Here is a 53,351-nt window from a genome sequence, read left to right as displayed (position 1 = left end):
AGGGCAGCCTGTTGCGTGCCTTCGACATGGCCGCGACGCTCGGCGGCGAGGTGACCGCTCTCGCTCATGAGGTGGAGATAGGCGAGGTTCACAATGTCCTGGGGGATGCACTCGTCAACGTGTCGGGCATGATTGCTGCCGCCGAAGCGAGGAGCCACACCACAGCTCAGACTTTGATTGACGAGGTCAACCACCTGGCCAATCGGTTTCAGATCAACCTGACCGTGCGCAGTGCCAAGACCCGACCCGAGGCTGCTGCGGGTTTCTTCGCGGCACAGGCCAGGACCTTCGACTGTTCACTACTCACGCCGACAGCGAGCAGCGACAACCAGGCGGCGATCGCGGAGGCCGTGCTGTTCGGATCAGGGGGCCCCGCATGGCTGTTTCCTGAAGGTGAGGTCACGTCGCATCTGGCATCGGCCGCGATCGCCTGGGACGGCGGCCGGGCCGCGGCACGGGCGGTGCGTGATGCGTTGCCCATCCTCTCAGTCGTCAAGCATGTGACCATCCTTTGTGCGACCGATGACAAGGTTGTCGAGCCTGCTTCCGTTGGTGCCCTGCAGGACTACCTGAGGCACCACGGGATCGCAGCCGAAGCCCATCTGTTCAGCCGATCTGAGCACTCCATCGGCGAGGCGCTACAGCAGGCAGCAATCGAACGTGGGGCCGGTCTGCTCGTAATGGGGGCGTACGGACACAGTCGCATCCGTGAGTTCGTGCTCGGCGGCGCCACCAGGACGGTATTGGCTAACCGGCTTCTTCCAATTCTGATGTCACACTGAAGGAGCGTTCGAATTGATCGAGACTCCGGTGCAAGAACGGCAAGGCTCACACCGGTCGATGGCCGTCGTCGGGTGACGGCGGCTCCGCGTTGGTGATCATTCCGGTGGCTGCCGGCCGGTTCGCTCGCCGCCGCCTACCTTGCCCTTAGCCGGCAGTCCCGTCGCGGCGCCGTTTGAGCTGAGTCAAAGCCGGCCCCGGGGCACGTGGTAGTATGGCTTCTAAACATGCCCGAGGAGCATCAAATGCGTGAGGATCACCAGTTGCAGGCCGCCGTCCAGTCGCGTCTTGACTTGGATCCCTCAATCAACTCGAGCCATATCGGCGTCAGTGCCAGGGAGGGGATCGTCACGATTTCCGGGCATGTGCCGAGCCTGCTCGAACGCTCCTCGGCGGAACGGGGGGCGGGGCAGGTGAAGGGGGTGCGGGCCGTAATCAATGAGCTCTTGGTCGAGCTTCCGGGCATCAACCGAACCTCTGACGAGGAGATTGCCGAACGGGCCTACGCACGATTGGCGTCCAACGTGTCGGTCCCGCTGGATCGGCTCCATCTCGCCGTCAAGGATGGCACTGTCACTCTTCACGGGGACGTCGACTGGCACTTCCAACTGCAGGCAGCGATCCACGACCTGGAGCTGCTCGAGGGGGTGCGCGAGATCCACAGCGACGCTCAGATCCGGCCGCCCGTTCAGGCGGACCAAGTGCACGAAAAGATCAAGCAGGCGCTGGCGAGCGTTGCCCCGCTCGATGCAGAGCGTATCGACGTAACCGCAAACGGCAGCGAGGTAACGCTCTCCGGCGAAGTCACGTCCTGGCACGAAAAGGGCCTCGCGGAAAGTACCGCCTGGTGCGTTCCCGGCGTGTCCCAGGTCACCAACCAGATCACCGTTCTCTAGGAGTTCGCTCATGAGCTTTCACGCCTGCGTCTGGATCGACCAGCGCCACGCCAAGATCTTCCGCATCGGTGCCATGACGGCCGATATGCAATCTGTCAGCGACGACAGACCGGAGCACCATCTGCATCGCAAGGCCAATCACGTGGGACTGGGCACGGTGGAGATGGATCATGACCTGATGCGGGGAATCGCCGAGAATCTCCGCAGCGCGGAAGCCATCCTGATCATGGGGCCGGGTAAGGCAAAGACGGTGTTCAAGGGGTACCTCGATGAACACTTTCCCGAGGTTGCCCACAGGGTTTGGGACGTGCGGACCACCGACCATCCAAGCGATGCCCAGATCGTGGCCGAGGCTCGTTCGTGGTTTCGAACACAGGATCGAATGCACTAGGAGGGAACGATGGGACGGAACCATGCCTGGCACCGGAACCATCCGCTGCTACCGCTCGCCTCCGGTGACGAGGCGATAGCCTGGCATCTTCGGCATGCCGCCGATTGCGGCTGCCAGCCCTAGCTAGTGTAAGCGAAGCGATCGGCGACCCAGGATCCTTGCCGCTGACATGGCACCAGGCAGACCGCTTTGCGTTCCTGTGACATGCGTCTCTGCTCAGGACTTGTCCGGGTTGTCGACATAGGTGCGGCTGGCTTCGTCCCAGAGGATACGCCCCGAGCGGACGAGCAGTTCCAGGATGCCGGAGGCGATCATCTCGCGGTGCTTCGGCTCGAGGTCCGAGCTTAGGCCAAGCACCTCCGCTATTGCGGGGGAGCTGAGCCCTTTGGGGTGCCGCGTTAGCAAGTTGACGACTGAGTCTTCGATGTATTTTAGGCCCAGCTGGGCCTGCTCGCGGTGGTCGAGATCGTTCATTTCTTGATCCTCAGGCTGCTGATCGTTTCGCCGCCTCTGCGGCAGCGACTTGGTGTTTGACGGCCACAAAGCTATCGGGGCTGACGGAGATAGAGTCGATTTCGCATTCGACTAGGAACCGTGCGAATTCCGGGTGGTCGCTCGGCGCCTGGCCGCAGAGCCCTATTCTTGCGCCGGCCTTGTGCGCCTCGGCGATTACGTTGCCGATCATCCATTTGACCGCCGGATCCTGTTCGTCGAAAAGTGCGGCCAGTTCCTCGGAGTCCCTGTCTACGCCCAAGGTGAGTTGGGTCAGATCGTTGGAGCCGATCGAGAAGCCATCAAAGCGCCGGGCGAACTCCTTGGCCAGCACGACGTTCGACGGCACTTCGCACATCACATAGACCTGCAGGCCATCCTTACCTCGCTTGAGGCCATACTCGGCCATCACCTCGAGGACACGGTCCGCTTCAACAACTGACCGGCAGAACGGGATCATGACGACAACATTGTCGAAGCCGAGCTCTGTCCTCAGTCGGGCGATGGCCTGGCATTCTAGGGCAAAGCCTTCCCTGTATTGCGGAGAGTAGTAGCGAGATGCGCCGCGGAAGCCGATCATGGGGTTCTCTTCCAGGGGTTCGAACCCTGCACCTCCGATCAGGCCGGCGTATTCGTTGGTCTTGAAGTCGCTCATGCGGATGATGACCGGTTTCGGATATGAGGCGGCCGCGATCCGCGCCAGGCCGCGTGACAGCTGGTCAACAAAGAACTCGGGCTTGCTGTCGTAGCCGGCGGTAAGCCGTTCGATTTCTTGCCTTGCCTGATCGTCGCGAAGATCATCGAAGCGGACGAGTGCCATCGGATGTATGCGGATGGCGTTGCTGATCACGAACTCCATGCGTGCGAGGCCGACCCCGTCCGCCGGCAGCCGCCACCAGCGGAACGCGGCGCCTGGATTTGCGAGGTTCAACATCACCTTGGTCGTGCTTGGGGGCAGGTGCTCGAGGTCGAGCGTTTGAACTTCGATCTCCGCCTGGCCTTCGTAGATCGCGCCTTCGTCGCCCTCGGCGCAGCTGACGGTGATGTCCTGGCCGCTGTGCAGAAGTTCAGTCGCGTTGCCGGTGCCGACGATGGCCGGCAGCCCAAGCTCGCGGCTGACGATCGCCGCATGCGACGTCCGCCCGCCATGGTCAGTGACGATCGCCGCAGCCCGCTTCATGATTGGAACCCAATCCGGATCGGTCGTCGAGGTCACCAGCACCGAGCCGTCCACGAACTGCTCGATGTCCGCCGCGCTCTCGAGCAGGCATACCGGCGCACTGACGGCGGCATCGCCGATGGCGAGGCCGAAAAGCAACCGGCGGCCATGCTGCTGCACCCGATAGGACTTCATCGCCCCAACCTCGCGCCGCGCCTGCACCGTTTCCGGGCGCGCCTGCACGATGAACATCTCTCCGGTGGCGCCGTCCTTAGCCCACTCCATGTCCATTGGGCAGCCATAGTGCTGTTCAATGGCGACAGCCCATTTCGCGAGCGTGACGATCTCGCGGTCGCCCAGGAGGAACGCAGACCGCTCCGCCTTTGAAGTCGGGACATTCCGGGTCGGCGTCTCGCCTCCGGAGTAGATCATCTTGATCGTCTTGGTACCGCGCTTCTTTTCGATGATCGGTACGACGCCAGGCCGCTCGAGGAACGGCTTGAAGACCACGTACTCGTCTGGGTCGACGGCGCCCTGCACGACGTTTTCGCCCAGGCCCCAGGCACCGTTGATCAGCACGATCTTGTCGAACCCGGTTTCCGTGTCGATCGAGAACATCACGCCCGAGCCGCCGAGATCGGACCGCACCATGCGTTGCACCCCGATCGAGAGGGCAACCTTCATGTGGTCGAAACCCTTGGCCTTGCGGTAGCTGATGGCCCGGTCCGTGAAGAGCGAAGCGAAGCAGCGTCGGCAAGCAGCGAGGAGCGCATCCTCACCCCTGATGTTGAGAAAGGTTTCCTGCTGGCCGGCAAAACTCGCGTCTGGCAGGTCCTCGGCCGTGGCACTCGAGCGGACTGCCACATCGATATCGTTGCCCGCGCCTCGCCGGCAGAGCTCGCGATAGGCGGACCGTATCGCCTCGGCCGTGGTCTCCGGCCATGTGCCTTGCAGGATCAAGCTCCGGATGGCCTGGCCAGTCTCCGGGAGGGTGGCACGGTGTTCCTCCCACGCGGCCAGGTGACTGGCTATCCGGCTCCTCAGGTCGTTGGCCTCTACGAACCGCCAATAGGCATCCGCCGTCGTCGCGAAGCCGGGCGGCACCTGAATGCCCATCGGTGAGAGGATCTGCACCATCTCACCCAACGAGGCGTTCTTGCCTCCCACACGCCCGACATCGGTGCGGCGAAGCGTTTCGAACCAGGCAATCTGATTGGCGTGTTGCGACATCGGTAGTGCTCCCGTTGGACGAGACCCGAGGGGCCGTTTGCCGTTGATGCTCTCCCGTCTGATGCCCCCGTTCCTTGATCCGCATCAAACGTGTGGTCGGATGATCCAGATCAAACGCACCCCGCTCGATCAGCGCCATGCTGCGTCGAGACCAAGTAGGGAGCACCCAGATGATCGAGCACTCGCGTCAAGCACTGGTTGGCGCTTTTGGCGCCAGATACGTCAGCCTCGCCATCGCTGACATCGACGAGTTGTCGGTGTCCAACTTCGCGCTACTCAGCACAGCGGACTTCGAAGAGCCGATGCAGGCCGTCGAGCGCTACCTCGCGTCCGTTCCCCGCTGCCCCAACAAGGTATCCATCGCCCTCGCGGGAACGGTCGAGGGCGACGCCGCGACCTTCACCCACCGTAACTGGAAGCTGACCCGCAACGATGTCCGTGCCGCGACTCGCGCGGACCATGTCTGCCTAATCAACGATATCGAGGCCAGTGCCCTCGTGTTGCCGAACCTGTCGGCATACGACCTGCAGGAGCTGCATGCCGGTGCGGCCGTTCCATATGGTAACAAGGCCGTGCTGGTGGCCGGCGCCGCCCTGGGCATCGCGGGGCTCGTCCGGGCCGGCAAGGATTGGGTGCCCGTCGTTGGCGAGGGCGGCTCCCTGCGCTTCGTCCTGACCAAGGAGGATCTGGCCGAACTCGGCACGGACTTCCTCGCGGAGCGCTACGTCGCCTGCGATGAAGTCTTCACCGGAGCGGGGCTTGCAGAGCTCTACGAGGCGCTCGTTGCAAAAGCGAAGGTGAAGGCCAAATCCAGCGGCGCCAGGCAGATTGCCGCCTTTGGCCTGTCCGGTGAGGACCCAGTGGCCATGCGCGCCCTGCAGATCATGGCGACCTGGCTGGGGCGGGTGGCGGGCGACATCGCGCTCCTGTACGGCGCACGCGGCGGCCTCTACATGGGCGGTGGCCTCGTTGCCAACATCATTCCGGCGTTGCAGACCGGCCATTTCCGCGAGGCCTTCGAGAGCCGGGGCGAGCGCTCGGCTTATATCGCCAAGGTTCCGGTGAGAGTGATCAAGACCGCTGCCGACGCCGGCCTGCGCGGTGCCGCCATCGCCATGGCCCGCTCTCTGCCGTCTCACCCCGCGGCATCCCGTCCGACCGCGCGGGCGACATCCTGACGGAGCGGTGACATGCAGATCACTGGCCCGGTGCGCGAGGTGCTCAGCTGGTACGATGGCGAGAGGCCCGGCGTGAAGGCAAATCTGGCCCGCATGCTGATGCATGGACTTACGGGCGGCAGCGGGCGGCTGCTGATCCTCCCGGTCGACCAGGGATTTGAACACGGGCCAGCGGTGAGCTTTGCACCCAATCCCGCCGGCTACGACCCGCGCTATCATTTCGAACTCGCGATTGAGGCCGGGGTCAGTGCCCTGGCGGCGCCGCTCGGGTTTCTGACGGTCGGCGCTGACCGCTATGCCGGCGCCGTGCCGCTTATCCTCAAAGCCAATTGTGCCAACGGGCTCGGTTCGATCAAAGACGAGGCGATCACCGCGACCGTCCGCGATGCACTGGAGCTCGGCTGCAGCGCCATCGGTTACACCATCTACCCGGGGTCGGACCGCCAATACGAAATGTTCGAAGAGGTAAGGGCAGGGGCCGCCGAGGCGAAGGCCCATGGCCTTGCAGTTGTCATCTGGGCCTACCCGCGCGGCGGGTCCCTCTCTCATGAGGGCGAGACCGCAATCGACGTTGTGGCCTATGGCGCACAGATCGCCGCGCAACTCGGGGCCCATATCATCAAGGTCAAACCACCCACGGATCGCATCGAGACGGCCCAGGCGAAGTCGGCGTACGAGGCGCCGGGCTGCGATCTCTCGACCCTCAAGAGCCGCGTCTCCCACGTCTTGGAGGCTGCGTTCGGCAAGCGCCGGCTGGTCGTATTCTCCGGCGGTCCGGCCAAGGACATCGACGCGGTCTACGCCGAGATCACGTCCATCGCTGCCGGTGGTGGGCACGGTTCGATCGTTGGCAGGAATACGTTCCAGCGCCCCCGCGCCGAGGCGCTGGCGATGCTCAGGCGGATCGCGGCCATCCATGTTGCAGCGGGCTCCGCGGGATCGCAGCCATGACTCAGTTGCCCATCCTGACGGTCACCCTCAATCCGGCGCTCGACACAACCACCTCGGTTCCCCGGCTCGAACCGCAGCGCAAGCTGAGATGTGGCCCTGCGGTCCTGCATCCGGGGGGAGGGGGCGCAAATGTATCGCGGGCGATCCGCGAGCTGGGGGGAAGCAGCCGCGCCTTTGTCGCGCTTGGCGGTCACACTGGCCACGAATACCGCGATCTGCTGCGAGGAGCCGGCGTCGACTGCATTGAGTACCCACTGAGTGGCGAGACTCGTTCTTCTCTGACCGTGATGGAGGAAGAAACCGGGCTCCACTATCGTTTCGTGCTGCCTGGACCGCCACAAGAGCCGCGGCATGGCGAAGAGATCCTTGCCGAACTCGGTCGCGTCATTGGCGGCGGGGTTGGTTACGTGGTCGCCAGCGGCAGCCTGCTGCCCGGCATCGCGGAGGACTTTTACGCCCGCCTGGGCGATCTCGTCCGCTGGAACAACGCAAAGCTGATCCTTGATACTCACGGTGCAGCCCTGAAGAGGGGCCTCGCCGGCCGCCCGTTCCTGATCCGGCTGAATCAGCTGGAAGCCGAGGAGCTGGCGGCGGAGGCCTCCGCTCCCGGCTCCCCTGCAGATGTTGCAGCACAACTGGTCGCATCGGGGGCAGCAGAAGTTGCTGTCTTTGCCATGGGCGAGCAGGGATCGCTGGTCACCACCCGTGACGCCCAGTTCACCATCGCACCGCCGGAGGTGACGGTGCACAGCATGGTGGGTGCCGGCGACAGCTACGTTGCGGCGTTGACCCTGGCCATGGCGCGAGGGTGGTCCCTCGAGTCTGCCAACCGCTTCGGTGTTGCCGCGGCGGCTTCTGCGGTCACCCGGGAGGCAACGCAGCTCTGTGAACGAACGAGCACCGAGCGGTTCTACAACGAGACGGGCAAAGCCACATACTTGGCGCGGCCTGCCGCCCCGGCCAGCGCTTGACGCTGACGGCATGCATCTGACCTGGATCAAATTGGGGGTCGGACGGCGGAGCTAGGTTGGGGTCAAACAACAGGAGGTGACGATGCCTGATCCGCTCATTGTCGAACTGACGCCCAGGCCTTTCGCTTACGTCAGCTTGCGCTCAACACTGCCAGAGATGCCGGCGACCATCGGACAGGGTTTTGCGACCCTCGGTCAGTTGTTTGCGAAAGCAAAGGCACAGATGGCCGGCAACCCACTCGCCCACTACACCGATTTCGATGAGACCTCGGCCAGCTTCGACCTGGGTTTCCCGGTGCTGGCCAACGATGTTCCCGCATTGCGCACTGCCGGTCTCTCCATTGGAGAAACCCCCAGTGGAACGAGCATGACTGCCACCCACATCGGTCCTTACGACACTGTCGCCAAGACCTATGACCTCATGGCCGCAGCGATGAAAGAGCAGGGCCTCTCGGGGACCAAGGATATGTGGGAGAGCTACCTCAGTCCCCCAGACACGCCTCCGAACGAAATCCGAACCGATGTGATCTGGCATGTCGAGGAGGCGAGGTAGCCCTCGCCGACCAACCATGAACAACGGAGAGAGCCGTGGATCGACGGAGCTGAGTAGCATGGAGAACCACAGGGAGGTTTCGTGATGGTTTCACGAAGAGCAGTTCTAGGGCTGGGCGCAGTCGGGGCAGGGCTGGTTGTCGCGGGAGGCGCCACCGCGTTAGCCTACGGCAGTGGAATCGCCAAGGCCCGTGCCTTGGTGGCACCCGAACTGAGCAAAGTTATCCCGTCCCGTTTCGGTGACCTCGAGTATGCCGAGGCCGGGGCCGGAACGCCGTTCCTTATGGTGCACGGCACCGGGGGTGGTTTCGATCAGGGATTGTTCTTCGCCAACCGCTTCAGCGACGCGGGCTATCGCGTAATCGCCCCGTCACGCTTCGGCTACCTGCGTACCGCATTTCCCGAAGACCCATCATCGGAAAACCAGGCAGATGCCTTCGTGGACCTTCTGGACGCGCTCCATATCGACAGAATCGCCGTCGCCGGTGGCTCCGCGGGAGCACTGTCTGCCTTGGCCTTCGCCATTCGGCACCCCACGCGCTGTGCGGCACTGCTGCCGCTGGTCCCAGCCAGCTACGTCCCCCGCCAGACGCCGGTCCAGTCGGTACCACCCGACCAGATGCAAATGGCCATGGCCGCGCTCCGATCGGACTTTCTCTTCTGGCTGGCGATCGCCACGGTGCCAGACCTTCTGACCGAAGCCCTGCTGGCCACCAAGCCTGCGTTGGTCAAGGCGGCAGATTCGACGGAACAGGCGAGGGCGCGACACATCCTCGACTCCATTCTGCCGGTCAGCCGCCGTGCTGACGGCTTGCTCAATGACGCGCGGCTCGCAGGCAACCCGGCGCCGATGGCGATCGAGACGATCACCGCACCAACACTGGCAGTGTCCTACGAAGACGACGGCTTTGGGACTGCGGCAGCGGCCCGATACATCGGAGAGCGTGTCCCCGGTGCGAGAGCGCACATCTATCCCGATGGCGGCCACATCGGCATCGGTCACGACGCCGAGTCCTTTGCGCTCGTCGATGGGTTTCTGAAAGAGATCGGATACGCGTGATACGTCTCCACAGGTCATCGGAGGGCAAGCGTCGCTCGCCACGTCGAAGGTTCGCAAGCCCGCGTTTCGCCAGCATGCAAAGAGCTCGCCCATTCGTTGTAATTGCCCGCGGTGGCAATACACACAACTCGCGATTAGGTTGCCGTCGGAACTGACCGAGCCGAGTCGGCTGCCACATGACAATCACCGGAACTAACGTACGATTTGCCACGGTCACCGTTATCGACGTGTCAAAGTGGGTGCGATCACCGTGAGCAACACCAGACCCGCAAACGCACGGCCAAACTGATAGATTTCAGTTCCATAATATATCTTATGCGAATGGAGGATACGCGCAGATGAGCCTTGTCGAGGACCTCGCCCATCAGCTTGCTGAAGCCCACAAGGTTGGCCGGCATGATGTCGATGCCAAGCCCTATTCCGAGCTGGACCGCGCCGCGGCCTTCGATGTGCAACTGCGCGTCATGCAATTGCTCGGCGAGACGCCCGGCCTCTACAAGACCGCGGTCGCGCCGGATGGCGTTGGCGCTGTCGCGCCGATCTACAAGTCGCGCTTCGGCCGGTCCGGTGCGTTCAAGCTGCCGTCGGCTAACATCACCGGGCTCGAGCTCGAGGTCGGCCTGGTGCTCGATCGCGATCTCGACGTCGAGACGGCGCGCCGCGACGAGATCGATATCGTCGAGGCCATCGACTACTATTTCGTCGGTATCGAGATCTGCGGCACGCGCTACGCCGACCGCACGATCGCCGGCTACAATGGCGGGCTCGCCGACGGCATGTCGGCACTGGGCTACGTCATGAACCCGGCGCATCGCGAGCTGGGCGCCGAGATCGACGATTTCGAGGTCACGCTGAACTTTGCTGGTGAGCAGATCTACGCCGCCCCTGCCAAGCACTCGTTCGGCACGGTGCTCGCCTCGTTCATCGCCTATGCCAAGAACCAGCGGCCTGACTTCCCCCTGAAGGCCGGCACCATCGTCACCACGGGCTCGCTCTGCGGCCTTGTTCCCATCATGGGAACCGGCCATGTCGCGGGCCAGCTCGGCAGCTATGGCGTCGAGTTCGATATCGTCTGATTGGAGGTCCCATGCAGCCGTCGCGCGACATTTCCCGCCTCATCGAGATCATGGCGGCGCTTCGCAACCCCAATGGCGGCTGCCCCTGGGACCTCGAGCAGGACTTCGCCTCGATCAGCAACTACACGATCGAGGAAGCCTACGAAGTCGCCGATGCCATCGAGCGCAAGGACTTCTCGGACCTGCGCGAGGAGTTGGGCGACCTCCTGCTCCAGCCGGTCTACCACGCCCAGATGGCGTCGGAGGAAGGCCTGTTCGACATCGGCGATGTCGTCTACGCCATCACCGAGAAGCTCATCCGGCGCCACCCGCACGTCTTTGGCGAGGAAGCGGCTCGCAACGCCGGCGGCGCCAAGGCCAAGTGGGATGAGGTGAAGGCGGAGGAGCGTGCGAAAAAGGCCGCCCGCAAGCAGACGCAGACGTCCATCCTCGACGATGTCCCCCGCGTGCTCCCAGCCCTCGCCCGAGCCGAAAAGCTGAGCCGGCGCGCCGCATCCGTCCAGTTCGACTGGCCGGACTGGCGCGAGACTCTTGCCAAGGTTCGCGAGGAACTGGACGAGGTCGCCGAGGCGGCAGAACTCGATAATTCGGCAAAGGTCCAGGAGGAGCTGGGCGACCTGCTGTTCGCTGCGGCAAACCTTGCCCGCAAGTTGGGTATCGAACCCGAAGCGGCCCTGCGCGACGCCAACGCCAAGTTCGATCGGCGCTTCCGCTACGTCGAAGCACGCGCGACCGAGGACGCGGTACCGCTGGCCGAGGCTGGGCTCGAGCGTCTCGATGGCTACTGGAACGAGATCCGCACCAAGGACCGCTCAGGCAGCGTCTGAGCCCTCGATGCGGCCGGCAAAACGTGACGTGAAGGCGTTCTTGTGCCGGGCCTCGACCCGCACTTCGTAGACCTGCGCCTCGTCGTCCGCCTCATCCTTGCCGATGATCTCGGCGTGGCCATAGAGCCAACCGACATCGGCGCCGGCAGTATGCGGCACGCGGACCCGGTAGGTGCGCCCCTGCCCGGCCAGGACCTTCTCGACCGTATCAAGCAGCCGGTCCAGACCCTCGCCGGTCTGCGCCGAGACGGGAACCGAGGCTGCGACCTTGCCGGCCGGTGTCAGCGTCGCGAGCGCCGGAATGCTGCCGTCGGCATCGCGCTCCAACAGGTCGACTTTGTTCCAGACCTCGATGATCGGCGTTGCATCGGCCGAAACGCCTAGCTCTTCGAGCACCTTGAGCACGTCGACTGCCTGCGCTGCATGGTCCGGATTGGCGACGTCGCGCACATGCAGGATGATGTTGGCTTCCAGCACCTCTTCGAGCGTCGCCCGGAACGCCGCGACGAGATCCGTCGGTAGCTCGGAAACGAAGCCGACCGTGTCGGACAACATGACCTCACGGCCGTGACGTAGCGCGATCTTGCGAACCGTGGTGTCGAGGGTCGCGAAGAGCAAATCCTGGGCGAACACCCCTGCCCCGGTCAAGGTATTGAACAGGCTCGACTTTCCGGCGTTGGTGTAGCCGACGAGCGCCACCACCTGGAACGGCACAGCATCGCGCCTACCCTTCTGCTGACCGCGTGTTTGTCTAACCTTTTCAATGCGTTCTTCCAGCATCTTGATGCGATCCTGGAGCTGACGTCGATCGCTTTCCAGCTGCGTCTCGCCAGGGCCTCCCATGAAGCCGAAGCCGCCCGAGCCGCGCTGCCGCTCAAGGTGCGTCCAGCTGCGCACCAGCCGGCTCTTCTGGTAGTTCAGATGGGCGAGTTCAACCTGCAGCACACCTTCGCGGGTGGCCGCGCGCTCGCCGAAGATTTCCAGGATGAGACCAGTGCGGTCGAGGACCTTGGCACCGGTTTCCTTCTCGAGATTGCGCTGCTGGATCGGATGCAGCGCGGTATCGACGAGCAGCAGCTCGATCTTGTCCGCCTTCACGCGCTCAGCGAAGTCCGCGACATGACCGCCGCCGATGAAGGTCGCCGGCTTGATCTCGCGAACCTTGGCGATCTCGGAGAACAGGATCTCGACATTGATCGCACTCGCCAGCCCCTCGAACTCCGCCTTGCGGGCCTCGATCGAGTGGTTGGTCGCCCTGCCCCTTACGTCCGGCACAATCAGGCCCACGCGCGTCGGTGCAGTGCGGTGATCTATGAATGCCTTTGGGCCGCCCTGCTGGGCGGCCTCGTCGTCGTGCTCGTCACTCATCAGGCTACGTCAGTCCTCGGTCGCGTGCTCGGGATCGAACAGCTGGATCGGAGCACCCGGCATGATCGTCGAAATCGCGTGCTTGTAGACCAGTTGCGATTGGGCATCGCGCCTTAGAAGCAGGCAGAAGTTGTCGAACCAGGTGATGACCCCCTGCAGCTTTACCCCATTGACCAGGAAGATAGTCACCGGGACTTTCTGCTTACGGACGTGGTTGAGGAACGCGTCCTGAAGGTTCTGAGTCTTTTCGCTGGGCATTCTCTGGCCTCTTGTCATGTGGAGGCTGACCGGCAAAAGCCGATCGCCCTGTCTCAGCAGCAGCCGCCACCGCTGCTACCCTATTCGCCGTTGTTTTCCCATCGCGGGAGAAACTATGGCACAGAAGATAGTGAGTGCCTACCCGGCGGAGCAAGCCCCGCTACAGGCCGAGCGACTTGATCTTTCGGTGAAGCGCACTGCGCTCCATGCCGACGAATTCGGCCGTCTTGGAGATATTCCCGCCGAACCGCTCGATCTGCGCCATCAAATACTGCCGCTCGAACACCTCGCGGGCATCCCGCAGCGGCAGGCTCATCAGGTGGGCCGAGGAATCGCTGTCACCCACTGTCGGCAGGACTTCGCCGATATCTGGCGGCAACAGCGCGGCGGTGATGACTCCATCGGCGGGAGCCTGGTCCTTCACGAGGATGAGCAGCCGCTCGATCGAGTTGCGCAGCTGGCGGGCATTGCCTGGCCAATCCTGCGCCTGCAGCACCGCCACGGCGTCCTCGCCGACCGACATGCTCCTCAGGTTATGGAGGCGGCAAACCTGATCGATGAAGGTACTTACCAGCGGCGGGATATCCTCACGCCGCTCCTTGAGCGGCGTCAGCTGCAGCGGCACGATCGACAGGCGGTGGAACAGATCCGAGCGGAACTGCCCGGACTCGATGAGCGGGCCGACATTCTGGGAGCTGGATGAGATGATGCGCACATCGATGGGCACCGCCACGGCGCCGCCGACACGGTTGAACTTGCTCTCGACGAGCGTGCGCAGCAACGCCTGCTGAGCCTGCGCCGGCAACGTCGCGACCTCGGAGAGGTACAGCGTACCGCCGTGCGCCTTTTCGAGCGCGCCGACTTCGGTGCGGAGGATGCCCGTCTTCTCGCGTGTCTCGCGGCCGAAGAGCACGACCCCGACTTCATCGGGTGAGTAGAGCGAGCAGTTGATCTCGACGAACGGGGAATCCGCGCGCGTGCTCTTTTGGTGGATCAGGCGGGCGGACAGGCCCTTTCCGGTGCCGGAGGAGCCGGAGATGAAGATGCGGGAGTTGGTCGGGGCCGATTTTTCGATCACGCCCCTGACCCCCTGCATCGCCGGGGAGTTGCCGACAAGCTCGACCGTCTTGCTCGAGCGTTCGCGCAGATCGGCGACCTCGTTCTTCAGCCGGGCCGCCTCCATCGCCCGCTGCGTGATGAGCAGCAGCCGGTCCACCTTGAACGGCTTCTCGATATAGTCGTAGGCACCGCGGCGGATGGCACTGACCGCCGTCTCCACGTTGCCGTGACCCGAGATCATCACCACCGGCATGTCGGGGTGCTGGCTCTGGAACTCGTCGAGCAGTTGCAGGCCGTCCAACCGGCTGCCCTGCATCCAGATATCCAGAAACACCAGGCTTGGACGCCGCCGTGCGATCTCGTTGAGACCGGAATCCGCGTCGTGAGCCTGCCGTGTCTGGTAACCCTCGTCCTCAAGAATACCCGCGATCAGGTCGCGGATATCGTCCTCGTCATCGATAATCAGAATGTCGAGGGCCATCAGGTATTGTCGACCGCTTGCAATTGCGGCTCCTCTTGCTGTCCGCTGTCAGGTTTTGCCCCACCCGCTGCGTCGCTCGTTATCTCGGTAGCGGCCTGCTGCTCCGCAACCGTCTCGGGAGCTGCTGGCTCCCCGTCGTCTGCTTCATCTGCCCGCTTGAGCGGCAGAGTGAAGGTAAAGCAGGCGCCGATGCGCCCGTTCTCGTCCGGTTCGGCATCGATCAGGTCGACCTTGCCGCCGTGCTGTTCAATGATTTTTGCGACAATCGCGAGACCAAGGCCCGTGCCTTTCTCGCGCGTCGTCACATAAGGCTCGAGCAGCCGGTTGCGGTTCTCCTTCGGCCAGCCCTTGCCGTTGTCGGAGACCGAGATCCGGACCATCTCGCCCTCGGGCGCCGCAGCTACCGTGATCACCGGGCTCTTGATCGCTTCGAGCCCAGCACCTTCGATCGCCTCGACCGCGTTCTTGATCAGGTTGGTGAGCACCTGGCTGATCAGCCGGTTGTCGAACCAGGCGATGATCGGCTCATCCGGCAGTTCGACCTTGATCTGCACTTCGGGGAGCCGGACGCTCTCGAGGAACACCGCCTGCCGCACCGAATCCGTTAGGCTGCCCTTCTCGAGCTTTGCCTCCGGCATGCGCGCGAACGACGAGAACTCGTCGACCATGCGGCCGATATCGCCAACCTGGCGGATGATGGTGTTGATGCACTTGTCGAACACGTCGAAATCATCGGCCAGCTTGCTCGCATAGCGCCGGCGCAGGCGCTCGGCGCTGAGCTGGATCGGCGTCAGCGGGTTCTTTATCTCGTGCGCGATGCGGCGCGCCACGTCGGCCCAGGCGCCGGTGCGCTGCGCCGACAGCAGGTCCGTGATGTCGTCGAGCGTGACGACGAAGCCCTTGCTCTCCGTCATCGCCCCCTCGCGGGTCAGCTGTACCTGATAGGTGCGATAATCCGGCCCGGAGCCGATCTCGACCTGGTCGCGGATTGTCCCGCGCCGCGCCGACTTTGCTCGCTCGATGATCGGTGCGAGTGCCGGGATCACCTCGTCGATACGCTTGCCGACCAGCTCGATTTCGTTCGCGCCAACCATTTCGGCCGCCCTGAGATTGACGAGCGTGATGGCCCCGAACGGGTCGAGCCCGACAATGCCGGCCGACACGCCCTCCACCACCGCCTCGGTAAACTGCCGCCGCTTCTCATTGGTTTCGTTGGCTTCGACCAGGGCGACGCGCTGCGTCTTGAGCTGCTGCGTCATGGTGTTGAAGCGGTTGGTCAGGTCGCGCAGGTCGCCCTTGCCTTCCTGCACTGGGATGCGCACGTCGAGGTCGCCGCCGGAAACGCGGCTGGAAGCGATCATCAGGTTCCGGATCGGGTCGACGAAGCGGTTGGCGAGAGCGATGCCGATCCACACCGCCGCCAGCAGCAGCACCAGCGCGAGGCCGACATACATGAGCGTAAAGGTGATCTGGAAGACCAGCCGGTTGCTCTCGTAGTTGCGGTACTCGGTGATGTTCTGATCGGTGAGGCGGGTGAATTCGAGCACTTCCGGATCCACCGGGCGCGCCACGAACAGGTAGGTATTCTCGTAGCCGCGAAGCTTCACCACGGAGCCGACAAGATTGGTCCGGCCGGGAGCTATTTCGGTCGGCCTGCCCTCGACCACGCCCTGCGTGAGGCCGGGCGGGACTCGCGGCGCGGTGCCAGGGGCGTTGATCTGCGCCTTCATCAGCGTGTCGCCATCGGCCGAGATCAGCGACGTGAACGGCAGCGAGCGGGTGACGGCGAGTGCGGTGAGGATGCGCTGGAACTTGACGCGGTCGGTCTCGAACGTGCCGCGCGCCTGCTCGAGCTCGTTGGCGACCCAGATGATGTCGTCGCGCAGCACCTGGGAGTGCTCCAGCATGTAGGAGCGCGCCACGAGCCGCGAGCTCTCGACCATCGTCCGGGTCCGCTCCGAGAACCACTGGTCGAGGCCCTGGTTGAGCGAAATCATGGCGACCACAGCGACGAGCAGCGCCGGTACGGCGGCCACCATGGCAAACATGGTCACCATGCGGACCTGTAGCCCCGCACCTGGCGCTCCGCGCATGCGCGACTGGATCAGGAGCGTCGCCTCAGTGAGGACGAGTGCGATCACCGACAGCACCAGCAGGCCGTTGACGATCCAGATGATCGTCCAGACCTCGGGCGTCGGCTCGATATCGCTGGCCCCGGTCATGATCAGGAACGAGCCCGACGACACGAAAACCGACAGCAGCACGACGATGAGCCCGATTGTCCGGATGGTCCGCCGGCCCGCATCGCCGAACAGCACCGGTCGCGTCCGCGCTACGGCGGGCGTCAGGGTTGGCTCAGGCAGTGCGTCGCTTGCGAGCGTTGCGTCGTGCATCCAGTGGCCAATGTCGGGGACTCGGTGGGCTCCCTACCCACGAGGACCCTCAAGTCAAATTGGTGCAAAAATGTGACACTCGGCCATTACGCCAAGATGACCCTGCCTAGGCCCATTGGTGCAAAATAGCAACAGGTCCCTGCCCGGCCGGAAGCAATGTGATCGCGTCAGCCCTGCCGGCGCGATTGCTTGACGATCTCGATCGAGTGGGCGCGGATCTTCTTGCGCAGCGTGTTGCGGTTCAGCCCGAGCAGGTCGGCAGCCCGGATCTGGTTGCCGCCGCAGGCATTCAGCGCCATGGCGATGAGCGGCGCCTCGACTTTGTCGATGACCCGCTGGTAAAGCCCGGCCGGCGGCAGGTTGGGCTCGTACTCGCGCAGCAGTTGCGCGACATGCGTCTCCACAGCGGTCGAGACATCCACGGGCCCGGACGCCGTTGCGACCGGCTGTCGGTCCGAGAGGTTCAGTTCGCTCTGCACGATCTCGAGCGAGATGTTCTCGTCAGCGTAGAGCGCCGAAAGGCGCCGGACGAGGTTCTCGAGTTCGCGGATGTTGCCCGGCCACGAATAGTTCTGCATCAGCCGGATGGCGTCGGGCGAGATGGTCTTGACCGGCTCGCCCTCGCGCTGCGCCGCACGCAGGAAGTGCTGCACCAGGTCGTTGACGTCGTCGATGCGCTCGCGCAGCGGCGGCAGGCGGATCGGCACCACGTTGAGGCGGTAGTAGAGATCCTCGCGGAACAGGCCCTGCCGGATCATCTGGCTGAGATCGCGGTGCGTCGCAGCAACGATGCGAACGTTCGACTTGATCGGCGTACGGCCGCCGACCATCGTGTACTCGCCCTCCTGCAGCACGCGCAGCAGGCGGGTCTGGGCATCCATCGGCATGTCGCCGATTTCGTCGAGGAAGAGCGTGCCGCCCTCAGCCTGCTCGAAGCGGCCGGAGGACCTTGCGGTGGCGCCGGTGAAGGCGCCCTTCTCGTGGCCGAACAGTTCGGCTTCGATCAGGTCGCGCGGGATCGCAGCCATGTTGATGGCGACGAACGGCCCGTTCCGGCGCTTGCCGAAATTGTGCAGCGCCCGTGCCACCAGTTCCTTGCCGGTGCCGCTCTCGCCGGTGATCATCACCGTGAGGTCGGTCTGCATCAGACGAGCAAGGGCCCGGTAAATGTCCTGCATCGCCGGCGAACGGCCGACGAGCGGCATGGTCTCGCCCGGCTCATCCGCCTTCTTCTCGGCCGACGGCGACTTCTTGGCGTCGGCGAGCGCCCGGGCGACGACCGACAGCACCTCGGTGATGTCGAAAGGCTTGGGCAGGTATTCGTAGGCGCCGACCTCGTTGGCTCGGATGGCCGTCATGAAGGTGTTCTGCGCGCTCATCACCACCATGGGCAGGTCGGGGCGCAGCTTCTTGATCTTGGGCATGATGTCAAAGGCATTGCCGTCCGGCATCGATACGTCGGTGATCAGCAGGTCCCCTTCCCCGCGGCTCACCCAGTTCCACATAGTGGACATGTTGCCCGTCGGGCGGACCTCGTAGCCGGCGCGGGTCAGCGCCTGGTTCAGCACCATGCGGATGGCGGCATCGTCATCGGCAAGCAGCACAGTGTGGCTCATTTCGCCAGAACCTCTTCGGACTCGGTCTCGATCACCGTCGACTTGGCGGCGACGGGCAGAAGGATGCGGAAACGGGTGCGGCCGGGGCGGCTGTCCATGTCGACGACGCCGCCGTGATCGCCGATGATCTTGGCGACGAGCGCCAGCCCCAGGCCCGAGCCGTTCGACTTGGTGGTGACGAACGGATCGAACAGGATCGGCATGATGTCGGGCGGCACGCCCGGGCCGTTGTCCTCGATCACGATTTCGATCGGCAGCGAGATACGCTCGGATACGCCCTGCACTGAAATACGGATGCCGGGACGGAATGCCGTCGAGAACTTGATCTCGGCTTTCGGCGTCCGCTCAAGGGCTTCAGCGGCGTTTTTCACGAGGTTTAGGAAGACCTGGATGAGCTGATCGCGGTTGCCGCCGACGGGTGGAAGCGACGGATCATACTCCTCCGAGAAGGTGATGCCCCGCGCAACGCCGTTCTTGGCCAGCAGCTTCACCCGATCGAGGATGACGTGGATGTTGATCGCCTCACGCTCGACGGGACGGTCGTCGCCGAACACCTCGACGCGGTCGATCAGGTCGACGATCCGGTCGACCTCGTCGCGGACCAGCCGTGCAAGCGGCAGCTCGTCCGGCGTCACGCTCTGCTCGAGCAGCTGCGCCGCACCACGTATGCCGGACAACGGGTTCTTGATTTCGTGCGCCAGCATCGACGCAAGGCCGGTGACCGAGCGTGCCGCACCGCGGCTGACCAACTGGCGGTCGATCTTGTCCGCCATGGTGCGCTCCTGGAAGAGGAGCGCGATGCGACCGTCGGCCTCCGACAGCGGCGAGGCGAACACGTCGACGATCCGGTCGTCGTTTGCTTCGCTGAAGCGCGACGAACCAACCCGGACACGATACTCGGTCATCGGCCCGCGCCGATCGACCACGGCATCGAGGAGCCCGATGATGGGCGAACCAAAGGCGATCAGGTCGTCAAGTTTCTGTCGCATCAGCACGCTGAGCGATGCGCCGAAGAAGGCCTCGGCGGCGTAGTTGACGAAGACGATGCTCCGATCCTCGCCACACACGATGATGGGCTGCGGCAGCGCCTGCAGCACTGCCGTGCTGAGCGCCGGCGGCGGAACCTTGCTCATGCAGCGAGCCTCCAGCCGCTTTCGTAGATATCGGGGATCATGGAATGGACTTCGGCCGGGTCTTCGGCGTTGAGGAGGCGGTTACGCGTCGGCTTGTCCAGCGCGATACCGGCGGCCTCCAGGTACCAGTCGAGGTGCTTGCGCGCGGCGCGGAGACCTACGTGCGTTCCGTAGGTGACGAGGATCGCGTCATAGTGCTCGGCGACGATGGCGCTGAGCTCGGCTCCGGTCGGGCTGGCCGCCCCTTCCCCGCCGTCGAGAGCGGCGCCGATCTGGCCGACCTTCCACGGCTGCCCCTGCGCTCCACGCCCGATCATCACGGCGGCAGCACCGGACTGATCGAGCGCTGCTCGTGCAGCCGCCAGGTCGGTGATGTCGCCGTTGACGACAACGGGAACGTCGACGGCCTCCACGACGGGCCGCACAAGGTGCCAGCGCGCCTCGCCCTTGTAGAACTGCTGCCGAGTCCGCCCATGGACCGTGATCATCTGGGCTCCGGCATCGACAGCGCGGCGCGCCAGATCGGCGGCGTTCATGCTGTCCTCGTCCCAGCCGAGACGCATCTTCACGGTCACGGGCAGCGGTGTCGCCGCAACGACCGCATCGATGAGCTTGAGCGCCTCGTCGGGCACGCGCATCAGCGCGGAGCCAGCATAGCCATTGGTGACGCGCTTGGCCGGGCAGCCCATGTTGATGTCGATGATGTCGGCCCCCGCCGCATAGGCGATCTCGGCGCCCTTCTTCATCCACTCGGCCTCGCAGCCTGCCAGTTGCACGACATGCGGCAGCGAGCCGGATTTGTGGAGCTTGCGCACCATCTCTTCCTGGCCGGTGGCAAGGGCGTTGCTCGCGATCATCTCGGACACGACCAGACCAGCGCCAAACCGCTCCGCCAGCCGGCGCATCGGGGCGTCAGTGATTCCGGCCATCGGCGCCAAAAAGGCTCGGTTGGGCAAAAGGTGACCAGCAATGCTCATCGTGCAGGCAAACTCAGACAATCCCTGCCCCAGATTTGCTCATTTAGAAAAAGTGCCTGCAGAATAGTCAAAAATCGCCGGGGCGCAACCACGTAAAGCGCGACGTAAGCGCCTGTTTGGCGAGGCCACTTGCAGTGCCGGAGGGCCACCGATAGAGCTTGCCGCGCCAGCTAAGGGGCTCTTGTGAAACGACTATGACAGGTCCGCGCAGCATCGCCGTCATCGTTGTCGCGGCAGGTCGCGGCGAACGCGCCACTGCTAGCGGAGACGCGAGGCCGAAGCAATACCGCAAGCTTGCGGGCATAGCAGTGTTGTCGAGGACGATGGGCGCATTCCTCGATCGGGCCGACATTAGCTGGATCGTACCGGTGATCAACGCCGAACACGCCGAGCGCTACGAGGCCCTCGGGCTTGCTGATCCGCGCCTGCTGCCACCGGTTCATGGCGGCGCCAATCGTCAGGCATCGGTGCTGGCGGGGCTGACAGCGCTGGGGCCCAAGCGGCCGGACCTGGTGCTGATCCAGGACGCGGCGCGACCACTGGTCCCTGGCGAAGTGATCGACGGCGTGATCAAGGCCTTGGCCGGGGCGGAAGCGGCGCTGCCGACCGTGCCGGTGACGGACACGATCAAGCGATCGATCGACGGCAAGACGGTAACGGCCACGGAAGACCGTAGCACGCTGTTCGCGGCGCAGACCCCGCAGGGGTTCCGCTTTCCGCAGATCCTCAGCGCCCACCTGCGCGCCGGACGCATGCCGCGAGAGTTCACCGACGATGCGGCCATCGCCGAATGGGCAGGGCTCACGGTAGCCCTCACCCCCGGCAGCACGACCAACATCAAGATCACACACCCGGAGGATTTCGCCCGCGCGGAGCGCCTCCTGGCCCAGGAGGCGCCCATGGAAACGCGGGTCGGCAGCGGGTTCGACGTCCATCCGTTTGACGTGGGTAACGCCGTGTGGCTGGGCGGCGTCGAGATCCCGCACACGCATAAGCTCAAGGGGCACTCCGATGCCGATGTAGCGCTGCACGCCCTGACGGACGCCATCTATGGCGCGCTCGGCGAAGGCGATATCGGCAAGCATTTCCCGCCCTCCGATCCGCAATGGAAGGGCGCTGCATCGTCGATCTTCCTCATACACGCCGCTGGCCTCGTCGCCGAGCGCGGCGGCCGGATCGTCAACCTCGACGTCACCATCGTCTGCGAGGCGCCCCGCATCGGGCCGCATGTCGAAGCGATGAAGGCCGCGATCGCTGGAGCCTGCTCGATCTCGCCGCGCCGCGTCGCCATCAAGGCGACGACAAGCGAAGAACTCGGCTTCACCGGTCGCCGCGAAGGTATCGTGGCCATGGCAACGGCAAGCGTAGAGCTGCCGCGGGAGGATTGAGATGAAGCTGCCCGAGGACATTGCTGCACTCGCCGCCGAAACCATTGCCGCCCTCAAGGATGCGGGCCTGACCATCGCGACGGCCGAGAGCTGCACCGGCGGACTGATCGCCGGCGCGCTGACGTCGATCTCCGGATCATCGGACGTGGTCTATGGCGGGTTCGTCACCTATTCCAACGAGGCCAAGATCGCCATGATCGGCGTGCCCTTCGGAATGTTGCGGCAGTTCGGTGCCGTGTCCGAAGAAGTCGCCATCGCGATGGCGGACGGCGCGCTGACGGCGGCTGGGACGCACGTGGCGGTGGCGGTGACAGGGATCGCGGGGCCGAATGGCGGCAGCGACGACAAGCCGGTGGGGCTGGTGCATTTCGCCGTCGCGACCGAGGACGGCACCACGCATCTGCGCCAGGTGTTTCCCGGCAACCGCGACGAGGTCCGGCACGCAACCGTGGTCCAGGCGCTCAGGCTCGTGCTGAAGGCTGTGGCCTAGACTCCGGCCGGCCGCCTATTGATCCAGCCCGTCGCCCTCTCGATGGCATTACCGAGCGACAGCAGCCTGTGCTCGCCGCGCATCGGCCCGACGATCTGCAGGCCGAATGGCATGCCGCTGTCGGTGAAGCCGCCGGGCGTGACGAGGATTGGATGCGCGGTCATCGTCAGGCGGCAGGCCATGCGCTGCCACTTGAAGTAGCGATCGAGATTCACGCCATCGATCTCACTGACCCACTCGACTTCGGCGGGTGGAGCGGTCACAGGCGTGGCTGGCGTCACGAACACATCGTAGTCGCGCAGCAGCGCCGCCATGCGCAGGAAGATAGCCGTACGCTCCCTGATGCCCCAGGCCAGCTCCTCGGGCGGTGTCGCGGCACCCTGCCGGATGTTCCGCAGGTAGTCGGGCCTGAGAAGCTCAGGTTTCTCCCAAGCCGCTTTCGGCGCGTCCATGAAGAAACCGAACATTTCGATCACTTCCCAAGCCCGGTCGGCGGTCGAAAGGTCGAAGTCGACATCCTCGATCTTGCAGCCGAGGCGTTCGAGCGTCTCGCGGGCCCGCGCATACCCCGCCCGGACCTCGGGATCGATCGGCAATCCCCCGGCATCCTTGCTCCAGGCAATGCGGATGTCGGACAGGTCGACGTCGGCGAGGCGCAGGAAGATCGACGGGTCCTGGTCGATGGACGTGGCACTGATATCTGACACCCCCGACATGGCGGCCAGCAGCAGGCCGGCATCCTCCGATGAGCGAGCCATCGGACCCAGCACGACATGCGGCGTCCAGGCGTCACCGAAGCCCTCGAGCGGCACGCGGCCGGGAGAGGTGCGCAGTCCCACGATGTTGCAGAACGACGGCGGGTAGCGGATCGACCCGCCGCTGTCGCCGCCATCGGCGAACGGCAGCAGGCCTGCCGCCACTGCGGCACCACCCCCGCTCGAGCCGCCGGCATGCTTGCTAGTGTCCCACGGGTTGCGGGTGACGCCGAACACATCGTTGAAGGTCAGCGTGCCGACGCCATAAGCCGGTGCGTTGGTCTTGCCGATGATCAAGGCACCAGCGGCCCTGATCTTGGCGACCATGGCGACATCGCGATCCGCTAGGGGATCGTCGAGGTGGGCACGCGATCCGAAGCTCGTGGGAAAGCCCCTTACGTGGTTCAGGTCCTTGATCGCAATCGGCAAGCCATGCAGGACGCCGAGCGTATCGCCCGATGCCCGTGACCGGTCGGCGGCCTCGGCGTGCGCGAGTGCCTCGCTTGCCGGCAACATCGACACGATCGTGTTGAGCTTGGGGTTGGCCTCCTCGATGCGTGCGAGGAATGCCCGCATCACCTCGACAGCGGAGATCTCGCCGGTGGCGACGAGTTGCGCCAGCTCCTTGGCGGAGCGGTAGTGCAGAGGTTGGTCGGTCACGGGTGGCGCCTTGTCGGAGGTGAGGTCACCTCATCAAAGCAAGCGCCGTGCCGCTCCGGAAGCCCCTAAAGGCCCGTCTGACCCGTCGCTTAACCGATGGACCGCACAAGTCTGAGGCAGCACGCCACCGTGCCGGGCAGTCAGCCGAACCGGCGGTCAGCCTCATCCTCGAACGCATCGATGATCTCGCCCTGCTTCGCCGCGAAGGCCGGCTCGGCCACGGCGGCAATCAGTGGGTTCGAGATCTTGAAGTCGATGTCGAACCGGATGCGCGAGCCCTCACCTTCCGGCGTGATCGTCCACTTGCTGTCGAGATAGGCGAAGGGACCGTCGGTAGCCTTGGCGGTGATGGTGAGCGCCTGCGGGTCGGCCACAACGCGACTGGTATAGGCCTGAGTGACCGGTCCGAAGCTGATGGTCATGCGCGCCAGGGTGGCACCGCTTGCGTCGTCACGGACTTCCATCGCCTTGCAGTTCGGGATGAAGCGCGGGTAGGCCTCGAGATCCGATATGAGGTCGAACATCCGCTGCGGCAGGTGCGGCGAGTGCCGCTCGATGAAGAGATCAGGCATGGGCGAGTTTGGCCATCCGTGCTGCGCGAAGCTTCTCGAAATCCTCGCCGGCGTGGTGCGATGAGCGGGTCAGCGGGCTCGACGAGACCAGCAGGAAGCCCTTCGTCGTCGCGACGGTAGCGTAGGACTTGAACTCTTCCGGCGTGACGAACCGGTTGACCGCGATGTGCTTCTTGGTCGGCGCCAGGTACTGGCCGATGGTGAGGAAATCCACATCGGCCGAGCGCAGGTCGTCCATCAGCTGCAGGACTTCGTTCCGCTCCTCGCCGAGGCCGACCATGATGCCGGACTTGGTGAACATGGTCGGATCGAGTTCCTTCACCCGCTGTAGGAGGCGGATGGAGTGGAAGTAGCGGGCGCCGGGGCGGACCTTGAGGTATTTCGACGGCACCGTCTCGAGGTTGTGGTTGAAGACGTCGGGCTTTGCCGCGACGACGATCTCGAGTGCGCCTTCCTTGCGGAGGAAGTCGGGCGTCAGGATTTCGATCGTGGTCTTGGGCGTCTTGGCGCGGATGGCGCGGATGACCTGGGCGAAGTGCTCGGCGCCGCCATCCGGGAGATCGTCGCGATCGACTGAGGTGATCACCACATGCGCGAGGCCGAGCTTGGCCACGGCATTGGCGACGTTCTCGGGCTCCATCGGATCGAGCGCCGTCGGCAGGCCGGTGCGCACATTGCAGAACGCGCAAGCGCGGGTGCAGATCTCGCCCATGATCATCATGGTCGCGTGCTTCTTGGACCAGCACTCGCCGATATTGGGACAGCCCGCTTCCTCGCACACCGTGACGAGATTGTTCTCGCGCACGATCTGATGGGTCTCCTTGTAGATGGGAGAACCCGGCGCCTTGACGCGGATCCAGTCCGGTTTGCGCAGCATCTCGTTTTCGGGCCGGTTGGCCTTTTCGGGATGGCGCGGACGGGTATCCAGGCTGTCGATGAGAGTAACCACGGAGCGTTCCTAGCCGGCAATGAGCCTGGCGATGACGACAACGATGATGGCCCCGACAGTCGACGTGATGATCTGGCTGACGATGGGGCTTTTGATGCCGAGGTTGATATTGAGGGCAGTGAACAGGTAACCGCCCACGAACGAACCGATAATGCCGCTCACGAGATAGGTGATCAGTCCGCCGCCACCGACGATCAGGCTGGCGAGAAAACCAGCCACGATGCCGATGACGAGGAAAATCAGCAGTGAACGTGTATCCATGCGACCCATTTGAACTTCTCCCCCAAATTGCTTCTGCGGCAGACCCATCATCTTACCCTCGATTGACCCAGCCTCGATATCGCGTTGCGACATCGCTGGTTCAACCCCGGCGCACCCCTACTTGGCGACGAGTCGTGCCACGAGGATCACAACGATAGCACCAATGGTGGCCGTGACGATCTGGCTGACGAGGGCGTTACCGATCGGCAGTTCCACCTTGGCCAGCGTGAGCAGGTAGCCGCCGACGAAAGAACCGATGACGCCGACGATCAGGTTCCGCAGTAGCCCGCCGCCACCGAGGATCAGGCTCGCGATCCAGCCGGCTAGAAGGCCAATGGCGAGGAAGATGAGGAGTGAGGTGATCTCAGGCGACATGAGCGGGATGTCCTCGGGAGGGATCGGGTGGTCCATTGCTAGATGTTCAGGGCACGGCCGTAGGCATCGAGCACGCTTTCCTTCATCGTTTCCGACAACGTCGGATGCGGGAAGATCGTGTGCATCAGGTCTTCCTCGGTGGTCTCGAGGCCCATGGCGACGACGAAGCCCTGGATCAGCTCGGTGACTTCCGCACCGACCATGTGCGCGCCCAGGAGCTCGCCAGTCTTGGCATCGAAGATGGTCTTTACGAGACCCTCGGGCTCCCCCAGCGCGATGGCTTTGCCGTTACCGACGAACGGGAAGCGGCCGACCTTGATCTCCCGACCGGCTTCCTTGGCCTTGGCCTCGGTCAGTCCGACGCTGGCAATCTGCGGCTCGCAATAGGTACAGCCGGGCACCTGCAGCTTGTTGAGCCCGTGCACGCCCTTGAGGCCAGCGATGGTCTCAACGGTGATGACAGCCTCGTGCTCGGCCTTGTGCGCCAGCATCGGCGGGCCGGCCACATCGCCGATGGCCCAGATGCTCGGCACATTGGTGCGGCCATAGTGGTCGATGGAGATGGCGCCACGGTCGATCTTCACGCCCAGCGCCTCGAGGCCGAGGTTCTCGGAGTTGCACTGCACGCCCACGGCGGAGATCAGAGCATCGGCTGCGATTTGCGATTTCTCGCCGGTCTTGGGTTCGATATGCGCAACGATGCCGTCCTTGGTCTTTTCGACCTTCGACACCTTGGCATCGGTGATGATCTTGATGCCGCGCTTCTCGAAGCGCTTTTTCACATGCGCGGCGATCTCGGCATCCTCGACCGGCAGGATGGTCGGCAGCAGCTCGACCACCGTCACCTCGGCGCCGAGCGAGCGGTAGAAGCTCGCGAACTCCATGCCGATGGCCCCAGAGCCCATGATCACTAGCGATTTCGGGAACTTCGCCGGCTTCATCGCCTCGAAGTAAGTCCAGATCTTCTCGCCATCGGGCTCGATGCCCGGCAGCACGCGCGGTCGCGCCCCGGTGGCTATGATGATGTTCTTGGCCTTGTAGGTGCCCTCACCCAGCGCGTTCTTGGGGATTGGGCCCTGCGGCTGCACGATGGCTTTCTTAGTCGGCGCTACCTTGATCTCGGTCGGCGAGGTCAGCACCGCCTCGCCCCAGATGATGTCGACCTTGTTCTTCTTCATCAGGAACTGGACGCCATTGTTCATCTGCGCCGCAATACCGCGCGAGCGCTTGACGATGGCGTCGAGGTCGAAGCCGAACTGTTCAGCCATCAGCCCGTAGTCTTTGGCGTGCGCCATATGGCCATAAACCTCGGCCGTGCGCAGCAGGGCCTTGGTTGGGATGCAGCCCCAGTTGGAGCAGATGCCGGCCATGTGCTCGCGCTCGACGATTGCAGTCTTGAGGCCCAGCTGTGCCGCGCGGATCGCCGCGACATAGCCGCCGGGGCCGGCGCCGATGACGATGAGATCGTATTGGTCAGCCATGCTAAATGTCCTTCACCATCAAGAGCCAGTCTTTGCCCGGCTGCGTTCCATCCGGATATTGCTGCATCGGTCGCGCAGCGGCGACCGAGAAGCCGTCGCGCTCATAGAGTTGGCGCGCGCCGGTGTTCTTGTCTTCGACGATCAGGGCGAGACCCGATCGTCCGGTTTCGGCCCGCTTTTCCTCAGCGAGTGCGATGAGCTTTCCGCCGATCCCCTTGCCGCGCCAGGTCGTGTGGACCGCGAGCATGGAGAGGAACCACTTGCCCCCGGCGAGCCACTCGAGCTCGACAATCGGCCTCAGGAAGGTCGCGGCCCTCGGAACCGGCGGCATCGGCGGCATGACGTCGGGTTCTGGATAGCCAAGCACCATGCCAACGATCTCGCCGTCACTCTCCGCCATGTAGGCATTGCGCCAGTTGAGATCGCTGCTCTCGTCCAGCATATCCAGACGCCCGACTTCCGCCGGATCGTATGTGCCCTCGGCCCGGGCATCGTTACGCCAGCCCATGCCGACACCGCCATGGGTCGCGATGTTGACCAGCAGCGCCACCTCGGTCGCATCGGCCTTGATGGCCGGGCGGATGGTGATCGGCGCGGTCACAGGCCCAGCACCTCTTTCACCAGCGGGGCAATGCCCTCGCCGATCTTGCGGGTATTCTCGGGGTCAAGATGGACGCCATCGGCCGGATGGGGCTGCGCAACAGTCGACGCGTCGAAGAAGCCGGTGCCGTATTCCTCGGCGCGCTGCTTGTACCAGCGGGCGAAGAGCTTCGACTGCAGGATCGCGTCGTCGCCGAAATGAAGCATCATCTCAGGATGGTCCGTCTCGCTGAGATGCGGCGGGGCGACGAGGATGATCTCGGGGGCGATGTCGCCGGGCTTCTGGTAGTGCCCGCGCACGATCTGGACCAGCCGGCGCATGCCGTTGGCCGCTTCTTGCGCGGTACGGCCGTGGAACGGCTTCAGGTCGTTAGTGCCGAGCATGATGATGACGAGATCGAGCGGCGAGTGCGACGAGAGCAGCGTCGGCAAGATGCGCGAGCCGTTGCGATCCGCCGCATCCCACCAGTCGTCGTGGACCGTGGTCCGGCCGCCAAGACCCTCGGCGATCACGCGTGCCTTGCCGCCGAGCGCCTTCTCGAGCGCTGTCGGCCAGCGATCTTCATAGGCATGGCGCGCACCGCCCGGGATCGGGTTGGCGCCGAACGTCAGGCTGTCGCCGAAGGCGAGGATGGTTTTCATCTCAGAGCCCCAATTGCTTTGCGACGAACTTAAAGTCGACCTGCCCGCCCCGCAGCGGGATTGGGCCGGTGGCTCCAGCCTTCAAACCGAACACGTTTCCAGCCGCGCGCTGCTCGATCAAAGTTCGTGCGGATTCCAGAACGACACAGGAGCCGCCCTGGTTGATCCCGTCAAAGTCCATGCACAGCAACGTTTCGTTGTCGCCTAGCCAGCCAGCTTCCCAGGTTCCGCCTTTGACCGTCAGGTCGCCCGCCAGACCGCGCCACAGGGCCAAGCGGCCACTCGGAGCAAAATAGACAAATGACGCACCGTTGAACGGATACGCCGCGGTGGAATTCCGCGATCTCATGATGAAAGTGTGATCGGAGAAAAACGCCTTGATCTCGGCGCCAGACGCGGCGGCGACCTTCTTGATGCCCGACGCGCCCACCTTCTCAACAGCAATCTCGGCCTGTGCACCGGTCGCCGCGACAGACACAGCGACAGCCAGCAACATAGCCGCGAGGAGCTTGCTCATCTCGGCCTCAAGCCAGCATCATCACGGGGGTTTCGATCAGGCCCTTGAACGCGGCAAGAACTTCGGCGCCCAGCGCTCCGTCGACCGAGCGGTGGTCACAGCTGAGCGTCACGGTCATGAAGTTGCCGGTCTTGATCTGGCCCTTCTCGACATAGACACGCTCTTCTCCGGCGCCGACCGCGAGGATCGTGCCGTGCGGCGGGTTGATCACCGCCTGGAAGTTCTTGATGCCGTACATGCCGAGATTGGACACGGACGACGAACCGCCCTGGTACTCGTGCGGCGCCAGCTTCTTGCCGCGAGCACGGGTGGCGAGGTCCTTCACTTCCTCGGAGATTTTGCGCAGCGACTTCGTATCGCAGGCCTTGACCACCGGGGTGAAGAGGCCGCCCGGCACCGCAACGGCAACCGCCACGTCGGCATGCTTGTGGTAGAGGATCGAGTCCCCGGCCCAGGTGGCGTTGGCGGTCGGCACCTTCATCAAGGCGGCCGCCCAGGCCTTCATGACGAAGTCGTTGACCGAAAGCTTGTACTCGGGCTTGCCGTCCTTGGATTTGGGCGCCGCAGCATTGATCTGCTCGCGCGCTTCCAGCAGCGCGTCGATCTTGCAATCGAGCGACAGGTAGAAGTGCGGAACGGTCTGCTTGCTCTCGGTGAGGCGCGCGGCGACGACCTTGCGCATGCCGTCGTTCGGCACGAGCTCGTAGCTCCCCTCGGGATAGAGTGCGAGCACCTGCGCCTTGGTCATGCCGCCAGCGAGTGCAGCGCCGCCGGTAGCCGCGGCTGCCGCGGGAGCCGGAGCGGCCTTGAGCGGCGTCTTGCCCGACTTGGCGGCTTCGATGTCGGCCTTCACCACGCGGCCGTGCGGGCCGGTACCGGAGACGGCAGAGAGTTCGATGCCCGCTTCCTTGGCGAGCCGCTTGGCCAGCGGCGAGGCGAAGACGCGTGTGCCGTTTGCTGCTGCGGGGGCGGGAGCTGCCGCGGAAGCCGGAGCAGCCGCGGGCTTGGCCGCCACGGGAGCAGCGGCGGCGGGAGCCGGGGCTGCGGCAGGCGCCGCTTCTGGAGCTTTGGCGACCGGAGCCGGAGCGGGCGCTGCGGCCGGAGCGGGCGGGGCCTTCACATCCGCTGCGCTCTCGCCTTCCGTGAGGATGATGGCGATCACGGCGTTGACCTTCACGCCTTCGGTACCCTCGGGCACGACGATCTTGCCGACCGTACCCTCGTCGATCGACTCGACTTCCATGGTCGCCTTGTCGGTCTCGATCTCTGCGATCACGTCGCCGGAGGAGACTTTATCGCCCTCCTTGACGTGCCACTTGGCGAGCTTGCCCTCCTCCATCGTGGGAGAGAGCGCGGGCATGGTGATGTTGATGCTCATGGTGCCTTACTCGCCGATATCTTCGTTCCAGAGTTCCGGATGCGCGGCGATGAAATCCGCCATCATGTGCTCGCAGCGCTCTTCGTGGTAGTCGACCACGTCGACGCCTGCCAGCGTCATGACATCCTGGAACCCTTTGAAATTCTTGCTCTCCGCTACGACCACACGGGAGATGCCGAACTGGATGATGGTGCCGGTGCACATCATGCAGGGGCTGAGCGTGGTGTAGCAGGTGACATCCTTGTAGGTGCGCTGCCGGCCGGCGTTCTGGATCGCATCCATCTCGCCATGCAGGATCGGATCACCCTTCTGCACCCGCCGGTTATGCCCGCGCCCGATGATCTCGCCGTTGCGGACAAGCACCGAGCCAATCGGAATACCGCCCTCGGAGAGCCCGAGCTGAGCCTCCGCATAGGCGGCATCGAGGAACTTCTGGTCTTCCGTGTCCATGCTCATTTCACGATAGTGGAGCTGAAGGCAATCCACTCCTCATCGAACTGCTGCTTCATGGCAAGAAGCGCGCTGACCTGGGACATTCCCAGGTCGTTGGCGTAGAGTTTTGCAGCCTCTTTGGCTACCTGGGCCAGGATCACGCCCCACAACGCTGGGTCATCAAAGCGACGTCCGAGCCCCATAAACATGGAGTTGTGCGCAAACCAGACCCGAAAGACCTCGAAAGCCGCAGGGTCGGACAGCGCTTGTTCCGGAATTGGAACCTCATCCGCCATCGCCTTAACTCCGATACGTCACGGCATTCACCGCCGCGATGACCTCGTCGACGCTCGGGAGCGCCAGCTTTTCGAGGTTGGCGGCGTAGGGCATCGGCACGTCCTTGCCGGTGACGCGGGTCGGCGGGGCGTCGAGATAGTCGAACGCCTCGGCGACCACCACGGCGGCCAGTTCGGCACCGATGCCGCCCTGCGGCCAGCCTTCCTCAACGGTGACCAGGCGCCCGGTCTTCTTGACCGACTCGATGACGGTCTTGGTGTCCATCGGACGCAGGGTGCGGAGGTCGATCAGCTCGACATCGACGCCGGCGGCGACCAGCTTCTCTGTGGCCTGAGTGGCGTAGCGCATGCCCATCGAGAACGAGACGATGGTCACGTCCTTGCCCTGGCGGGCGATGCGCGCCTTGCCGATTGGCAGCACGTAGTCGTCGACCTTGGGCACGAGGCCGGTCGAGCCGTAGAGGATTTCGTTCTCGAGGAAGACGATCGGCGTGTTCGAGCGGATCGCCGCCTTGAGCAGGCCCTTGGCGTCGGCGGCCGAGAACGGCGCGACGACGTGAAGGCCGGGAACATGGCTGTACCAGGCCGAGTAGTCCTGGCTGTGCTGCGCGCCGACGCGGGCCGCCGCTCCGTTCGGGCCACGGAAGACGATCGGCGCCGAGACCTGGCCACCCGACATGTAGAGCTGCTTGGCGGCGGAGTTGATGATCTGGTCGATCGCCTGCATGGCGAAGTTCCAGGTCATGAACTCGACGATGGGGCGAAGACCGGCGAAGGCTGCGCCGACGGCGAGGCCGGCAAAGCCGTGCTCAGTGATCGGGGTGTCGATGACGCGCTTGGAGCCGAACTCCTGCAGCAGGTTCTGGCTGATCTTGTAGGCGCCCTGGTACTCGGCCACTTCCTCGCCCATAAGGAAGATGTCTGGGTCGCGGCGCATCTCTTCGGCCATGGCCTCGTTGAGCGCCTGGCGCACCGTCATTTCGACCATCTCGACGCCTTCCGGCAGGTCGGGGTCGGAGGCAACTTCGAGGATCGCGACGGGAGCAACGCCGGCGGGAGCGACCGGCGTCGGCGACGCCACGGCCTCCGCAACCGCTGCGGCGGATACCGGCTCAGGCAGGCGCTGGGCGGGTTCGGCATTGACCTCGCCGGGCTCTTCCCCTTCACCAAGCACGATGGCGATCGGTGCATTCACCTTCACGCCCTCGGTACCCTCGGGCACGATGATCTTGTTGACGACGCCGGTGTCGACGCTCTCGACTTCCATTGTCGCCTTGTCGGTCTCGATCTCGGCCAATACGTCGCCGGGTTTTACCGTGTCGCCTTCCTTGACCAGCCACTTGGAGAGTTTCCCCTCCTCCATGGTCGGCGACAGCGCGGGCATGAGGATCGTGGGCATTCAGCTCTCCGAACTGGAGGATGGATTGGCGAGGACCGTCGGGTCCTCATGTAAATTGTTCTGCTGCGCGGCGCCAAGGACGATGCCGAGCACCGCAACGCCGATCACGGCGACGATGAAGGCCAGGAAGGCCATCTGGTAGCGCCGCAGATGCGGCTCCACCGAAGGGCCGCCGGCGGCGCGGATCTCGCCAAAGCGCCAGCCGCCGAGGGCGAACCAGCTCTTCAGGCGCTGCCCTGCCGGCACCAGCCCGATGATTTGCACGGCCGACATCAAAGCCACCGCCCAGGCGCCGAGGATTGCAGCGGCGACCAACGCAATGAGGATGCCGAGCACCAGCCGGTCCTCACGCCGGAGCGTAGATATCGGTCCAGAGCTCGGACGCGGCCGGCTCCGGATCGGAGGTCGCGAAATCTGCCGCCTCGGTGACGATGGCACGGATCTCGGTCTCGACTTCCTTGAGCCACTCTTCGGTGCCGTAGCGCTTCTCAAGGATCCGCGCCTTCACCTGCTCGATCGGATCGCGCTCGGCGCGCATGGTCGAGACTTCGTCCTTCGAACGGTACTTGGCCGGATCGGACATGGAGTGGCCGCGGTAGCGGTAGGTCAGCATCTCGAGGATGTACGGCCCCTTGCCGGAGCGGGCGTGCTCGATGGCGCGCTTGGCGGCGTCGTGCACGAGGCGGACATCCATGCCGTCGACCTGCTCACCCTCGATGCCGAAGGAGATGCCGCGCTTACTGAAATCGGGCTGGCCGGAGGCGCGCTCGACCGAGGTGCCCATGCCGTAGCGGTTGTTCTCGACGATGTAGACGGCCGGCAGGTTCCAGAGCTTGGCCATGTTGAAGCTCTCATAGACCTGACCCTGGTTGGCCGCGCCGTCACCGAAATACGAGATCGAAACCGTGCCGTCGTTGCGGTATTTGCTGGCAAAGGCGAGGCCGGTGCCGAGAGACACCTGTGCGCCGACGATGCCGTTGCCGCCGTAGAAGCGATGCTCGTTGGAGAACATGTGCATCGAGCCGCCCTTACCCTTCGACAGGCCGCCCTGGCGTCCGGTGAGTTCGGCCATCACACCCTTGGGATCGAGGCCCATGACCAGCATGTGGCCGTGATCGCGGTATCCGGTGATCTGGGCGTCCTCGCCCTTCTTGGACGCCATAGTGATTCCGGTGACCACGGCTTCCTGACCGATATAGAGGTGACAGAAGCCGCCGATCAGGCCCATGCCATACATCTGGCCGGCCTTCTCCTCAAAGCGGCGGATCAGCAGCATGTCGCGGTAAGCGGAGAGTTCCTGTTCCTTGGTCAGTTCGGGGACGTTGGACTGGGCCGTTTTGGCCACCGCTTTACGCGCCATGGGCGAAGCTCCGAAATATGGGTATGCCGCATCGTGTCCGCGGCGGAAGCTCGCGAACCGAGGAATGTTAGCGCAATAATGTGACGGAAGCGAATCCTGGAATGACTCTAGGAAACGGCGCTATCAGTCTATGCCGTCTTCGATAATTCCGGTTAACTCACCCGCGGTTGACGGCGCAGATGAACCAGAAATAGGTTTTCCGGTTCGTGGGTCGATCATCACCACGATGTCGTTCGCCTGGGCCATCGACAACAGCGCCCTCGCCCGTTCGGAGACGAGATCCGGGTCGAGCTTGGTGGTCTGGAACAGGTCGATCCGATGCCGGTAGGAATCGATCTCGGCCTGCAGCGCACCGGACTTGGCATTGAGTTCGTCGATCTCTGCCTCGAGCGCATCCTGGCTCTCGATGCCGAACTGGCCGGTGACCACGCTATAGCCCAGATAGCCCTGGAACGCGATCAGGCCGAGAGCCACGGCGACGTGGCGCCAGAAGGCAGGGCGTTTGAGGCGGGTGGGCATGGACGGGACCGTTTGATGAACCCACCCAACATAGTTCAGGGGAACTTAACGGGTGGTTGCGGGCAAGACTACCTACCCCCCTCGCGAACGGTCAGCCATCGGGCGTGATGATCACCTTTCCGAAGGCGAGGCCGCTGCCGAGCCGGCGCAGCGCCTCTGCCCCATCAGCCAGCGGATAGACGCTGTCGATGACCGGCGTCAGAGTACCCGCGAGGCACCGCTCGGCCAGATCGGTGAAGTCCGCAGTCGACGGGCGATGAATGAGAAGTTCGAGGCGCTGGTCGCGCTTCCGGCCAACCAGGGGGCCGAGCGCCGCAACGCCTAGGATGCTGGACAGCGTCCCGCCGATCACCACCAGGTTGCCGCGATCGCGGAGGCAGCGCGAAAAAGCGTTCGGCGAGTGTCTGGCCACGACATCGAGGATGAGATCGTAGCGATCCGGATCGGTGATGAAGTCGGCTTCGCGATAGTCGATGAAAGCGTCCGCGCCGAGCGCCAGAAGGCGCTCCCGCTTCTCACTCCTGTCGACCGCCGTCACCGTGGCGCCTAGCCCCTTGGCGATCTGGAGAGCTACCGTGCCGACGCCGCCCCCGGCACCATTGAGCAGGACGGCGTCGCCAGCGCCCAGCGATGGGCGGCAGCGCAGGCCCTGCAGTGCAAGGGCGCCGGCCTGCGGCAGGGCGGCCGCCTTCACAAAATCGAGGCCAGAAGGGACAGGCGCGAGAGCGGCGGCGACGGCGCTGACATAGTCGGCAAAGCCGCCCCAGCTGCCTCCGGACAGGTCGCCGAACACGGCATCACCTGGGCTGAACTGGCTGACACCCTGCCCCACGGCCTCGATCGTGCCGGCGATATCGGCGCCGAGAATCTTGTGTGGCGGGCGGAACGGCGAGCCTATGCGGCCCATCAAGGTGCCGGTGAGCAGATCCCAGTCCCGGGAGTTCACCGAGGCGGCGCGAACGCGCACCAGCACCTCGCCGGGGCCAGGCTGCGGCCGGGGCACCTGCTCCAGCCGCAGAGCTTCTGGCGGGCCGTATCGTTCGTAGACGAGGGCCCGCATCATCTGTTGAACCCTCAGCCCTTGAGGATCGAGCGGCCGGCGTATCTGGCGGCCGAGCCCAGCTGCTCTTCGATGCGGATGAGCTGGTTGTACTTCGCCAGCCGATCCGAGCGGCTGAGCGAGCCGGTCTTGATCTGGCCCGAGTTGCAGGCGACGGCGAGGTCGGCGATCGTCGAGTCCTCGGTTTCGCCGGAGCGGTGCGACATCACAGAAGTGTACGCGGCGCGGTGCGCGGTATCGACGGCGTCGAGCGTCTCGGAGAGCGAACCGATCTGGTTCACCTTGACGAGGATCGAGTTGGCGACGCCCATCTTGATGCCGGACTTGAGGCGCTCGGTGTTGGTGACAAACAGGTCGTCGCCGACGAGCTGGGTCGTCTTGCCGAGAAGGTCGGTGAGGAACTTCCAGCCCTCCCAGTCGTCCTCGGCCATGCCGTCTTCGATGGTGATGATCGGGAACTTGTCGACGAGGCCGGCGAGGAAGCGCGCATTGTCTTCCGACGACAGCGACTTGCCCTCCCCTTCCATCTCATACTTGCCGCCCTTGAAGTACTCAGTGGAGGCACAGTCGAGGCCCAGATAGACATCCTTGCCGGCGGAGTAGCCGGCCTTCTCGATCGACTTCACGATGTACTCGAGCGCCGCCTCGGCCGACTTCAGGTTCGGCGCGAAGCCGCCCTCGTCGCCGACATTGGTGTTGTGCCCGTCTGCCGCGAGGCCCTTCTTGAGGGTGTGGAAGATTTCCGAGCCGATCTGCACGGCATGAGCGATGCTCTCAGCGCCGACCGGCAGGATCATGAACTCCTGCATGTCGATCGGGTTGTCGGCATGGGCGCCGCCATTGATGATGTTCATCATCGGAACCGGCAGAATGTGGGCGTTCGGGCCACCGACATACTTGTAGAGCGGCAGCGAGCTCGAGTCGGCCGCCGCCTTGGCGACGGCGAGCGAGACGCCGAGGATGGCGTTGGCGCCCAGCCGCGACTTGTTCGGCGTGCCGTCGAGTTCGATGAGCGTGCGATCGACGCCGATCTGGTCGAGGGCGTCGAGGCCCTGAATCTCGGCGAATATCTCGGTGTTGACGAAATCCACCGCCTTGGTCACGCCCTTGCCGAGGAACGGCTTGCCGCCATCGCGCAATTCCACCGCCTCGTGGGCACCGGTCGAGGCGCCCGACGGGACGATGGCACGACCGAAGCTGCCATCGTCGAGAACCACGTCGACTTCAACCGTCGGATTGCCACGGCTATCGAAGACCTGCCGGCCGGTGACGTCGATGATGGTGGACATGAGCGCTGACCCTCTCTGCAATCGTTTGCTTGGCCCTTGTTAGACAAGGCCAATGACACAGTGAAGGGGGCGCGGGGATTAATTTCGTTGCCCCGCGCCTGCGATTTCACACCAGCGGCAGGTAGAGATCGGTCAGCAGCTCTGCCGGCGGCGTGTCGCGGGGATTGTTGAGATACTCCTCCAGCACCGGTACATCGGCGGCCTCCCGGCCCGACTGCGGCAGCCAGGTGCCGAACATCCAGTTGTAGGCGGCGCGCATGTCGCTATACGGCCCCTTATAGCGAAGCACCGCGTAATCGCGTGCTTCGACGTCGTAGGTTTCCATGCCGACCGGAGCCGGCCCCTCGATGAGCGCACCGGCGAGGGAGCGAAGCTTGCCCTCTTCGACCGCGCTCGGATCGTCGAGATAGGCGCCGATCATTCGGGAGTTCCCGGTGACTAGGCCCAGCATCCCCAGCCGCCCGAACAGCTCGCCAAAGGCCTTGCCGATGTTCATGTAGCTGCCGGTATGCGGCTGCACGACAAGGCGCCTGGCTGGCACGTGCCGGACCTCTATGTCGTAGTGCAGCGTCGGCGCGCCGTTGTGCGCCGGATTGAAGGCGGCATGGCTGCCTTCCTTGCGATAGCGCGCCGGCGGCATGCCGTAGGCATCCGAGAAGATGCGGGTGAAGGACTGCAAGTTGTCGTAGCCGGAGCGGCGGGCGACATCCTCGACGCTGTCCTCGCCGTTGACGAGGAGTGCCGCGGCTCGCTGCAGCCGCAACCGGCGCACCGCCGCGGCGACGGTTTCGCCGCGCATGGCGGAATAGACGCGGTGCCAGTGCCAGCGGGACATGGCGGCGACATCGGCGAGACGATCGAGATCGAGCGCCTCGTCGAGGTGATCATAGATGAAGGCGGTGACGCGGTTGACGCGCGTCTCGTAGCTCTGGAGCGACATGGCTTTCCCTCTTTGCTGATGCCGAGGAGGTGCCATGGGCCGATTTCACTAGTCTTGCGGACTTGCGACGCGGCCGTTGGCGATGAGCCAGCTGACCGCCTCCTGCACCGCTTCTAGCGAGGAGTAGCGCGGCACGAAGCCGAGCAGGCGCTTCGCCTTCTCCATCGAATGGCTAGGGCTGCGGATGATGTGCTCCCAGGTCGCGGCGGCTTCGTCGGGGCTCTGCATGGCCTGCCACTGGTCGAACGGCAGGTAGCGCAACTGGGGCTCATGCCCGAACCAGCGATACATCGCCTCGGCATAGCCGCGCAGGTTCAAGGCCTGCGGCGACACCGCGTTGAAGGCCTCTCCCACGGCGGCAGAGCGGTTGTCGATGATCGCCATGACCAGCCGCGCCAGGTCGTCGGCATGGACGTGGTGGACGGTCTCGAGGCCGAAGTTCGGCAGCACCAGCGGTTCGCCCCGCGCGATGCTGGAGAAGACCTCGGAGTTGAAGTGGCCGGCCGGGTTGAGCGGATCCCAGCCGGGACCGACGATATGGCCGGGGCGGAACACGGTGGCCGGAAAGCCCGCCCGCCGCGCCTCGCCGAGCAGCCAGGTCTCCATTGCCGCCTTCTGCGTGCCGTACTCGCCGAAGGGGTTTAGCGGCTGGTCCTCGGTCGCCGGTACCGTGGCGTTGTGGCCGTAGACCCAGATGGTGCCGCAATGGATGAAGTGCTGGATACGGCCACGGAGCGCTTCGACGAGGTGCTGCGTGCGCGGCAGGACGAACGAGATCATGTCGATGACGACATCGGCCTCGAGCGCCGCGATGGCTGAGCCGAACCTCTGCTCATGCTCGGCCGCATCGCGATCGAGGATCACCGTTTCAACCTGCTTCCAGGCGGCGTGCGGACGGTAGGGCTGCTTGTGACCACGGGCGACATTGACGACCTGATGCCCGGCCTCGACCAGTCGGGGCACCAGATAGGTGCCGACATGGCCGCTGCCACCGATGATGACGACTTTCGACATGCTGGCTTCCTCCACTTGGCGCGCAACTTAGTGCGGCTGGCGATGGCAGGAAAGCCGAAACACCGACGGCCCGACTGGCTGTTGCCATCGGGGTTTGTGCAGTCTCGCCGCTTCCAAGGATGCGGCATGGGCGGGACTTCGTCCCTGTGGCGGTCGTCCGCCAAACTGTACAAGGTTGGGACTCTCGCCCCGCCCATAGCGAACGGTCTTTTGGCCCCGATGGTGCGCAAAGCGGACGCTTCCACCAAACCCTGGACGAGACGCCTCCCCTCCAGCCCGAACCCTCACCGCGATGCCGCGTAGCATCTCGCATCGATGAGGTGAGTGCAGTATAAGGCCCGCCCGGTGCGAGGGGATAAGAAGGGGGAAGTCCATGGAAACGCTGCCATTGTCGGCGCTGGGCGAGCGCATCATGATCTGCGGCCCCTCCAATGCCGGCAAGTCGACGCTCGCCGTTGCGCTAGCGAACAAGCTTGAGGCTGAGCCGTATCACCTCGACCTGTTTCGTCACCTGCCCGACACCGATTGGGTGGAGCGATCGAACGAGGAGTTCGCCGCGCTCCACGACCAGGCCGTCCTGGGGGAGCGCTGGGTAATGGAGGGCAACTACAGCCGACTTATGCCGAAGCGCTTCGCCCGCGCCACCGGCATCATCCTGCTAGGGGACAATCGCCTCGCCAACTTCCGCCGCTACCTGTGGCGGACGCTGTTCGAGAAGCGCGGCCGTATCGGCTCGCTCGCAGGCGACAAAGACAGCATCAAATGGGAAATGGTGCGCTGGATCCTGGTCCGGCAACCCAAGCTGCGCGAGCGAGACAGGACCTACCTGCGCAGTGCAGGCCTGCCCATGATCGAGCTCGACTCGATGGCCGAGCTCAATCAGCTTTACGCCGCGTGGGGACTGGACCGCGGCTAAGCAGCCAGCTGTGGCTGCCGCGGCGTCAGTGCATGTCGAGGACGATCCGGCCGTCGATCTTGCCTTGCTCCATGCGGGCGAAGATGTCGTTGATGTTCTCGAGCTTGTCCCAGGAGAAATGTGGGGCCACCTTGCCTTCGCCGGCGAACTCAAGGGCCTCCTCGAGATCCTGCCGCGTGCCGACGATGGAACCACGCACGGTGATGCGCTTCAGCACGGTGGCAAAGATGGGCAGTTCCATGTCGCCCGGCGGCAGGCCGACCACTGCCATGGTGCCCTTGGATCGCAGCATGCCGAAGGCCTGTCCGAAGGCTTTCGGGCTGACGGCGGTAACCAGCACCCCGTGCGCACCGCCGCCGGTCTCGCGGATCATCTGGCTCACGGCATCCGGAGCTATGGCGTTGATGGCGAGATCGGCACCAAGGGACCGCGCGAGGTCAAGCTTGTCCTCGTGCACATCGACGGCGGCCACGTGCATGCCCATGGCCTTGGCATACTGGACCGCCATATGGCCGAGGCCGCCGATGCCCGAGACGATCACCCATTCGCCCGGCCGGACTTCGGTCTCCTTGAGACCCTTGTAGACCGTGACCCCGGCGCACAGCACCGGCGCCGCCGGTCCGAACTCGAGCCCGTCGGGAATACGTCCAACAAAATCGGGATCGGCGAGACCATAGCCGGCAAAGCTGCCGTTCACCGAGTAGCCGGTATTGGACTGAGCCCCGCACAGGGTCTCCCAGCCGGTCCGGCAGTAGGGGCAGTAGCCGCAGGCCGAGTGCAGCCATGGCACACCTACGCGGTCGCCTTCCTTCACGCGCTTCACCCCCTCGCCCACCGCAGCGACATAGCCGACGCCTTCGTGCCCGGGGATGAAGGGCGGGCTTGGCTTCACCGGCCAGTCGCCATTGGCGGCGTGCAGGTCGGTGTGGCAGACGCCGGTCGCCTCGAACTTGACGAGAATCTCGCCCGCCCCGGGCGTCGGTACTGTCCGCTCTTCAATAACCAGTGGCTTGCCGAATTCCCGTACAACCGCTGCCTTCATCGTTGCCATGTGATCGCTCCAGCTTGACTTCGCGTCACCTTGGCACGGCACAGGCGTCACAGGTCTTGATCTGGCTCAAGCTCTGAAGCGGAGGCGTTTTGCAGTGGCTGCTATTTCGGGACGGGCTTTGTTACCAGCCCCAGCTTGATCACGCTTTCCGCCGTGGCGAGGATCGCCTCCCTGGCGCCGATGAACTTCCGGCCGAGAAGCTTCTCGGCCTTGGCGCCGTCGAACACCTTCTCGTTGCCGATATCGTTGATGATCTGCCGCGCCGGCCCGCCGAAGCTGGCGATCAACTTGATGATCCAGTCGGGCACCCGTTTCGTCGTGATCCCCCAGTCCGGATAGGCCTCGCGCACGATGTCGGCCACTTTCGGGAACGGCGTGTACTCGGCAGTGGCGAGATAGCGCTGGCCGAAGGTCTCCGGATTCTCCTGCGCTTCGACATGCAGGGCGGCAACATCGCGGACATCGATGATCGAGAAGCCGTTGCTCGGCGTCGCCGGCACCTTGCCCTCCAGCAGCCCCGTGACCATGCCCAGCGAGATGCTGGCATGCTCGTCGAGCGCCGGACCGATGATGGCACCGGGATGGATCGTGGTCAGGTCGATCCCGTGTTCCTTGGCGAAAGCCCAGGCGAACTGCTCGGCCCGGGTCTTGCCGACGCAATAAGCCCAGGTCCACTTCATATTGTCGAGGTTGGTGAAGTAGGTCTCGTCGTACACGCGCCGCCCGCTGGTCTGGCCGTGGCCATAGCCGACGGTGGCGATCGAGGACGTCATGATGATGCGCTTAATGCCGGCGGCGTCGGCGAAGCGGAACACCCGCTGCGTACCCTCGAGGGCCGGCCGGATGACGAGATCCTGGTCCTTGGGTTCATCGGCACGGATGGCGGTGGCGATGTGCTGCACCGTGCTGACGCCGGCCATGGCTTTGGCCCAGCCCTTGTCGTCGAGCAGATCAGCCTCGACGAGTTCGAGATTGCTGAGAGCCCCCTGCCCCAGCTCCCGGGCCAGCGTGTCCGTGACCTCCCCCGCGCGCGTGAGCGACCGCACCGTCCCGCGCACCCGATAGCCTTTGCGCAGCAGCTCGAGGATCGTCCACTTGCCGACGAACCCGGTTGCACCGGTGACGAGGATCAGCCCCTGCTCAGTCATGCTCACTCTCCCCAAGACGAGTAGCTATACGGCCCGCATTAAATTCCGCGGTCAAACAAAAAGGCGGCCCGGATCAACCGGACCGCCTTTGAAATGTGTGCCTGAGGGCAGCAGCTTATGCCGCCTCGGACTCGCTCTCGACATTCACCGGACCGGAGTCCTTGCCCTTGGCATCGGGATCGCGATCGACCAGCTCGATGACCGCTAGAGCGGCATTGTCGCCGTAGCGGAAACCGGCCTTGAGGATGCGGATGTAACCGCCCTGACGCTCCTGATAACGCGGGCCCAGAACGCCGAACAGCTTCTGCACCTGGGTCTCGTCGCGCATCTGTGCGATCGCCTGGCGGCGAGCATGCAGATCGCCACGCTTGCCCAGCGTGATCAGCTTCTCGACGATCGGACGCAGTTCCTTGGCCTTGGGCAAGGTGGTCACGATCTGCTCGTGCTTGATCAGCGAGGCAGACATGTTGGCGAACATGGCCTTGCGATGGGCCGAGGTCCGGTTGAGCTTACGGTTCGCATTACCGTGGCGCATTTTGTTACTCCCTAAGGCCCGGGCGTCTCACGACGGGCGGTTAGCGGCTGGTGTTGGCCAGCTTAATAGTGATCTTCGTAGCGCTTGGCCAGATCGTCGATGTTCTCAGGCGGCCAGTTCGGCACGTCCATACCAAGGTGCAGGCCCATCTGAGCCAGTACTTCCTTGATCTCGTTGAGCGACTTGCGGCCGAAGTTCGGGGTGCGGAGCATCTCGGCTTCGGTCTTCTGGATGAGATCGCCGATGTAGACGATGTTGTCGTTCTTGAGGCAGTTGGCCGAACGGACCGAGAGCTCGAGCTCGTCGACCTTCTTGAGCAGCGCCGGGTTGAAGGCGAGTTCCGGGACGGAGTCCTGGGCCTTCTCCTTGGTAGGCTCTTCGAAGTTGACGAAGACCGACAGCTGGTCTTGCAGGATACGCGCGGCGTAAGCCACGGCGTCTTCCGGCGAGATGCCGCCATTGGTTTCGACGGTCAGCGTCAGCTTGTCCTTGTCGAGGCTCTCGCCGGCACGGGTCGCGTCGACCTTGTAGGAGACGCGGCGGACCGGGGAGAACAGCGCATCGACCGGGATATAGCCGATCGGAGCGTCCTCGGGACGGTTCTTCGCGGCGGGGACGTAGCCCTTGCCGGTGTTGACGGTGAACTCGATATTGATCTCGGCGCCATCGTCGAGGTGGCAGATCACCAGCTCGGGGTTCAGCACTTCGATATCGCCGGTCACCTTGATGTCGCCGGCCGTCACGGCCGCGGGGCCCTGCTTGGTCAGCGTCAGCCGCTTCGGACCTTCGCCAGCCATCTTGACGGCGATTTCCTTGACGTTCAGCACCAGGTCGGTAATGTCCTCGCGAACACCCGGCAACGAGGAGAACTCGTGCAGGATGCCGTCGATCTGGATTGCGGTAACAGCCGCACCCTGGAGTGACGAAAGCAGCACGCGGCGCAAAGCATTGCCAAGCGTCAGGCCGTAGCCGCGCTCAAGCGGCTCGGCCACGACCGAGGCGACGCGCACGTTACCGCTGTCCGAAACGATGTCCAGTTTGGTCGGCTTGATGAGTTCCTGCCAGTTCCGCTGGATGGTCACGGTATTGTCCTTTCAAATGGGCGGTCCGCCTAACCGCCTGTCCAAAGCAATGTCCCTATCCCGGCGCGAGTGCGCGCGCCGGGAGATCTACCGTGACAAATCAGACGCGGCGACGCTTGCGCGGCCGGCAGCCATTGTGCGGGATCGAGGTGACATCGCGGATGCTGGTGACGTTGAAGCCAGCAGCCTGCAGCGCACGGAGCGCCGATTCACGACCCGAACCGGGACCACGAACTTCGACCTCGAGAGTCTTCATGCCGTGTTCCTGGGCCTTGCGGGCCGCATCTTCCGCCGCAACCTGGGCGGCATATGGGGTCGACTTACGCGAACCCTTGAAACCCATCACACCCGAGGACGACCACGAGATGGTGTTGCCCTGCACGTCGGTGATGGTGACCATGGTGTTGTTGAACGACGCATTCACATGCGCCACACCGTTGGTGATGTTCTTACGCTCTTTGCGCTTTACGCGCGCGACTTCTGGCTTTGCCAATTTTCTTCCTTCAGTTCGATATCGACGCTGCCGTAATTCCAGCAGCTACATCAGGACAGCGGAGAGGTGCTCCGCGACCCGAATTACTTCTTCTTGCCGGCGATCGGCTTGGCCGGACCCTTGCGGGTGCGGGCATTGGTGTGGGTGCGCTGGCCATGGACCGGCAGACCCTTGCGGTGACGCAGGCCACGGTAGTTACCGAGGTCCATGAGCCGCTTGATGTTCATCGCGACGTTCCGGCGGAGATCACCCTCCACGACATAGTCGCGGTCGATGGCTTCGCGGATCTGGATCACCTCGGCGTCGGTCAGGTCGTTGACGCGACGCTCGACCGGGATACCAACCTTGGTGGTGATGTCCTGGGCGAACTTCGGGCCGATGCCGTGGATGTACTGAAGCGCAATGACAACGCGCTTGTTGGTCGGGATATTGACGCCAGCAATACGAGCCACGTCCGCTCTCCTTTAGTCGGTAGCCGAAGCCACCCGTTTGATAACGACAAGGGACCGGAGTCCGACCCCTCAGTGTGCGAGGAACCGAATCCAGCCCGATAATCCATGAGACTGGCGCGGTTCATAAGGACACGGACCGGCAGAGTCAACTGCCAAGGCCCCTGCCCCGGTCATACTAGTTATGCACGGCCCTGCGGATCGCTGCCGTCACATCATCTACCGGCTGCGTGCCGTCGACAGACTTCAGCAGCCCCTTGCCGCGATAGAACTCAACAAGCGGCGCGGTCTGCTCGCGATAGACGTTGAGGCGGTTACGCAGAACCTCCTCATTGTCGTCACCGCGGGCAACGCCCGATTCCTTGGCCCGCTTGGCAATACGCTGCACAAGCACGTCCGGGTCGGCGGTGATCTCGATCACGGCATCGAGCTCCATGCCCTTCTCCGTGAGCATTCCATCCAGCGCCTCGGCCTGCGGAATGGTCCGCGGAAAGCCGTCGAGGATGAAGCCGGCCTTGCAGTCTTCCTGGTCCAGCCGCTCCGACACGATGCCGTTGACGATGGCGTCAGACACCAAGTCACCGCGATCCATGACTTCCTTGGCCGCGAGGCCCATCGGAGTCTTGGCCGCGATGGCCGACCGAAGGATGTCGCCGGTCGAGAGCTGCGGGATCCCGTAGCTATCGATCAGCACCTTGGCCTGTGTACCCTTGCCGGCACCCGGAGGGCCGAGGAGGATCAACCTCATTTACGCTTGCTCCCAAGCCGCGAACGCTTCACCAGACCCTCGTACTGTTGCGCAATCAGATGGCTCTGGATCTGCGTCACAGTGTCGAGAGTGACCGTCACGATAATCAGCAGCGAAGTGCCGCCGATGAACTGGCTGACGTTCAACTGGCTATGGATCAGCTCGGGGATCAGGGCAATGACCGTCAGGTACAGCGCACCGATCACGGTGATGCGGGTCAGCACGTAGTCGATGTACTGAGCCGTACGCTCACCCGGGCGGATGCCCGGAATGAACCCGCCCGACCGCTTCAGATTGTCGGCGGTATCGGCGGGGTTGAACACGATCGAGGTGTAGAAGAACGCAAAGAAGATGATCAGCACCGCGAACAGGATCAGATAGGCCGGCTGGCCTCGTCCGAGCAGAGCCGCGGTCACCTGCAGCCACTGCGGTGCGTCACCCTGCGCCGCGAAGGACGCAATGGTGGCAGGCAGCAGCAGCAGCGACGAGCCGAAGATCACCGGGATAACGCCCGAGGTGTTGAGCTTCAGCGGCAGGTGCGACGTGTCGCCCTGGAACATCTTGTTGCCGACCTGGCGCTTCGGATACTGGATCAGCAGCCGTCGCTGTGCCCGCTCGAAGAAGACGATCGTGGCAATCACGACGATCGCGATGACCGGCAGCAGCAGGCCCCAATAGCCCGCGATACCGCCCGTGCGGGTCAGCTCGAGGGTCTGGATGATCGTCGCCGGCAGGTTCGCCACGATACCGGCGAAGATGATCAGCGAGATACCGTTGCCGATGCCGCGCGAGGTGATCTGCTCACCCAGCCACATCAGGAACATGGTGCCGCCAACGAGGGTGATCACCGTCGAGATACGGAAGAACCAGCCCGGATTGATCACCACGCCCTGGCTGCTCTCGAGCCCGACGGCAATGCCGTAGGCCTGCACAGCGCAGAACACGACCGCGAGATAGCGCGTGTACTGGTTGATCTTGCGCCGGCCGCTCTCGCCTTCCTTGCGCAGGGCTTCCAGCCGCGGCGACGCGGTGGTGATGACCTGCACGACGATCGAGGCCGTGATGTAGGGAATAAGGTTCAGGGCAAAGATCGCCATGCGCTGCACGGCACCGCCGGCGAACATGTCGAACATGCCGAAAATGCCCTGCGAGGCGTTCTGGAACGTCAGCGCATAGGCATCGGGGTCGATACCGGGCACCGGGATGTAGGTCCCGAGGCGATAAACGAGAAGCGCACCCAGTGTGAACCAGATGCGCTGCTGAAGGGCCTTCGCCTTCGCGAAGGTCCCGAAGTTCAGATTCTTGGCCAGCTGTTCGGCTGCGGACGCCATAATCGCTCCCTAAGGCTTCAAGGCCAGGTGCGCTCGAAGCGTACGGGAGGGAGAACTCCGCTTCCCGGCGCTACAAACCAGAAAAAAGCGCACTCGGCTGGTCAGCCGAGTGCGCCCGGGCCGACTATTAGCCGGCGTGTGGAGTCTTCTTCCAGGTCGCCTTGGCCGGGATGATATCGATCTTGCCACCGGCCGATTCAATAGCGGCAGTAGCACCGGCAGTCGCGTAGTTCACCTTGAAGGTGACCTTGGACGCCTTGAAGCCGGACGAACCGATGAGGCGCACGCCGTCCTTGACGCGACGGATGACGCGGGCAGCGATCAGCGCGTCGGCGTCGATCACGCCCTTGGCATCGAGCTTGCCGCTATCGATGTAGGCCTGGAGACGATCGATACGCACTTCGTTCCAGTCGCCCGGATTCAGGGCGTTGAAGCCGCGCTTCGGCATACGCATGTGCAGCGGCATCTGGCCGCCTTCGAAGCCGTTGATGGCGACGCCGGAGCGTGCCGTCTGGCCCTTGCCGCCACGACCGCCGGTCTTGCCGACGCCCGAGCCGATGCCGCGGCCAACGCGCACGCGCTTCTTGTTGGCACCCGGGTTATCCCGGAGTTCGTTCAAACGAGTCATTGTTCTCGTTCCTTATTTGGCGTCGACGACGCGCACGAGGTGCGGGATCTTACGGATCATGCCGCGGACCTCGGGGGTGTCCTTGAGGGTCGACTGCTTGCGCACCTTGTTGAGGCCGAGCCCGATCAGCGTGGCCCGCTGGTCGGCCGGACGGCGCGACGGGCTCGCAATCTGCTCGATGGTGACGGTCTTATCGGCCATTTCCAACTACTCCGGATCAGGCTTCGACGGTCTCGCCACGGCGAGCCTGGAGGTCGGAGACCTTCAGGCCGCGACGGGCGGCGACCGAACGCGGGCTATCAACGCGCTTCAGCGCATCGAAGGTGGCCCGCACCATGTTGTACGGATTGGCGGTGCCCTGCGACTTGGCGACGATGTCGTTGACCCCGAGGGTCTCGAACACGGCGCGCATCGGGCCGCCGGCGATGATGCCGGTACCGGGAACGGCAGCGCGGAGGATGACCTTGCCGGCGCCGTGGTGACCCACGACGTCGTGGTGCAGCGTACGGGCATCCCGCAGCGGCACGCGGATCATCTGGCGCTTGGCCTGCTCGGTGGCCTTGCGGATGGCCTCGGGCACTTCACGCGCCTTGCCATGACCGAAGCCAACGCGGCCCTTCTGGTCGCCGACAACGACGAGTGCAGCGAAGCCGAAACGACGGCCACCCTTCACCACTTTGGCGACGCGGTTGATGTGCACCAGCCGGTCGACGAATTCGCTATCGCGCTCTTGAACGTCTCTCATTGTCTTTTCCTTTACGCGATCAGAACTGGAGGCCGGCTTCGCGAGCCGCGTCGCCCAGGGCCTTCACACGGCCGTGGTACAGGTAGGCACCACGATCGAACACGACCTCGGAGACCTTGGCGGCAATGCCACGCTCGGCGATCAGCTTGCCCACGGTGGCAGCAGCCTCCGCGGTCGAGCCGGTCTTGAGCGACGACTTCACGTCCTTGTCGATCGTCGAGGCGGCAGCGAGCGTACGGCCCGAAGCGTCGTCAATGATCTGGGCGTAGATATTCTTGCCCGTGCGGTGCACGGACAGACGCGGGCGGCCGGCGGAATTGGCCTTGAGCGCCTTGCGGACGCGGGCCTTGCGGCGATCCGCACCTTTGAGCTTGGTCTGCATCTCGGCGCTTCCTTACTTCTTCTTGCCTTCTTTGCGGGCGATGTATTCGCCCACATAGCGCACGCCCTTGCCCTTGTAGGGCTCCGGCGGACGCCAGCCGCGGATATCGGCAGCAACCTGACCGACCTGTTGCTTGTCCACGCCGGTGACGACGACTTCCGTCTGCGTCGGCGTAGCGATCGTGATCCCCTTGGGAGTCTCGAACACCACTTCGTGGCTGAAACCGAGCGAGAGCTTGAGATCCTTGCCCTGCATGGCGGCGCGGTAACCGACGCCCTGGATCTGCAGCTTCTTCTCGAAACCCTTGTCGACGCCAACAACCATGTTGTTGATTAGCGCACGGGTCGTCCCCCAGGCAGCGCGAGCTTCCTTGGTGTCGTTGGCGGGCTCGATGACGATGCCGTCATCGGTCTGCTTGGCGTTCACGATATCCATGAGCGTCAGCGACTGCTCGCCCTTCGGCCCCTTCGCGGTGACCGTGCGATCGGAGATCGTGACGGTAACGCCACTGACCTTTGCGACCGGCTTTTTGCCTGTACGGGACATTCTGTTCTTACTTCCTTCGGAGTAATCGTCACACCGACGGCTTCAAGGCATCAGCCTTAGAAGACGCGGCAGAGTACCTCGCCACCCAGGTTCTGGGCTTTAGCTTCGTGGTCGGCCATCACGCCCTTCGGGGTCGACAGGATCGACACACCGAGACCGTTCGCGACGGACGGGATATTCTTCACCGACGCGTAAACGCGACGGCCCGGGCGCGAGACGCGCTCGATAGTACGGATCACCGGCTCGCTGTCGGAGTACTTCAGTTCGATGTCGTACTGAAGGACGCCGTTGTCCATGTGCGACTCCGAGTACCCGCGGATGAAGCCTTCCGACTTCAGCACGTCGAGGACACGGCCGCGCAGGGTCGAGGCCGGGGTGGTGACCACATCGCGACGGCGCAGCTGCGCGTTGCGGATGCGGGTCAGCATATCGCCGATCGGATCAGAGAGGGACATATCTGTTTCTCCTTACCAGCTCGACTTGACCATGCCCGGGATGAGCCCGAGGCTGCCAAGCTGACGCAGGGCAATACGGCTCATCTTGAGCTTGCGGTAATAGCCACGCGGACGACCGCTGACTTCGCAACGGTTGTGGACGCGGTTCTCGGCCGAATTGCGCGGCAGCGCAGCCAGCTTGAGCTGGGCAGCGAAGCGCTCTTCGAGCGACAGCTTCTGGTCCATAACAGTCGCCTTGAGCTTCGCACGCTTGGGAGCGAGCTGCTTAGCAAGGCGCTTGCGCTTGTTGTTCTTCTCGATGGAGCTGGTCTTTGCCATGTCCTACCTCGTCTCTTCCGTTACTGCCGGAAGGGGAAATTGAAAGCCTTGAGCAGAGCCCGGGCTTCGTCGTCCGTGCGGGCCGTCGTGCACACGATGATATCCATGCCCCAGGTCTGATCGATCTGATCGAAATTGATCTCGGGGAAGATGATGTGCTCTTTGATGCCCATGGCGTAGTTGCCGTTGCCGTCGAACGAATTCGGGTTCAGGCCACGGAAGTCACGAACGCGCGGCAGTGCGATGTTCACCAGGCGATCCAGGAACTCGTACATGCGGACCTTGCGAAGGGTCACCTTCACGCCCAGCGGCATCTCTTCGCGGACCTTGAAGCCGGCGATGGACTTGCGGGCGTGAGTGATGACGACCTTCTGGCCGGCGATCCGCTCGAGATCGGCAGCAGCGGCCTTCACCTTCTTGGTGTCGTTCACGGCCTCGCCGACACCCATGTTCAGCACGATCTTGTCGAGCTTGGGCGCCTGCATGACGTTCTTGTAGCCGAACTCTTTGATGAGGTTGGCTTTGATGGTCTCGTCGTACTGGGTACGGAGACGCGGGATATAGGCGGTATCAGCCATCGATCGAGTCTCCGGTCGACTTGGCCACGCGCACCTTGGTGCCGTCGGCATTGATCTTGAAACCAACGCGGGTCGCCTTGCCATTGGCATCGGCCACCGCGAGGTTGCTCAGGTGAATCGGCGCGGCCTTGGTGAAGATGCCGGCATCCTGGCTCGCGGTCTGCTTGGTGTGGCGACGCACGAGATTGATGCCGGTAACCACGGCGCGGGTCTCGTCAGGCATGACGCGCTCGACCGTACCGGTCTTGCCCTTGTCCTTGCCGGCGAGAACGACGACCTTGTCGCCCTTCTTGATCTTGGAAGCCATCACAGCACCTCCGGAGCAAGCGAAATGATCTTCATGTGGTTCTTGGAACGCAGCTCGCGCGGCACTGGCCCGAAGATACGGGTGCCGATCGGCTCGGACTGATTGTTGATCAGCACAGCTGCGTTGCGGTCGAACCGGATGACGGTGCCATCGGTGCGGCGAACCGGGAATGCGGTGCGCACGACAACGGCCTTCATCACCTGGCCCTTCTTCACGCGACCACGCGGGATCGCATCCTTCACGGAGACGACGATGATGTCGCCCACCGAAGCGTACTTGCGGTGCGAACCGCCGAGCACCTTGATGCACATGACACGACGCGCACCCGAATTGTCGGCTACGTCGAGATTGGACTGCATCTGGATCATGGCTTGATGCCTTCTAAGTTTCGGGGTCTGCCTACCCGGCGAGCCCTAAATTCCGGTTTACGCGGAGGGCTTTAGGACCCAACGCTTGTTTTTCGAAATCGGCGCCGACTCTTCGATCCACACGACATCCCCAACCTTGGCCGCATTGGCCTCGTCGTGGGCGTGGTACTTCTTCGACCGGCGCACGGTCTTCTTCATCACCGGGTGGGTGAACGCGCGGTCGACCCGCACCACCACAGTCTTTTCATTCGTATCGGAGACCACGGTCCCCTGCAGTACGCGCTTGGGCATCTGTGTCTCCTTACTTCGCTTCGGCCTTTTGGCCGAGGATCGTCTTGACCCGCGCGATCTCGCGGCGGACCTCACGAACCCGACCCGGCTTTTCCAGCTGCTGGGTAGCGCGCTGGAAGCGAAGGTTGAATTGCTCTTTCTTCAGCCCGAGGAGCTGATCCTTCAGCTCATCGGGGGTCTTGGCGCGAAGGTCGGCGGCACCGCCGCTCTTCACTTCCGTCTTCTTGGGTGCACGGGCCATGGCTATCAATCCGCAATGCGGGTGACGACCCGCGTGATGATTGGAAGCTTCATGGCGCCGAGGCGCAGGGCTTCCTTGGCGACGTCCTCGGGGACGCCGTCGATTTCGAACAGGATGCGACCCGGCTTTACGCGAGCCGCCCAGAACTCGACCGAACCCTTGCCCTTACCCATGCGGACTTCGGTCGGCTTCTTGGAAACCGGCAGGTCCGGGAAGACACGGATCCAGACGCGGCCGGCGCGCTTCATCTCGCGGGTGATTGCGCGGCGGGCCGCTTCGATCTGGCGAGCAGTGACGCGCTCGGGCTCCTGGGACTTCAGGCCGAACTGACCGAAAGCCAGCTCCGTGCCACCCTTGGCATTGCCATGGATGCGGCCCTTATGAGCCTTGCGGAACTTGGTACGTTTTGGCTGCAGCATTTTTGTCTATGCCTTCTCAGTTCGCAGCTTCGCGATCGCGACGGTTCGGGCGATCGCCACGATCGTCACGGTCGCCACGCTCGCGGCGCTGGCCATCGTTCGGCGCGGCTTCCGTTGCACGGCGCTCGTGCGCCGACGGATCGTGCTCGAGGACTTCGCCCTTGAACACCCACACCTTGATGCCGATGATGCCGTAGGTCGTACGGGCTTCGGCAGTGCCGTAGTCGATATCGGCGCGCAGCGTATGCAGCGGAACGCGACCTTCGCGGTACCACTCGGTACGCGCGATATCGGCACCGCCGAGACGGCCACCAACGTTCACACGGATGCCACCGGCGCCCATGCGGATCGCGGTCTGCACGGCACGCTTCATCGCACGGCGGAACGCCACGCGACGCTCGAGCTGCTGGGCAATGCCCTGGGCGACGAGGTTTGCATCGGTTTCCGGCTTGCGCACTTCAACGATGTTGATGTGCACTTCGCTGTCGGTGAACTTCTTCACCTTGGCGCGGATCTTGTCGATGTCAGCGCCCTTCTTGCCGATCACGATGCCCGGACGAGCAGTGTGGATCGACACGCGGCACTTGCGGTGCGGACGCTCGATGACGATCTTGGAGACGGCGGCCTGCTTGAGGTCCTCGAGCAGGGTCTCGCGGATCTTCAGGTCTTCCTGCAGCAGGTTACCGTACTCGGCGCCGTCGGCGTACCAACGAGAGTCCCAGGTGCGGTTGATGCCGAGGCGCAGACCGATCGGGTTGATCTTCTGACCCATTATGCGGTCTCCTCAACTTGGCGAACCACGATCGTGAGGTTCGAGAACGTGTGCTCGAGACGAGCGGCATGGCCACGACCACGCGCCATGAAGCGCTTCATGATCAGGCCGTCGCCGACATAGGCCTCGGCAACGATCAGGCTGTCCGGATCGAGACCGTGGTTGTTTTCGGCATTGGCGATGGCGCTCTCGAGCGTCTTCTTCACCGGGCCGGCGACGCGCTTGCGCGAGAACTCGAGCTCGGCCAGGGCCTTGTCGACCTTCTTGCCGCGGATCATCGCTGCCACGAGGTTGAGCTTCTGGCCCGAGGTGCGAAGCATGCG

General features: G+C 64.0%; 65 protein-coding genes (2 of these 65 only partly in view). 13 read left to right on the top strand and 52 right to left on the bottom strand.

Features of this window, described 5'->3' with window-relative positions; translation table 11 throughout:
- From ACOYW5_RS02885 to ACOYW5_RS02875, 3 genes are all read left to right on the top strand, one after another.
- On the top strand, positions 1 to 782 hold the 3' portion of the coding sequence (locus tag ACOYW5_RS02885; RefSeq protein WP_423067757.1) for a universal stress protein. 52 nt of this gene lie to the left of the window's left edge; 782 of the gene's 834 nt are visible here — the last part of the coding sequence; its start codon lies beyond the left edge, outside the window; it ends in the stop codon at positions 780 to 782.
- 243 nt (positions 783 to 1,025) lie between these two features.
- Complete coding sequence (locus tag ACOYW5_RS02880; protein ID WP_423067756.1) at positions 1,026 to 1,676, top strand: BON domain-containing protein; 651 nt, start codon at positions 1,026 to 1,028, stop codon at positions 1,674 to 1,676.
- A 10-nt stretch (positions 1,677 to 1,686) separates the two neighbouring features.
- On the top strand, positions 1,687 to 2,067 hold the full coding sequence (locus ACOYW5_RS02875; RefSeq protein WP_423067755.1) for a translational machinery protein: 381 nt from the start codon (positions 1,687 to 1,689) through the stop codon (positions 2,065 to 2,067).
- Between the two features lie 216 nt (positions 2,068 to 2,283).
- Here the strand turns inward: ACOYW5_RS02875 and ACOYW5_RS02870 are convergent, their stop codons facing one another.
- The gene (locus ACOYW5_RS02870; RefSeq protein WP_423067754.1) at positions 2,284 to 2,541 is read right to left on the bottom strand and encodes a hypothetical protein; all 258 of its coding nucleotides are present in this window, start codon (positions 2,539 to 2,541) and stop codon (positions 2,284 to 2,286) included.
- 10 nt (positions 2,542 to 2,551) lie between these two features.
- Positions 2,552 to 4,948 (bottom strand): phosphoenolpyruvate synthase, encoded by a 2,397-nt coding sequence (ppsA, locus tag ACOYW5_RS02865; protein WP_423067753.1) that lies wholly within the window; start codon positions 4,946 to 4,948, stop codon positions 2,552 to 2,554.
- Between the two features lie 170 nt (positions 4,949 to 5,118).
- Here ppsA and ACOYW5_RS02860 point away from each other — a divergent pair, with 170 nt between their 5' ends.
- The 7 genes from ACOYW5_RS02860 to mazG all read left to right on the top strand — a co-directional run bounded on the left by ACOYW5_RS02860 (position 5,119) and on the right by mazG (position 11,563).
- The gene (locus ACOYW5_RS02860) at positions 5,119 to 6,126 is read left to right on the top strand and encodes a glucokinase (protein WP_423067752.1); all 1,008 of its coding nucleotides are present in this window, start codon (positions 5,119 to 5,121) and stop codon (positions 6,124 to 6,126) included.
- A 12-nt stretch (positions 6,127 to 6,138) separates the two neighbouring features.
- Positions 6,139 to 7,077, top strand: coding sequence for a class I fructose-bisphosphate aldolase (locus ACOYW5_RS02855; protein WP_423067751.1), 939 nt, complete (start codon positions 6,139 to 6,141; stop codon positions 7,075 to 7,077).
- Entirely contained in the window at positions 7,074 to 8,048 is a 975-nt protein-coding gene (locus ACOYW5_RS02850; RefSeq protein WP_423067750.1) for a 1-phosphofructokinase family hexose kinase, read from the top strand. The genes ACOYW5_RS02855 and ACOYW5_RS02850 overlap by 4 nt, the downstream gene beginning before the upstream one ends.
- 82 nt (positions 8,049 to 8,130) lie before the next feature.
- Positions 8,131 to 8,601 carry a GyrI-like domain-containing protein gene (locus ACOYW5_RS02845; protein WP_423067749.1) on the top strand — a complete coding sequence of 157 codons (471 nt, stop codon included), beginning with the start codon at positions 8,131 to 8,133 and terminating at the stop codon, positions 8,599 to 8,601.
- A 198-nt stretch (positions 8,602 to 8,799) separates the two neighbouring features.
- Positions 8,800 to 9,660 carry an alpha/beta fold hydrolase gene (locus tag ACOYW5_RS02840; protein ID WP_423067748.1) on the top strand — a complete coding sequence of 287 codons (861 nt, stop codon included), beginning with the start codon at positions 8,800 to 8,802 and terminating at the stop codon, positions 9,658 to 9,660.
- Between the two features lie 338 nt (positions 9,661 to 9,998).
- Complete coding sequence (locus ACOYW5_RS02835; RefSeq protein ID WP_423067747.1) at positions 9,999 to 10,736, top strand: hypothetical protein; 738 nt, start codon at positions 9,999 to 10,001, stop codon at positions 10,734 to 10,736.
- A gap of 11 nt (positions 10,737 to 10,747) precedes the next feature.
- Complete coding sequence (gene mazG, locus ACOYW5_RS02830; protein ID WP_423067746.1) at positions 10,748 to 11,563, top strand: nucleoside triphosphate pyrophosphohydrolase; 816 nt, start codon at positions 10,748 to 10,750, stop codon at positions 11,561 to 11,563.
- Here the strand turns inward: mazG and hflX are convergent.
- The 7 genes from hflX to dusB all read right to left on the bottom strand — a co-directional run bounded on the left by hflX (position 11,549) and on the right by dusB (position 20,800).
- Positions 11,549 to 12,931 (bottom strand): GTPase HflX, encoded by a 1,383-nt coding sequence (hflX, locus tag ACOYW5_RS02825; RefSeq protein WP_423067745.1) that lies wholly within the window; start codon positions 12,929 to 12,931, stop codon positions 11,549 to 11,551. The two genes, mazG and hflX, sit on opposite strands and share 15 nt — an antisense overlap.
- Before the next feature lie 9 nt (positions 12,932 to 12,940).
- On the bottom strand, positions 12,941 to 13,189 hold the full coding sequence (gene hfq / locus ACOYW5_RS02820) for an RNA chaperone Hfq (protein WP_423067744.1): 249 nt from the start codon (positions 13,187 to 13,189) through the stop codon (positions 12,941 to 12,943).
- 160 nt (positions 13,190 to 13,349) lie between these two features.
- Positions 13,350 to 14,729 (bottom strand): sigma-54-dependent transcriptional regulator, encoded by a 1,380-nt coding sequence (locus ACOYW5_RS02815; protein WP_423067743.1) that lies wholly within the window; start codon positions 14,727 to 14,729, stop codon positions 13,350 to 13,352.
- A complete protein-coding gene (locus ACOYW5_RS02810) occupies positions 14,729 to 17,122 on the bottom strand; it encodes an ATP-binding protein (protein ID WP_423067742.1) in 2,394 nt (797 codons plus the stop codon). Before ACOYW5_RS02810 ends, ACOYW5_RS02815 begins: the two co-directional genes overlap by 1 nt.
- Positions 17,123 to 17,289: 167 nt before the next feature.
- Positions 17,290 to 18,738, bottom strand: a complete 1,449-nt coding sequence (ntrC, locus tag ACOYW5_RS02805; RefSeq protein ID WP_423067741.1) for a nitrogen regulation protein NR(I) — start codon at positions 18,736 to 18,738, stop codon at positions 17,290 to 17,292.
- Positions 18,735 to 19,871, bottom strand: a complete 1,137-nt coding sequence (locus tag ACOYW5_RS02800) for a two-component system sensor histidine kinase NtrB (protein ID WP_423067740.1) — start codon at positions 19,869 to 19,871, stop codon at positions 18,735 to 18,737. Before ACOYW5_RS02800 ends, ntrC begins: the two co-directional genes overlap by 4 nt.
- Complete coding sequence (gene dusB / locus ACOYW5_RS02795; protein WP_423067739.1) at positions 19,868 to 20,800, bottom strand: tRNA dihydrouridine synthase DusB; 933 nt, start codon at positions 20,798 to 20,800, stop codon at positions 19,868 to 19,870. Before dusB ends, ACOYW5_RS02800 begins: the two co-directional genes overlap by 4 nt.
- A gap of 242 nt (positions 20,801 to 21,042) precedes the next feature.
- Here dusB and ACOYW5_RS02790 point away from each other — a divergent pair, with 242 nt between their 5' ends.
- Positions 21,043 to 22,236: a bifunctional 2-C-methyl-D-erythritol 4-phosphate cytidylyltransferase/2-C-methyl-D-erythritol 2,4-cyclodiphosphate synthase gene (locus ACOYW5_RS02790; RefSeq protein ID WP_423067738.1), complete on the top strand. Its 1,194-nt coding sequence runs from the start codon at positions 21,043 to 21,045 to the stop codon at positions 22,234 to 22,236.
- Position 22,237: 1 nt separating this feature from the next.
- Complete coding sequence (locus tag ACOYW5_RS02785; RefSeq protein WP_423067737.1) at positions 22,238 to 22,726, top strand: CinA family protein; 489 nt, start codon at positions 22,238 to 22,240, stop codon at positions 22,724 to 22,726.
- Here ACOYW5_RS02785 and ACOYW5_RS02780 read toward each other — a convergent pair.
- From ACOYW5_RS02780 to ACOYW5_RS02685, 20 genes are all read right to left on the bottom strand, one after another.
- Complete coding sequence (locus ACOYW5_RS02780) at positions 22,723 to 24,141, bottom strand: amidase (protein ID WP_423067736.1); 1,419 nt, start codon at positions 24,139 to 24,141, stop codon at positions 22,723 to 22,725. The genes ACOYW5_RS02785 and ACOYW5_RS02780 overlap by 4 nt on opposite strands.
- 140 nt (positions 24,142 to 24,281) lie before the next feature.
- Positions 24,282 to 24,713 (bottom strand): type II toxin-antitoxin system RatA family toxin, encoded by a 432-nt coding sequence (locus tag ACOYW5_RS02775; protein WP_423067735.1) that lies wholly within the window; start codon positions 24,711 to 24,713, stop codon positions 24,282 to 24,284.
- Positions 24,706 to 25,662, bottom strand: coding sequence for a lipoyl synthase (lipA, locus tag ACOYW5_RS02770; protein ID WP_423067734.1), 957 nt, complete (start codon positions 25,660 to 25,662; stop codon positions 24,706 to 24,708). Before lipA ends, ACOYW5_RS02775 begins: the two co-directional genes overlap by 8 nt.
- Before the next feature lie 9 nt (positions 25,663 to 25,671).
- The gene (locus ACOYW5_RS02765) at positions 25,672 to 25,923 is read right to left on the bottom strand and encodes a GlsB/YeaQ/YmgE family stress response membrane protein (RefSeq protein WP_423067733.1); all 252 of its coding nucleotides are present in this window, start codon (positions 25,921 to 25,923) and stop codon (positions 25,672 to 25,674) included.
- Positions 25,924 to 26,040: 117 nt separating this feature from the next.
- Positions 26,041 to 26,298: a GlsB/YeaQ/YmgE family stress response membrane protein gene (locus ACOYW5_RS02760; RefSeq protein WP_423069392.1), complete on the bottom strand. Its 258-nt coding sequence runs from the start codon at positions 26,296 to 26,298 to the stop codon at positions 26,041 to 26,043.
- Between the two features lie 38 nt (positions 26,299 to 26,336).
- Entirely contained in the window at positions 26,337 to 27,779 is a 1,443-nt protein-coding gene (lpdA, locus tag ACOYW5_RS02755; RefSeq protein ID WP_423067732.1) for a dihydrolipoyl dehydrogenase, read from the bottom strand.
- A 1-nt stretch (position 27,780) separates the two neighbouring features.
- The gene (locus tag ACOYW5_RS02750; RefSeq protein WP_423067731.1) at positions 27,781 to 28,380 is read right to left on the bottom strand and encodes a GNAT family N-acetyltransferase; all 600 of its coding nucleotides are present in this window, start codon (positions 28,378 to 28,380) and stop codon (positions 27,781 to 27,783) included.
- Complete coding sequence (locus tag ACOYW5_RS02745; RefSeq protein ID WP_423067730.1) at positions 28,377 to 29,021, bottom strand: SGNH/GDSL hydrolase family protein; 645 nt, start codon at positions 29,019 to 29,021, stop codon at positions 28,377 to 28,379. Before ACOYW5_RS02745 ends, ACOYW5_RS02750 begins: the two co-directional genes overlap by 4 nt.
- A 1-nt stretch (position 29,022) precedes the next feature.
- Positions 29,023 to 29,538 (bottom strand): hypothetical protein, encoded by a 516-nt coding sequence (locus ACOYW5_RS02740; protein ID WP_423067729.1) that lies wholly within the window; start codon positions 29,536 to 29,538, stop codon positions 29,023 to 29,025.
- 7 nt (positions 29,539 to 29,545) lie between these two features.
- On the bottom strand, positions 29,546 to 30,916 hold the full coding sequence (locus ACOYW5_RS02735) for a pyruvate dehydrogenase complex dihydrolipoamide acetyltransferase (RefSeq protein WP_423067728.1): 1,371 nt from the start codon (positions 30,914 to 30,916) through the stop codon (positions 29,546 to 29,548).
- 6 nt (positions 30,917 to 30,922) lie between these two features.
- Positions 30,923 to 31,366: a nucleoside deaminase gene (locus tag ACOYW5_RS02730; protein ID WP_423067727.1), complete on the bottom strand. Its 444-nt coding sequence runs from the start codon at positions 31,364 to 31,366 to the stop codon at positions 30,923 to 30,925.
- 2 nt (positions 31,367 to 31,368) lie between these two features.
- Complete coding sequence (locus ACOYW5_RS02725; protein ID WP_423067726.1) at positions 31,369 to 31,644, bottom strand: DUF5076 domain-containing protein; 276 nt, start codon at positions 31,642 to 31,644, stop codon at positions 31,369 to 31,371.
- Positions 31,645 to 31,648: 4 nt separating this feature from the next.
- Positions 31,649 to 33,007, bottom strand: coding sequence for a pyruvate dehydrogenase complex E1 component subunit beta (locus tag ACOYW5_RS02720; RefSeq protein ID WP_423069391.1), 1,359 nt, complete (start codon positions 33,005 to 33,007; stop codon positions 31,649 to 31,651).
- 36 nt (positions 33,008 to 33,043) lie between these two features.
- Positions 33,044 to 33,379, bottom strand: coding sequence for a hypothetical protein (locus ACOYW5_RS02715; protein WP_423067725.1), 336 nt, complete (start codon positions 33,377 to 33,379; stop codon positions 33,044 to 33,046).
- A 10-nt stretch (positions 33,380 to 33,389) separates the two neighbouring features.
- Positions 33,390 to 34,403: a pyruvate dehydrogenase (acetyl-transferring) E1 component subunit alpha gene (gene pdhA / locus ACOYW5_RS02710; RefSeq protein WP_423067724.1), complete on the bottom strand. Its 1,014-nt coding sequence runs from the start codon at positions 34,401 to 34,403 to the stop codon at positions 33,390 to 33,392.
- 123 nt (positions 34,404 to 34,526) lie between these two features.
- Complete coding sequence (locus tag ACOYW5_RS02705) at positions 34,527 to 34,922, bottom strand: FtsB family cell division protein (protein ID WP_423067723.1); 396 nt, start codon at positions 34,920 to 34,922, stop codon at positions 34,527 to 34,529.
- 91 nt (positions 34,923 to 35,013) lie between these two features.
- Positions 35,014 to 35,985 carry an NAD(P)-dependent alcohol dehydrogenase gene (locus tag ACOYW5_RS02700; RefSeq protein WP_423067722.1) on the bottom strand — a complete coding sequence of 324 codons (972 nt, stop codon included), beginning with the start codon at positions 35,983 to 35,985 and terminating at the stop codon, positions 35,014 to 35,016.
- An 11-nt stretch (positions 35,986 to 35,996) separates the two neighbouring features.
- Positions 35,997 to 37,271: a phosphopyruvate hydratase gene (eno, locus tag ACOYW5_RS02695; protein ID WP_423067721.1), complete on the bottom strand. Its 1,275-nt coding sequence runs from the start codon at positions 37,269 to 37,271 to the stop codon at positions 35,997 to 35,999.
- 106 nt (positions 37,272 to 37,377) lie between these two features.
- A complete protein-coding gene (locus tag ACOYW5_RS02690; RefSeq protein WP_423067720.1) occupies positions 37,378 to 38,211 on the bottom strand; it encodes an AraC family transcriptional regulator in 834 nt (277 codons plus the stop codon).
- 48 nt (positions 38,212 to 38,259) lie between these two features.
- Positions 38,260 to 39,225 (bottom strand): NAD-dependent epimerase/dehydratase family protein, encoded by a 966-nt coding sequence (locus ACOYW5_RS02685; protein WP_423067719.1) that lies wholly within the window; start codon positions 39,223 to 39,225, stop codon positions 38,260 to 38,262.
- 373 nt (positions 39,226 to 39,598) lie between these two features.
- On the opposite strand from ACOYW5_RS02685, the gene ACOYW5_RS02680 reads away from it, so the two are divergent.
- Positions 39,599 to 40,141, top strand: coding sequence for an AAA family ATPase (locus tag ACOYW5_RS02680; protein ID WP_423067718.1), 543 nt, complete (start codon positions 39,599 to 39,601; stop codon positions 40,139 to 40,141).
- Between the two features lie 25 nt (positions 40,142 to 40,166).
- On the opposite strand, the gene adhP is transcribed toward ACOYW5_RS02680, so the two are convergent.
- From adhP to rplV, 23 genes are all read right to left on the bottom strand, one after another.
- Positions 40,167 to 41,192 carry an alcohol dehydrogenase AdhP gene (adhP, locus tag ACOYW5_RS02675; RefSeq protein ID WP_423067717.1) on the bottom strand — a complete coding sequence of 342 codons (1,026 nt, stop codon included), beginning with the start codon at positions 41,190 to 41,192 and terminating at the stop codon, positions 40,167 to 40,169.
- A gap of 101 nt (positions 41,193 to 41,293) precedes the next feature.
- Positions 41,294 to 42,340 (bottom strand): NAD-dependent epimerase/dehydratase family protein, encoded by a 1,047-nt coding sequence (locus tag ACOYW5_RS02670; RefSeq protein WP_423067716.1) that lies wholly within the window; start codon positions 42,338 to 42,340, stop codon positions 41,294 to 41,296.
- Positions 42,341 to 42,455: 115 nt separating this feature from the next.
- Positions 42,456 to 42,875, bottom strand: coding sequence for a 50S ribosomal protein L17 (gene rplQ / locus ACOYW5_RS02665; RefSeq protein WP_423067715.1), 420 nt, complete (start codon positions 42,873 to 42,875; stop codon positions 42,456 to 42,458).
- 62 nt (positions 42,876 to 42,937) lie between these two features.
- Positions 42,938 to 43,957, bottom strand: a complete 1,020-nt coding sequence (locus tag ACOYW5_RS02660) for a DNA-directed RNA polymerase subunit alpha (RefSeq protein WP_423067714.1) — start codon at positions 43,955 to 43,957, stop codon at positions 42,938 to 42,940.
- A gap of 100 nt (positions 43,958 to 44,057) precedes the next feature.
- The gene (gene rpsK / locus ACOYW5_RS02655; protein ID WP_423067713.1) at positions 44,058 to 44,450 is read right to left on the bottom strand and encodes a 30S ribosomal protein S11; all 393 of its coding nucleotides are present in this window, start codon (positions 44,448 to 44,450) and stop codon (positions 44,058 to 44,060) included.
- Between the two features lie 83 nt (positions 44,451 to 44,533).
- Entirely contained in the window at positions 44,534 to 44,902 is a 369-nt protein-coding gene (rpsM, locus tag ACOYW5_RS02650; protein ID WP_423067712.1) for a 30S ribosomal protein S13, read from the bottom strand.
- Positions 44,903 to 45,077: 175 nt separating this feature from the next.
- Positions 45,078 to 45,647, bottom strand: coding sequence for an adenylate kinase (locus ACOYW5_RS02645; RefSeq protein ID WP_423067711.1), 570 nt, complete (start codon positions 45,645 to 45,647; stop codon positions 45,078 to 45,080).
- Positions 45,644 to 46,978 (bottom strand): preprotein translocase subunit SecY, encoded by a 1,335-nt coding sequence (gene secY, locus ACOYW5_RS02640; protein WP_423067710.1) that lies wholly within the window; start codon positions 46,976 to 46,978, stop codon positions 45,644 to 45,646. Before secY ends, ACOYW5_RS02645 begins: the two co-directional genes overlap by 4 nt.
- A 127-nt stretch (positions 46,979 to 47,105) precedes the next feature.
- A complete protein-coding gene (rplO, locus tag ACOYW5_RS02635) occupies positions 47,106 to 47,606 on the bottom strand; it encodes a 50S ribosomal protein L15 (protein WP_423067709.1) in 501 nt (166 codons plus the stop codon).
- A 12-nt stretch (positions 47,607 to 47,618) separates the two neighbouring features.
- Entirely contained in the window at positions 47,619 to 47,807 is a 189-nt protein-coding gene (gene rpmD, locus ACOYW5_RS02630; RefSeq protein ID WP_055049089.1) for a 50S ribosomal protein L30, read from the bottom strand.
- A 16-nt stretch (positions 47,808 to 47,823) separates the two neighbouring features.
- A complete protein-coding gene (rpsE, locus tag ACOYW5_RS02625) occupies positions 47,824 to 48,351 on the bottom strand; it encodes a 30S ribosomal protein S5 (RefSeq protein ID WP_055049088.1) in 528 nt (175 codons plus the stop codon).
- Positions 48,352 to 48,370: 19 nt separating this feature from the next.
- Positions 48,371 to 48,733: a 50S ribosomal protein L18 gene (gene rplR / locus ACOYW5_RS02620; protein ID WP_423067708.1), complete on the bottom strand. Its 363-nt coding sequence runs from the start codon at positions 48,731 to 48,733 to the stop codon at positions 48,371 to 48,373.
- 12 nt (positions 48,734 to 48,745) lie between these two features.
- On the bottom strand, positions 48,746 to 49,279 hold the full coding sequence (gene rplF / locus ACOYW5_RS02615; RefSeq protein ID WP_423067707.1) for a 50S ribosomal protein L6: 534 nt from the start codon (positions 49,277 to 49,279) through the stop codon (positions 48,746 to 48,748).
- Between the two features lie 56 nt (positions 49,280 to 49,335).
- Positions 49,336 to 49,734 carry a 30S ribosomal protein S8 gene (gene rpsH, locus ACOYW5_RS02610; RefSeq protein ID WP_423067706.1) on the bottom strand — a complete coding sequence of 133 codons (399 nt, stop codon included), beginning with the start codon at positions 49,732 to 49,734 and terminating at the stop codon, positions 49,336 to 49,338.
- A 12-nt stretch (positions 49,735 to 49,746) separates the two neighbouring features.
- Positions 49,747 to 50,052, bottom strand: a complete 306-nt coding sequence (gene rpsN / locus ACOYW5_RS02605; RefSeq protein WP_423067705.1) for a 30S ribosomal protein S14 — start codon at positions 50,050 to 50,052, stop codon at positions 49,747 to 49,749.
- Between the two features lie 20 nt (positions 50,053 to 50,072).
- Positions 50,073 to 50,630 carry a 50S ribosomal protein L5 gene (gene rplE, locus ACOYW5_RS02600; protein WP_423067704.1) on the bottom strand — a complete coding sequence of 186 codons (558 nt, stop codon included), beginning with the start codon at positions 50,628 to 50,630 and terminating at the stop codon, positions 50,073 to 50,075.
- On the bottom strand, positions 50,623 to 50,937 hold the full coding sequence (gene rplX / locus ACOYW5_RS02595; protein WP_423067703.1) for a 50S ribosomal protein L24: 315 nt from the start codon (positions 50,935 to 50,937) through the stop codon (positions 50,623 to 50,625). Before rplX ends, rplE begins: the two co-directional genes overlap by 8 nt.
- Positions 50,937 to 51,305, bottom strand: coding sequence for a 50S ribosomal protein L14 (rplN, locus tag ACOYW5_RS02590; RefSeq protein WP_421759808.1), 369 nt, complete (start codon positions 51,303 to 51,305; stop codon positions 50,937 to 50,939). Before rplN ends, rplX begins: the two co-directional genes overlap by 1 nt.
- Before the next feature lie 57 nt (positions 51,306 to 51,362).
- Positions 51,363 to 51,596 carry a 30S ribosomal protein S17 gene (gene rpsQ / locus ACOYW5_RS02585; RefSeq protein WP_423067702.1) on the bottom strand — a complete coding sequence of 78 codons (234 nt, stop codon included), beginning with the start codon at positions 51,594 to 51,596 and terminating at the stop codon, positions 51,363 to 51,365.
- 10 nt (positions 51,597 to 51,606) lie between these two features.
- Positions 51,607 to 51,837, bottom strand: coding sequence for a 50S ribosomal protein L29 (rpmC, locus tag ACOYW5_RS02580; protein WP_423067701.1), 231 nt, complete (start codon positions 51,835 to 51,837; stop codon positions 51,607 to 51,609).
- Between the two features lie 5 nt (positions 51,838 to 51,842).
- Positions 51,843 to 52,256 carry a 50S ribosomal protein L16 gene (gene rplP / locus ACOYW5_RS02575; RefSeq protein WP_055049078.1) on the bottom strand — a complete coding sequence of 138 codons (414 nt, stop codon included), beginning with the start codon at positions 52,254 to 52,256 and terminating at the stop codon, positions 51,843 to 51,845.
- 16 nt (positions 52,257 to 52,272) lie between these two features.
- Positions 52,273 to 53,028, bottom strand: a complete 756-nt coding sequence (gene rpsC / locus ACOYW5_RS02570; protein ID WP_423067700.1) for a 30S ribosomal protein S3 — start codon at positions 53,026 to 53,028, stop codon at positions 52,273 to 52,275.
- Positions 53,028 to 53,351 carry the 3' portion of a 50S ribosomal protein L22 gene (gene rplV / locus ACOYW5_RS02565; protein ID WP_291392983.1) on the bottom strand. It continues 57 nt past the right edge of the window, so the window shows 324 of its 381 coding nt (coding positions 58-381); the start codon falls outside the window, past its right edge; it ends in the stop codon at positions 53,028 to 53,030. Before rplV ends, rpsC begins: the two co-directional genes overlap by 1 nt.

The organism is Devosia sp. CN2-171 (assembly GCF_049354815.1).
Lineage (GTDB): Bacteria > Pseudomonadota > Alphaproteobacteria > Rhizobiales > Devosiaceae > Devosia_A.
The sequence above is the reverse complement of the archived record's forward strand: the minus strand, read 5'-3'. Positions and strand labels throughout refer to the sequence as shown.

What these genes read in the sequence shown, in the direction of transcription:
- ACOYW5_RS02880 (WP_423067756.1), top strand. Translation starts at nt 1,026, where the DNA reads ATGCGTGAGGATCACCAGTTGCAGGCCGCCGTCCAGTCGCGTCTTGAC.
- ACOYW5_RS02875 (WP_423067755.1), top strand. Translation starts at nt 1,687, where the DNA reads ATGAGCTTTCACGCCTGCGTCTGGATCGACCAGCGCCACGCCAAGATC.
- ACOYW5_RS02870 (WP_423067754.1), bottom strand. Translation starts at nt 2,541, where the DNA reads ATGAACGATCTCGACCACCGCGAGCAGGCCCAGCTGGGCCTAAAATAC.
- ppsA (WP_423067753.1), bottom strand. Translation starts at nt 4,948, where the DNA reads ATGTCGCAACACGCCAATCAGATTGCCTGGTTCGAAACGCTTCGCCGC.
- ACOYW5_RS02860 (WP_423067752.1), top strand. Translation starts at nt 5,119, where the DNA reads ATGATCGAGCACTCGCGTCAAGCACTGGTTGGCGCTTTTGGCGCCAGA.
- ACOYW5_RS02855 (WP_423067751.1), top strand. Translation starts at nt 6,139, where the DNA reads ATGCAGATCACTGGCCCGGTGCGCGAGGTGCTCAGCTGGTACGATGGC.
- ACOYW5_RS02850 (WP_423067750.1), top strand. Translation starts at nt 7,074, where the DNA reads ATGACTCAGTTGCCCATCCTGACGGTCACCCTCAATCCGGCGCTCGAC.
- ACOYW5_RS02845 (WP_423067749.1), top strand. Translation starts at nt 8,131, where the DNA reads ATGCCTGATCCGCTCATTGTCGAACTGACGCCCAGGCCTTTCGCTTAC.
- ACOYW5_RS02835 (WP_423067747.1), top strand. Translation starts at nt 9,999, where the DNA reads ATGAGCCTTGTCGAGGACCTCGCCCATCAGCTTGCTGAAGCCCACAAG.
- mazG (WP_423067746.1), top strand. Translation starts at nt 10,748, where the DNA reads ATGCAGCCGTCGCGCGACATTTCCCGCCTCATCGAGATCATGGCGGCG.
- hflX (WP_423067745.1), bottom strand. Translation starts at nt 12,931, where the DNA reads ATGAGTGACGAGCACGACGACGAGGCCGCCCAGCAGGGCGGCCCAAAG.
- hfq (WP_423067744.1), bottom strand. Translation starts at nt 13,189, where the DNA reads ATGCCCAGCGAAAAGACTCAGAACCTTCAGGACGCGTTCCTCAACCAC.
- ACOYW5_RS02815 (WP_423067743.1), bottom strand. Translation starts at nt 14,729, where the DNA reads ATGGCCCTCGACATTCTGATTATCGATGACGAGGACGATATCCGCGAC.
- ACOYW5_RS02810 (WP_423067742.1), bottom strand. Translation starts at nt 17,122, where the DNA reads ATGCACGACGCAACGCTCGCAAGCGACGCACTGCCTGAGCCAACCCTG.
- ntrC (WP_423067741.1), bottom strand. Translation starts at nt 18,738, where the DNA reads ATGAGCCACACTGTGCTGCTTGCCGATGACGATGCCGCCATCCGCATG.
- ACOYW5_RS02800 (WP_423067740.1), bottom strand. Translation starts at nt 19,871, where the DNA reads ATGAGCAAGGTTCCGCCGCCGGCGCTCAGCACGGCAGTGCTGCAGGCG.
- dusB (WP_423067739.1), bottom strand. Translation starts at nt 20,800, where the DNA reads ATGGCCGGAATCACTGACGCCCCGATGCGCCGGCTGGCGGAGCGGTTT.
- ACOYW5_RS02790 (WP_423067738.1), top strand. Translation starts at nt 21,043, where the DNA reads ATGACAGGTCCGCGCAGCATCGCCGTCATCGTTGTCGCGGCAGGTCGC.
- ACOYW5_RS02785 (WP_423067737.1), top strand. Translation starts at nt 22,238, where the DNA reads ATGAAGCTGCCCGAGGACATTGCTGCACTCGCCGCCGAAACCATTGCC.
- ACOYW5_RS02775 (WP_423067735.1), bottom strand. Translation starts at nt 24,713, where the DNA reads ATGCCTGATCTCTTCATCGAGCGGCACTCGCCGCACCTGCCGCAGCGG.
- ACOYW5_RS02765 (WP_423067733.1), bottom strand. Translation starts at nt 25,923, where the DNA reads ATGGATACACGTTCACTGCTGATTTTCCTCGTCATCGGCATCGTGGCT.
- ACOYW5_RS02760 (WP_423069392.1), bottom strand. Translation starts at nt 26,298, where the DNA reads ATGTCGCCTGAGATCACCTCACTCCTCATCTTCCTCGCCATTGGCCTT.
- lpdA (WP_423067732.1), bottom strand. Translation starts at nt 27,779, where the DNA reads ATGGCTGACCAATACGATCTCATCGTCATCGGCGCCGGCCCCGGCGGC.
- ACOYW5_RS02745 (WP_423067730.1), bottom strand. Translation starts at nt 29,021, where the DNA reads ATGAAAACCATCCTCGCCTTCGGCGACAGCCTGACGTTCGGCGCCAAC.
- ACOYW5_RS02740 (WP_423067729.1), bottom strand. Translation starts at nt 29,538, where the DNA reads ATGAGCAAGCTCCTCGCGGCTATGTTGCTGGCTGTCGCTGTGTCTGTC.
- ACOYW5_RS02735 (WP_423067728.1), bottom strand. Translation starts at nt 30,916, where the DNA reads ATGAGCATCAACATCACCATGCCCGCGCTCTCTCCCACGATGGAGGAG.
- ACOYW5_RS02730 (WP_423067727.1), bottom strand. Translation starts at nt 31,366, where the DNA reads ATGGACACGGAAGACCAGAAGTTCCTCGATGCCGCCTATGCGGAGGCT.
- ACOYW5_RS02725 (WP_423067726.1), bottom strand. Translation starts at nt 31,644, where the DNA reads ATGGCGGATGAGGTTCCAATTCCGGAACAAGCGCTGTCCGACCCTGCG.
- ACOYW5_RS02720 (WP_423069391.1), bottom strand. Translation starts at nt 33,007, where the DNA reads ATGGAGGAGGGGAAACTCTCCAAGTGGCTGGTCAAGGAAGGCGACACG.
- pdhA (WP_423067724.1), bottom strand. Translation starts at nt 34,403, where the DNA reads ATGGCGCGTAAAGCGGTGGCCAAAACGGCCCAGTCCAACGTCCCCGAA.
- ACOYW5_RS02705 (WP_423067723.1), bottom strand. Translation starts at nt 34,922, where the DNA reads ATGCCCACCCGCCTCAAACGCCCTGCCTTCTGGCGCCACGTCGCCGTG.
- ACOYW5_RS02700 (WP_423067722.1), bottom strand. Translation starts at nt 35,985, where the DNA reads ATGATGCGGGCCCTCGTCTACGAACGATACGGCCCGCCAGAAGCTCTG.
- eno (WP_423067721.1), bottom strand. Translation starts at nt 37,271, where the DNA reads ATGTCCACCATCATCGACGTCACCGGCCGGCAGGTCTTCGATAGCCGT.
- ACOYW5_RS02690 (WP_423067720.1), bottom strand. Translation starts at nt 38,211, where the DNA reads ATGTCGCTCCAGAGCTACGAGACGCGCGTCAACCGCGTCACCGCCTTC.
- ACOYW5_RS02685 (WP_423067719.1), bottom strand. Translation starts at nt 39,225, where the DNA reads ATGTCGAAAGTCGTCATCATCGGTGGCAGCGGCCATGTCGGCACCTAT.
- ACOYW5_RS02680 (WP_423067718.1), top strand. Translation starts at nt 39,599, where the DNA reads ATGGAAACGCTGCCATTGTCGGCGCTGGGCGAGCGCATCATGATCTGC.
- adhP (WP_423067717.1), bottom strand. Translation starts at nt 41,192, where the DNA reads ATGGCAACGATGAAGGCAGCGGTTGTACGGGAATTCGGCAAGCCACTG.
- ACOYW5_RS02670 (WP_423067716.1), bottom strand. Translation starts at nt 42,340, where the DNA reads ATGACTGAGCAGGGGCTGATCCTCGTCACCGGTGCAACCGGGTTCGTC.
- rplQ (WP_423067715.1), bottom strand. Translation starts at nt 42,875, where the DNA reads ATGCGCCACGGTAATGCGAACCGTAAGCTCAACCGGACCTCGGCCCAT.
- ACOYW5_RS02645 (WP_423067711.1), bottom strand. Translation starts at nt 45,647, where the DNA reads ATGAGGTTGATCCTCCTCGGCCCTCCGGGTGCCGGCAAGGGTACACAG.
- secY (WP_423067710.1), bottom strand. Translation starts at nt 46,978, where the DNA reads ATGGCGTCCGCAGCCGAACAGCTGGCCAAGAATCTGAACTTCGGGACC.
- rplO (WP_423067709.1), bottom strand. Translation starts at nt 47,606, where the DNA reads ATGACTCGTTTGAACGAACTCCGGGATAACCCGGGTGCCAACAAGAAG.
- rpmD (WP_055049089.1), bottom strand. Translation starts at nt 47,807, where the DNA reads ATGGCCGATAAGACCGTCACCATCGAGCAGATTGCGAGCCCGTCGCGC.
- rpsE (WP_055049088.1), bottom strand. Translation starts at nt 48,351, where the DNA reads ATGAGAGACGTTCAAGAGCGCGATAGCGAATTCGTCGACCGGCTGGTG.
- rplR (WP_423067708.1), bottom strand. Translation starts at nt 48,733, where the DNA reads ATGCAGACCAAGCTCAAAGGTGCGGATCGCCGCAAGGCCCGCGTCCGC.
- rplF (WP_423067707.1), bottom strand. Translation starts at nt 49,279, where the DNA reads ATGTCCCGTACAGGCAAAAAGCCGGTCGCAAAGGTCAGTGGCGTTACC.
- rpsH (WP_423067706.1), bottom strand. Translation starts at nt 49,734, where the DNA reads ATGTCCCTCTCTGATCCGATCGGCGATATGCTGACCCGCATCCGCAAC.
- rpsN (WP_423067705.1), bottom strand. Translation starts at nt 50,052, where the DNA reads ATGGCAAAGACCAGCTCCATCGAGAAGAACAACAAGCGCAAGCGCCTT.
- rplE (WP_423067704.1), bottom strand. Translation starts at nt 50,630, where the DNA reads ATGGCTGATACCGCCTATATCCCGCGTCTCCGTACCCAGTACGACGAG.
- rplX (WP_423067703.1), bottom strand. Translation starts at nt 50,937, where the DNA reads ATGGCTTCCAAGATCAAGAAGGGCGACAAGGTCGTCGTTCTCGCCGGC.
- rplN (WP_421759808.1), bottom strand. Translation starts at nt 51,305, where the DNA reads ATGATCCAGATGCAGTCCAATCTCGACGTAGCCGACAATTCGGGTGCG.
- rpsQ (WP_423067702.1), bottom strand. Translation starts at nt 51,596, where the DNA reads ATGCCCAAGCGCGTACTGCAGGGGACCGTGGTCTCCGATACGAATGAA.
- rpmC (WP_423067701.1), bottom strand. Translation starts at nt 51,837, where the DNA reads ATGGCCCGTGCACCCAAGAAGACGGAAGTGAAGAGCGGCGGTGCCGCC.
- rplP (WP_055049078.1), bottom strand. Translation starts at nt 52,256, where the DNA reads ATGCTGCAGCCAAAACGTACCAAGTTCCGCAAGGCTCATAAGGGCCGC.
- rpsC (WP_423067700.1), bottom strand. Translation starts at nt 53,028, where the DNA reads ATGGGTCAGAAGATCAACCCGATCGGTCTGCGCCTCGGCATCAACCGC.